This is a genomic window from Enterococcus sp. GC34, assembly GCF_040886645.1.
In the GTDB taxonomy this organism is placed as follows: domain Bacteria; phylum Bacillota; class Bacilli; order Lactobacillales; family Enterococcaceae; genus Enterococcus; species Enterococcus faecalis.
This window is the reverse complement of the sequence record NZ_JBFOEF010000010.1, coordinates 57,672-111,139: the sequence shown is the minus strand read 5'-3', so window position 1 is coordinate 111,139 and position 53,468 is coordinate 57,672. Positions and strand designations below refer to the sequence as shown.

Annotated in this window: 47 protein-coding genes (1 of these 47 only partly in view); 7 read left to right on the top strand and 40 right to left on the bottom strand. The window is 36.5% G+C overall.

All coding sequences use genetic code 11. From position 1 onward, the window contains the following. Positions 1 to 670 precede the first annotated feature (670 nt). On the bottom strand, positions 671 to 1,330 hold the full coding sequence (locus AB3I72_RS11200; protein WP_002386659.1) for a hypothetical protein: 660 nt from the start codon (positions 1,328 to 1,330) through the stop codon (positions 671 to 673). Between the two features lie 219 nt (positions 1,331 to 1,549). On the opposite strand from AB3I72_RS11200, the gene efbA reads away from it, so the two are divergent. From efbA to AB3I72_RS11185, 3 genes are all read left to right on the top strand, one after another. Next, a complete protein-coding gene (gene efbA / locus AB3I72_RS11195) occupies positions 1,550 to 3,262 on the top strand; it encodes a fibronectin-binding protein EfbA (RefSeq protein WP_368023927.1) in 1,713 nt (570 codons plus the stop codon). A gap of 155 nt (positions 3,263 to 3,417) precedes the next feature. Continuing rightward, on the top strand, positions 3,418 to 3,681 hold the full coding sequence (locus tag AB3I72_RS11190) for a hypothetical protein (protein ID WP_002381957.1): 264 nt from the start codon (positions 3,418 to 3,420) through the stop codon (positions 3,679 to 3,681). Positions 3,682 to 3,754: 73 nt separating this feature from the next. Then, complete coding sequence (locus AB3I72_RS11185) at positions 3,755 to 4,096, top strand: iron-sulfur cluster biosynthesis family protein (RefSeq protein ID WP_002391631.1); 342 nt, start codon at positions 3,755 to 3,757, stop codon at positions 4,094 to 4,096. A 38-nt stretch (positions 4,097 to 4,134) separates the two neighbouring features. Here the strand turns inward: AB3I72_RS11185 and AB3I72_RS11180 are convergent, their stop codons facing one another. The 3 genes from AB3I72_RS11180 to AB3I72_RS11170 all read right to left on the bottom strand — a co-directional run bounded on the left by AB3I72_RS11180 (position 4,135) and on the right by AB3I72_RS11170 (position 7,574). Beyond that, complete coding sequence (locus tag AB3I72_RS11180; RefSeq protein WP_002357887.1) at positions 4,135 to 4,593, bottom strand: DUF441 domain-containing protein; 459 nt, start codon at positions 4,591 to 4,593, stop codon at positions 4,135 to 4,137. A gap of 473 nt (positions 4,594 to 5,066) precedes the next feature. After that, the gene (locus AB3I72_RS11175; RefSeq protein ID WP_002419153.1) at positions 5,067 to 6,116 is read right to left on the bottom strand and encodes an oxidoreductase; all 1,050 of its coding nucleotides are present in this window, start codon (positions 6,114 to 6,116) and stop codon (positions 5,067 to 5,069) included. A gap of 24 nt (positions 6,117 to 6,140) precedes the next feature. Next, a complete protein-coding gene (locus AB3I72_RS11170; protein ID WP_368023926.1) occupies positions 6,141 to 7,574 on the bottom strand; it encodes a glycoside hydrolase family 1 protein in 1,434 nt (477 codons plus the stop codon). A 242-nt stretch (positions 7,575 to 7,816) separates the two neighbouring features. On the opposite strand from AB3I72_RS11170, the gene AB3I72_RS11165 reads away from it, so the two are divergent. Beyond that, positions 7,817 to 8,530, top strand: a complete 714-nt coding sequence (locus AB3I72_RS11165) for a GntR family transcriptional regulator (protein WP_002366529.1) — start codon at positions 7,817 to 7,819, stop codon at positions 8,528 to 8,530. A 270-nt stretch (positions 8,531 to 8,800) separates the two neighbouring features. Then, positions 8,801 to 9,331 (top strand): DUF5067 domain-containing protein, encoded by a 531-nt coding sequence (locus AB3I72_RS11160; protein WP_025191723.1) that lies wholly within the window; start codon positions 8,801 to 8,803, stop codon positions 9,329 to 9,331. A 32-nt stretch (positions 9,332 to 9,363) separates the two neighbouring features. Here AB3I72_RS11160 and AB3I72_RS11155 read toward each other — a convergent pair whose 3' ends face one another. The 23 genes from AB3I72_RS11155 to AB3I72_RS11045 all read right to left on the bottom strand — a co-directional run bounded on the left by AB3I72_RS11155 (position 9,364) and on the right by AB3I72_RS11045 (position 37,090). Further along, on the bottom strand, positions 9,364 to 10,329 hold the full coding sequence (locus AB3I72_RS11155; RefSeq protein WP_002382203.1) for a LacI family DNA-binding transcriptional regulator: 966 nt from the start codon (positions 10,327 to 10,329) through the stop codon (positions 9,364 to 9,366). A gap of 15 nt (positions 10,330 to 10,344) precedes the next feature. Next, positions 10,345 to 13,620: a cellobiose phosphorylase gene (locus tag AB3I72_RS11150; protein ID WP_368023925.1), complete on the bottom strand. Its 3,276-nt coding sequence runs from the start codon at positions 13,618 to 13,620 to the stop codon at positions 10,345 to 10,347. Positions 13,621 to 13,637: 17 nt separating this feature from the next. Then, positions 13,638 to 15,788 carry a glycoside hydrolase family 3 N-terminal domain-containing protein gene (locus tag AB3I72_RS11145; protein WP_061100990.1) on the bottom strand — a complete coding sequence of 717 codons (2,151 nt, stop codon included), beginning with the start codon at positions 15,786 to 15,788 and terminating at the stop codon, positions 13,638 to 13,640. Between the two features lie 4 nt (positions 15,789 to 15,792). Continuing rightward, on the bottom strand, positions 15,793 to 16,557 hold the full coding sequence (locus tag AB3I72_RS11140; RefSeq protein ID WP_002365532.1) for an endonuclease/exonuclease/phosphatase family protein: 765 nt from the start codon (positions 16,555 to 16,557) through the stop codon (positions 15,793 to 15,795). After that, on the bottom strand, positions 16,538 to 17,455 hold the full coding sequence (locus tag AB3I72_RS11135) for an acetylxylan esterase (protein ID WP_061100991.1): 918 nt from the start codon (positions 17,453 to 17,455) through the stop codon (positions 16,538 to 16,540). The genes AB3I72_RS11140 and AB3I72_RS11135 overlap by 20 nt, the downstream gene beginning before the upstream one ends. Then, on the bottom strand, positions 17,448 to 18,041 hold the full coding sequence (locus AB3I72_RS11130; RefSeq protein ID WP_002371283.1) for a DUF624 domain-containing protein: 594 nt from the start codon (positions 18,039 to 18,041) through the stop codon (positions 17,448 to 17,450). Before AB3I72_RS11130 ends, AB3I72_RS11135 begins: the two co-directional genes overlap by 8 nt. A gap of 56 nt (positions 18,042 to 18,097) precedes the next feature. Then, positions 18,098 to 19,696 (bottom strand): ABC transporter substrate-binding protein, encoded by a 1,599-nt coding sequence (locus tag AB3I72_RS11125; RefSeq protein WP_002357899.1) that lies wholly within the window; start codon positions 19,694 to 19,696, stop codon positions 18,098 to 18,100. Positions 19,697 to 19,713: 17 nt separating this feature from the next. Next, positions 19,714 to 20,595 (bottom strand): carbohydrate ABC transporter permease, encoded by an 882-nt coding sequence (locus AB3I72_RS11120; RefSeq protein ID WP_002357901.1) that lies wholly within the window; start codon positions 20,593 to 20,595, stop codon positions 19,714 to 19,716. 14 nt (positions 20,596 to 20,609) lie between these two features. Next, a complete protein-coding gene (locus tag AB3I72_RS11115; protein ID WP_010816455.1) occupies positions 20,610 to 21,521 on the bottom strand; it encodes a sugar ABC transporter permease in 912 nt (303 codons plus the stop codon). A gap of 291 nt (positions 21,522 to 21,812) precedes the next feature. After that, positions 21,813 to 22,703 (bottom strand): metallophosphoesterase, encoded by an 891-nt coding sequence (locus AB3I72_RS11110; RefSeq protein ID WP_002384670.1) that lies wholly within the window; start codon positions 22,701 to 22,703, stop codon positions 21,813 to 21,815. Positions 22,704 to 22,960: 257 nt separating this feature from the next. Next, positions 22,961 to 23,635 (bottom strand): AP2 domain-containing protein, encoded by a 675-nt coding sequence (locus AB3I72_RS11105; RefSeq protein WP_029659183.1) that lies wholly within the window; start codon positions 23,633 to 23,635, stop codon positions 22,961 to 22,963. Further along, positions 23,586 to 25,076: a helix-turn-helix domain-containing protein gene (locus AB3I72_RS11100; protein WP_010816452.1), complete on the bottom strand. Its 1,491-nt coding sequence runs from the start codon at positions 25,074 to 25,076 to the stop codon at positions 23,586 to 23,588. Before AB3I72_RS11100 ends, AB3I72_RS11105 begins: the two co-directional genes overlap by 50 nt. A gap of 411 nt (positions 25,077 to 25,487) precedes the next feature. Further along, complete coding sequence (locus tag AB3I72_RS11095) at positions 25,488 to 26,744, bottom strand: NADPH-dependent oxidoreductase (protein ID WP_061100993.1); 1,257 nt, start codon at positions 26,742 to 26,744, stop codon at positions 25,488 to 25,490. Between the two features lie 18 nt (positions 26,745 to 26,762). Further along, positions 26,763 to 27,371: an NADPH-dependent FMN reductase gene (locus tag AB3I72_RS11090; protein WP_002357907.1), complete on the bottom strand. Its 609-nt coding sequence runs from the start codon at positions 27,369 to 27,371 to the stop codon at positions 26,763 to 26,765. A 26-nt stretch (positions 27,372 to 27,397) separates the two neighbouring features. Further along, a complete protein-coding gene (locus AB3I72_RS11085) occupies positions 27,398 to 28,333 on the bottom strand; it encodes an FAD:protein FMN transferase (protein WP_368023924.1) in 936 nt (311 codons plus the stop codon). A 219-nt stretch (positions 28,334 to 28,552) separates the two neighbouring features. Continuing rightward, positions 28,553 to 29,443, bottom strand: a complete 891-nt coding sequence (locus AB3I72_RS11080; RefSeq protein ID WP_368023923.1) for a helix-turn-helix domain-containing protein — start codon at positions 29,441 to 29,443, stop codon at positions 28,553 to 28,555. 184 nt (positions 29,444 to 29,627) lie between these two features. Beyond that, complete coding sequence (locus AB3I72_RS11075; protein WP_368023922.1) at positions 29,628 to 30,956, bottom strand: amidohydrolase; 1,329 nt, start codon at positions 30,954 to 30,956, stop codon at positions 29,628 to 29,630. Further along, positions 30,940 to 32,724: an adenine deaminase gene (locus AB3I72_RS11070; protein ID WP_368023921.1), complete on the bottom strand. Its 1,785-nt coding sequence runs from the start codon at positions 32,722 to 32,724 to the stop codon at positions 30,940 to 30,942. Before AB3I72_RS11070 ends, AB3I72_RS11075 begins: the two co-directional genes overlap by 17 nt. Next, positions 32,700 to 33,764: an ABC transporter substrate-binding protein gene (locus AB3I72_RS11065; RefSeq protein ID WP_002357914.1), complete on the bottom strand. Its 1,065-nt coding sequence runs from the start codon at positions 33,762 to 33,764 to the stop codon at positions 32,700 to 32,702. The genes AB3I72_RS11070 and AB3I72_RS11065 overlap by 25 nt, the downstream gene beginning before the upstream one ends. A 26-nt stretch (positions 33,765 to 33,790) precedes the next feature. After that, on the bottom strand, positions 33,791 to 34,831 hold the full coding sequence (locus AB3I72_RS11060) for an ABC transporter ATP-binding protein (protein WP_061100998.1): 1,041 nt from the start codon (positions 34,829 to 34,831) through the stop codon (positions 33,791 to 33,793). Between the two features lie 38 nt (positions 34,832 to 34,869). After that, entirely contained in the window at positions 34,870 to 35,649 is a 780-nt protein-coding gene (locus AB3I72_RS11055; RefSeq protein WP_002357916.1) for an ABC transporter permease, read from the bottom strand. After that, a complete protein-coding gene (locus AB3I72_RS11050; protein ID WP_002382189.1) occupies positions 35,642 to 36,478 on the bottom strand; it encodes an ABC transporter permease in 837 nt (278 codons plus the stop codon). The genes AB3I72_RS11055 and AB3I72_RS11050 overlap by 8 nt, the downstream gene beginning before the upstream one ends. Positions 36,479 to 36,685: 207 nt before the next feature. After that, complete coding sequence (locus AB3I72_RS11045) at positions 36,686 to 37,090, bottom strand: hypothetical protein (protein WP_368023920.1); 405 nt, start codon at positions 37,088 to 37,090, stop codon at positions 36,686 to 36,688. Between the two features lie 206 nt (positions 37,091 to 37,296). Here AB3I72_RS11045 and AB3I72_RS11040 point away from each other — a divergent pair, with 206 nt between their 5' ends. Then, the gene (locus AB3I72_RS11040) at positions 37,297 to 38,058 is read left to right on the top strand and encodes a WxL domain-containing protein (RefSeq protein WP_368023919.1); all 762 of its coding nucleotides are present in this window, start codon (positions 37,297 to 37,299) and stop codon (positions 38,056 to 38,058) included. A 113-nt stretch (positions 38,059 to 38,171) separates the two neighbouring features. Here the strand turns inward: AB3I72_RS11040 and AB3I72_RS11035 are convergent, their stop codons facing one another. The 3 genes from AB3I72_RS11035 to alsS form a co-directional block, all read right to left on the bottom strand. Further along, entirely contained in the window at positions 38,172 to 39,254 is a 1,083-nt protein-coding gene (locus AB3I72_RS11035) for a PA2928 family protein (protein WP_002357921.1), read from the bottom strand. Positions 39,255 to 39,411: 157 nt separating this feature from the next. Next, positions 39,412 to 40,116 carry an acetolactate decarboxylase gene (budA, locus tag AB3I72_RS11030; protein ID WP_002366507.1) on the bottom strand — a complete coding sequence of 235 codons (705 nt, stop codon included), beginning with the start codon at positions 40,114 to 40,116 and terminating at the stop codon, positions 39,412 to 39,414. An 11-nt stretch (positions 40,117 to 40,127) separates the two neighbouring features. After that, entirely contained in the window at positions 40,128 to 41,780 is a 1,653-nt protein-coding gene (gene alsS / locus AB3I72_RS11025; protein ID WP_002357923.1) for an acetolactate synthase AlsS, read from the bottom strand. Between the two features lie 277 nt (positions 41,781 to 42,057). Here alsS and AB3I72_RS11020 point away from each other — a divergent pair, with 277 nt between their 5' ends. Continuing rightward, complete coding sequence (locus tag AB3I72_RS11020) at positions 42,058 to 42,966, top strand: LCP family protein (RefSeq protein ID WP_002390119.1); 909 nt, start codon at positions 42,058 to 42,060, stop codon at positions 42,964 to 42,966. Positions 42,967 to 43,038: 72 nt separating this feature from the next. Here AB3I72_RS11020 and AB3I72_RS11015 read toward each other — a convergent pair whose 3' ends face one another. The 10 genes from AB3I72_RS11015 to AB3I72_RS10970 form a co-directional block, all read right to left on the bottom strand. Further along, positions 43,039 to 43,740, bottom strand: coding sequence for a hypothetical protein (locus AB3I72_RS11015; protein WP_368023918.1), 702 nt, complete (start codon positions 43,738 to 43,740; stop codon positions 43,039 to 43,041). A gap of 3 nt (positions 43,741 to 43,743) precedes the next feature. After that, positions 43,744 to 44,577, bottom strand: coding sequence for an ABC transporter ATP-binding protein (locus tag AB3I72_RS11010; protein WP_002382183.1), 834 nt, complete (start codon positions 44,575 to 44,577; stop codon positions 43,744 to 43,746). A gap of 351 nt (positions 44,578 to 44,928) precedes the next feature. Beyond that, a complete protein-coding gene (locus tag AB3I72_RS11005) occupies positions 44,929 to 46,392 on the bottom strand; it encodes a helix-turn-helix domain-containing protein (protein ID WP_002369577.1) in 1,464 nt (487 codons plus the stop codon). 187 nt (positions 46,393 to 46,579) lie between these two features. Then, the gene (locus AB3I72_RS11000) at positions 46,580 to 48,691 is read right to left on the bottom strand and encodes a MucBP domain-containing protein (RefSeq protein WP_061101003.1); all 2,112 of its coding nucleotides are present in this window, start codon (positions 48,689 to 48,691) and stop codon (positions 46,580 to 46,582) included. Then, entirely contained in the window at positions 48,684 to 49,028 is a 345-nt protein-coding gene (locus AB3I72_RS10995; protein ID WP_002366500.1) for an LPXTG cell wall anchor domain-containing protein, read from the bottom strand. The genes AB3I72_RS11000 and AB3I72_RS10995 overlap by 8 nt, the downstream gene beginning before the upstream one ends. Positions 49,029 to 49,044: 16 nt before the next feature. Continuing rightward, positions 49,045 to 50,073: a DUF916 and DUF3324 domain-containing protein gene (locus AB3I72_RS10990; protein ID WP_368023917.1), complete on the bottom strand. Its 1,029-nt coding sequence runs from the start codon at positions 50,071 to 50,073 to the stop codon at positions 49,045 to 49,047. Further along, positions 50,060 to 50,725, bottom strand: coding sequence for a WxL domain-containing protein (locus AB3I72_RS10985; RefSeq protein ID WP_002366498.1), 666 nt, complete (start codon positions 50,723 to 50,725; stop codon positions 50,060 to 50,062). The genes AB3I72_RS10990 and AB3I72_RS10985 overlap by 14 nt, the downstream gene beginning before the upstream one ends. A 185-nt stretch (positions 50,726 to 50,910) precedes the next feature. Continuing rightward, positions 50,911 to 52,254: an NADH peroxidase gene (locus AB3I72_RS10980; RefSeq protein ID WP_010712320.1), complete on the bottom strand. Its 1,344-nt coding sequence runs from the start codon at positions 52,252 to 52,254 to the stop codon at positions 50,911 to 50,913. Positions 52,255 to 52,438: 184 nt separating this feature from the next. Next, positions 52,439 to 53,131 (bottom strand): response regulator, encoded by a 693-nt coding sequence (locus AB3I72_RS10975; protein ID WP_002419173.1) that lies wholly within the window; start codon positions 53,129 to 53,131, stop codon positions 52,439 to 52,441. Continuing rightward, positions 53,112 to 53,468 carry the 3' end of a sensor histidine kinase gene (locus AB3I72_RS10970; protein ID WP_061101006.1) on the bottom strand. 1,194 nt of this gene lie beyond the right edge of the window, so the window shows 357 of its 1,551 coding nt (coding positions 1,195-1,551); the start codon falls outside the window, past its right edge; the stop codon is at positions 53,112 to 53,114. The genes AB3I72_RS10975 and AB3I72_RS10970 overlap by 20 nt, the downstream gene beginning before the upstream one ends.

The window sequence follows — 53,468 nt, the reverse complement described above, 5'->3', positions numbered from 1 at the left end:
GTGCCAATCGTAGTGCTTGTACGAATGGGACAACGTTCTCTTCGTTCACCTTGTGCTACTCATCATCTACTCTGTCACTTCGTGCCAATCGTAGTGATTCGTAGCAAAAAAACAACGACTTATCCTAAGTGTTTAGGAGTGGTCGTTGTTTTTATGCAAAACAAAAACCACATAGATGGGTCCTCTATGTGGTCGTTTTTTCTTCTTGAATATAACCAGCATAGATACACTTTTTAGAATAAGTCTTCTAAAGTTGTATCTATGAAAGAATCATACATACAACTATCTACGCCAGTTTTGCCATGATTGGTGCATTTCTTTTACGTTAGATAATTGTGTCATGTATTTTCCCTCCTAGTTATGTTGTTAAAGGTAGTCTACACTATATTGATTTTGTTCGTCAAGAAAAAGTTTTTATTTTCTTGCATTTCTTTTACTTCTAAAAAACGAGCCACTCTTATGAGAGGCTCGTTTTTCTTTATTTCAGCATATTTACCACTTAATTGTTTCGGTTTCTTTCAATTTTCACGGGAACTTTAACTGCTTGTTTTTGCGATTGAATCAGCCATAAACTTACTAAAATCGTCATTGAAATTACTAATGCCATCGAAAATCCCCTCTTTCTAATTCCTTAAAACTTTCTACAATCTAAGTTTAACATAGCTAGCTATTATTCACCAGTTTCTGGTACTGTATCAGTGCTTTCTGTCGTCGTTTCAGTAGATTGAGCAACGCCAGTCGTGCTGGTCGTCGTCTGTGTTTCAGCGGTCTTTGCTGCTTCTTTTTCAGCTTCTTGGGCCGCCTTTTGTTGGTCTTTCAAAACGCCAGCCATTGGTAATCGATTTAATTCTGGTATTAATTGTGTTTTTAAATCCATAGATTTTTCGACAACCGTCCGTGTCTTTTCTTTGCCGTTTTCAAAGAAAACAAGCGTAATCTCATCGCCGCTAACATTGTATTGCTCTTGTGCTTTGCCAGCATTATAAATTAACGGATAGATATACAGCGAACGATGAAATTCATTCATTTTATCTGAATTAAACAGCTTCACCATTTGATCGTATTGCTTGCCAGATGGTTTAGCAAACATGACTGACATGGCTCCTGTTTCTTGGATTTTCTTGTCTGCTGTTTTGTAATCTAAGACACTGACTTTCTCTGATTTGATGGGTCCTGCGACTAACGATTCAACTTGAGCAGCTCGAATATTTTTTTGCATCGTTGGAATAAAAATGATTGAGCCAATTATTAATACTAATGCTACAATAGCGGTAATCATTAACAGTTTTCTTTGTCTTAATTCATAAAGTGCCTCTTTTAGTTCTTCCATAAAATTATTCAACTTCTAATCGCTCCTCGCTTTTAGTTCTTATCTATTATACTAATCATTTTCTTTCTTGCCTACCCTTGCGCTTTAATTACTAAAAAAACCAGCAAACTTCCCCAGCTTTCTAAGGAAAACCCAACTCCTTTTTAACAAGCTTCTTTCTTAAATTCAAAAACTCCGCTATAATAAAGCTATTAGTCGGAAAGAAACGAGGGATTTATTATGTCATTTGATGGCGTATTTACTCATAGCATGGTTCATGAGTTGACAGAAACACTCGTAAGTGGCCGGATTTCAAAAATCCATCAGCCTTATGAAAACGAAGTCGTTTTAGTCATTCGTGCGAAAGGTAAAAACCATAAATTATTATTATCAGCACATCCTAGTTATGCGCGCATACAACTATCTACAATTACCTATAGCAATCCGGAAACACCTCCTAATTTTGTGATGATGTTACGAAAATTTCTGGACGGTGCCATTTTAGAAACGATTCAACAAATAGAAAATGATCGCGTGATTCACTTCACCTTTTCAAAAAGAGATGAACTAGGTGACTTACAAAATATTGTTTTGATTGTTGAATTAATGGGACGTCACAGTACAATCGTTTTAGTTAACCAATCTTCTGGAAAAATCTTAGATGCGATAAAACACATTGGAATGAGCCAAAATAGTTATCGTTCGTTGCTTCCTGGAGCAACTTATATTGAACCGCCAAAACCAATGGGACTTAATCCGCTCACGGCCGCAAAAGAAGAAGTCTTTGCGCTTCTTTCTACAGCTCCTGAATTAAACGGACGCTATTTACAACAACATTTCCAAGGTCTAGGCAAAGATACAGCAGACGAATTAAGTGCCCGTTTACTTGCACAACCAAATGAAAAAATGGCCATCTGGACGGAATTTTGGTCCTCAGTCACTGAAGCTGTTGTACCGACATTAACAGTCACTGAAAAAAAAGAATATTTTACGCCCATTCCTTATCAATCATTAGTTGGTGAACAAACAACGTATGCGACACTCAGTGAATTACTAGATGCCTTTTATTCTGGTAAAGCAGAGAAAGACCGTGTCAAACAACAAGGCGGCGAACTAATTCGCAAAATTGAAAATGAACTAAAAAGAAATCAAAAGAAACTTAAAAAATTACAGCAAACCTTAGCCGATACAGAAAACGCTGAAAATTACCGTCGCGACGGAGAACTATTAACAACCTTCATGGCACAAGTCCCAAAAGGAGCCACCGAGGTGGAATTACCAAATTATTATGAAGAAAATACACCGTTGCGTATCTCGCTAAATCCTGCACTTTCACCTAATCAAAATGCACAAAAATATTTTCAAAAATATCAAAAATTGAAAAATGCTGTCCGAGTTGTTAAGACACAAATTCAGCAAACGCAACAAGAAATTTCTTATTTAGAGTCAGTTGTGGCACAACTTGAAATTGCGACACCAATGGACATTGAAGTGATTCGTGAAGAACTGATTGAGCAAGGCTATTTAAAACGTAAAAAAAATAAAAAACAAAAACAGCCGAAAAAAAGCCAACCCGATCTTTTTTATGCCACAGATGGCACACCTATTCTCGTTGGAAAAAACAATTTGCAAAATGATCAATTAACTTTACGAACCGCTAAAAAAACTGATTATTGGCTCCATGCCAAAGATATTCCTGGATCTCATGTAATTATTCGTGACGCACATCCTAGCGAAGAAACCCTTACTGAAGCCGCACTTCTAGCAGCTTATTTTTCAAAATATCGACTTTCTTCACAAGTGCCTGTTGACTATGTCCAAGTAAAACATGTGCATAAACCCAATGGAGCAAAACCAGGTTATGTGATTTATGAAAACCAACGAACGTTATATGTGACGCCAACAGAAGAATCGATCAAAAAAATCCAGCAAAATAAGGATTCTACTTCCTAATTATATTAAACTAAAAAACAACGTACTGCCGATTGATCGTACGTTGTTTTTTTGCATTGGCAAAAACATTTATCAAGTGATAAATAACACAAGTAAGCTCAATTAGTTTACAAACTAGCTATTTCTCTCTATACTGACTGTTGGAGGTGAAATTCATGGTCTTTTTACACATTATTTTTGGGATGTTTGCCTTTATTGGCGCTTTAGGTTTAGGTGTCGCCTTCCGCGATAGCTTTACAGAACTTTCAACACCAAAGAAAGCAGCGATTATTTTATCTTACGTAGGTGCGATTGGTTCAACAGTCCTAGGGTTCACATCAGCAACAAAAAATCCATTTGTTTTAGCTGCAACAGTTGTCTTAGTTGTCGCCTTTTCTATTGCTCTTTTCAAAAAAAGCAGTAAAGAAACAAGCAAATAATAAAACCTTTGAAGAGCGGCATAGCGACAAGCTACCCTCTTCCTTTTACATACTATTTAAAGGAGTGAGGCAAATGTCTCTGACTATTTCTGAAGAAGTAAAACAACGTTTAGCCCCTTTCTTAACTGAAACGAACACCTTCTTGTTGGTAGCAAATGACGGCTCTAATCCTTATTCTTCCGCAGAAGGTTGTTGTATGATTGGCGATCGTTTCATTATCGTTCCTGTTGATCAAGCGGAAGCGCCTTATACCGAAACAATTGCTAATGATTCTTTTCACGTCTATACTTCGACGTATGACCAAATGTTTTTAACAGGGCATTTACAGCTAGTGATTCATCCGAATGCGGGAACCATTACTTTAAAAAATGAAAGTGGCATATTAGATAGTAATGTGGACATTTATCAACACTAAAAAAGCAAACAAAACGTTTACGCGTTTTGTTTGCTTTTTTAGTGTTGAAAGGCTTGAAAGGTAGTAATGATTACGTACATCATCCCCGATGCAATAATTGGACCAGCTGCAATTCCTTTTAAAAAAACGACGCCAAGAATCGTTCCAAAAACTAAGGCCACCGTAATCTCAGGCGATTGATTAATTAAACCTACTCCTTTTGAGGATAAAACAGCCACCAGAATTCCACAAAGTATCCCCAGCCATCCCATCGGTGTTTTGAATGATTGGATTAAATCCTTTAAGCCAATTTGTCCTGTAGCAATCGGGACTAAAATGGTAATTGAAATAATTGTGACGCCTAAATTAATGCCTTTATCTGACAACCACGACATGATTTTCGCACTATTTGGTAAAGCTTTTAAAGCAAGCACAACAACTGACGCAATTAATAAACTTTGATTTTTTGCAACAAACGCAATCAAGGCAATCAGTAGTAAAAAAAGCCAACTTTCCACTGGTTGTCCTCCTTTCTGATTTGGTTCTTTCGTTAACCAAACTTTCTTGTCTTTCCTATTTTAGCAAAGAACCTCTTTAATTACCATTCAGCTTCAGTAATTATTGTCTTTTTCATCCGAATCTTGCTTAGAAAAAACGAGTTAAAAATTAATTTTTTCTCATAACAAGCCTTTTTCTCTTTGAAAAATTATTTTATGAAGTATACTAATATTAACTATAAAGTAGTTTACTTGCATTTATACTGGATATTCGATATCCTATTTAAGGCTCTTCAATTGAGCGAGCATCACAAAAGACATTTTAGTAGCAATTCTTGGGGAAGTAGTGCTACTAAGATGTCTTTCCTTTTTTTATTTTTACTAACAATATACGTTTCTTATATTAAAATTCACAACTCTTTATAAATAAAAGCGCCTGCCCTACAGTTGTCTGGACTGTAGGGCAGGCGCTTTTCAAGTCATTTAAACACGCTTTAGTTTTCTTTCAAACGATAAACACTTGGACTTGGGTTAAGAAAACCTGCTTCTAAAATTTCGATGTTAGTTAATGCTTGCTCTTCAGTTACTAGTTGCGGTGCACCATTTTTCAACGTTTCATAGACGGCATCATAATAACGACCGTAATCACCTACAGGCGTTTTAATTTGTTTTTTAATCCAGTCGCCATTGCCATTACGGTAGGTCACTTCTCCATAATACATTGGTGAATCTTCTCCAAAGCCTGGTGCATCCGGCATGATTCCGGCTTTTAAATCATTTTCTTGTTGATCTTCGCCATATTTGATGAACGAGCCATTGCTACCATGAACAATAAAACGTGGATACGGACTAGCGACAGAATGATTCGTTTTAACTTTTACTTTTAATTTTGAACCATAATGTAAATCAACGTCAAAATAATTATCGACTGCCTCACTCACTTCATTATTACGAATATCATAAGTGACTTGATCTGGACGCCCGAAAAGAGCAATCATGCGATCCATTAAATGAATGCCTAGTCCGTAAAACGAACCATTTTCTTTAGGTCCTTGTTCCGTGATACTTCCTGGTCGATAATAATCAATATGTGTTTCCACTTCATTGATTTCTCCTAAAAAGCCTTGCTCTACTACTTGCTTCATCGCTAGGTAATCGCCGTCGAAACGTCGATTTTGATAAGGCATCACTACTACCCCTTTTTCTTGCCCTAAAGCAAATAATTCCTCTGCGTGTTCTAACGTATCACAAAATGGTTTTTCCACAATCACTGATTTACCAGCTAAAATGGCTTGTTTGGCTAAATCATAATGTGTATGCGCAGGCGTACAGATTGTGATCAATTCAATTTCTGGATCCGTCAATAATTCATTAAGGTCAGTGGTAAAATTTACCCCTTTTTCTTTAAAGGGCGCTGCTGCTTTTTCATTAACATGTAAATCGAAAATCGTTTTCACTTCTAGTGTTTCTCGAATCATTACGTAAGGTAAATGGTAGCGGTTGGCACTTTTACCAAATCCAATAAACCCCATTTTTACTGTCATATTTTCCACACTCTTTTCTTATAATTAGATAAGTCCATTTGTTTCAATGACTTTTTGATACCAATAATAACTGTCTTTCGGGATTCTTTCTAAGGAACCTTTTTGTGTTTCATCTTGATCCACATAGACAAAACCATAACGCTTTTGATAGCCGTTGAGCCACGACAGTAAATCGGTGTAACTCCATGTACAATAACCAATAACTGAAACGCCATCCGTAATCGCCTCTTGAATCGCTTGGATATGGCTTCGCAAATAATCAATGCGATACGTATCATGAATTTGTTTATCTTCTGTTAAGGTATCATATTCGCCTAACCCATTTTCAGTAATTAAAATAGGCACTTGATAGCGACTAGCTAATCGTCGTAAGGCAATTCTCAAACCTTGCGGGTCAATGGCCCAATCCCAGTTCGTTCGTTCAACATATGGATTATTTACTTTTTTAAATAAACCCGGTACCCCAGATTCCGTTTCAGAACCCTTTTCACCCGTTGTATTCATCTTCCCTATTCCAACGCCATCTAATGGATTAGCAGCAACCGTATCCGTCCGATAATAATTAATACCTAGAAAATCAGGTTTGGCTGAACGTAGTAACGCTAAATCGCCCTCTTTTATCGTTGGGGCCACACCTTGCTCCTGTAAGTAATTTAATGCGGCAACTGGGTATTCTCCCCAAAGATAGACATCTAACCAAAAATGCGACAGCAAATCTTCTGCATTTTCAGCCGCTAAAACATTGGCAGGATGCGCATCAACGGCATAAACAGGCGTATAAGCAAAGCTAGGGCCAATTTTGCCAGGCATTTCTAATTCATGAAACGCATTAATCACTGCTGCATTGGCTAAATTAGCAATATGATTGGCCTCATACATCCGTTTATTGTCTGTTACGCCGGGAGGATGCACGGCTAATTGATAACCTAACGAAGTAAACACATTTTGTTCGTTTAAACTAATCCAATAGCGAACTTTGCCACGGAAAGCGTCAAATAAAATTTTCGCATAGGCCACAAAATCAGCAATAATTTTTCTTGATTCCCAGCCACCATATTCTTTTTGCAAAACAGCTGGCAAATCCCAATGATATAAAGTTACCATTGGTTCAATTCCTGCCGCTAATAACTCATCAATTAAATCTGAATAAAATTTCAGTCCCGCTTGATTTACTTGACCACGCCCTTCAGGTAAAATTCGTGTCCATGCAATCGAGAAACGATATGCTTTTAAACCTTGTTGTTTCATTAAAGCCACATCTTCTTTGAAACGATGATAATGATCGACGGCTAAATCGCCAGTTGTCTCTTTGAACGTTTTTCCTGGTAGCCGAACAAATTCATCCCAAACAGATGCGCCTTTGCCGTCTTCATTCCAAGCACCTTCTACTTGATAAGCTGCCGAAGCAGAGCCCCATAAAAAATCTTGCGGAAATACTTTTAGTTGGTGATGTTCCATTGTCATACCTCCCTCTTTTCTGTGCTACCCTTTTATTGTAAAAGGTTTTCACAAAAAGTACCAATCAGATCAATAAGTTCTTCTGTTTACTTTTAAAACTATATAGTTTTAAAAAGAATAAGTCAACTACTTTTATTTAAGTACTTGATTATTAAGTGGTTACGTTAAAAATAAATATATAGTTTTAACATGTTAAATTCATGGTATAATGAGAGAAATACTGGTGATAAAGGAGGACTCTGATGCGGACAAATACACGTTATAAAGAAATTTATGCAGCTATAAAACAGGATATTGAAGCAGGTGTTTATCCAATTAATCAAAAGTTACCCCAAGGTCGTCTTCTTGCAGAAAAATATCAGGTCAGCGAACTAACCATTACAAAAGCCTTACATTTGCTTGTGCAAGAAGGTTATGTTGTCAGACGACGTGGCTCGGGCAGCTTTGTTCAAGACTTTCAAAATCGAACCATTACTAAATTTTCTCCGTTAACCGGCACTTACTCAACCTACGATGGAAAAGTTGAATCCGTGGTTTTAGGCTTTGCAACAGAAGTACCTGAGCCTTGGGTGACTGAAAAATTAAGTATTACAGAAGAAGAGTTAGTCTACAAAATTATTCGTTTACGGATTATCGAAGATGTGCCCTCAATTATTGAATACACTTGGATGCCCGTTGCTTTAATTCCGAACTTGACAATGAAAGAATTGAAAGTCTCCATTTATCAATATATTTCGGAACAATTGCATCAAAAAATTCAAAGTGCGCGGGTCAGCATTTCTGGGATCCGTCCTTCTGCGTTGGAAAAAAAATATTTAAACTTAACCGATAATGATTTCCTGATGCGTGCAGAACAAATTGCTTACCTAGGCAATGGGCATATTTTTGAATACTCAATTGCGAATCATATTCCTAGTGAATTCACTTTTGAAACTGTCTTAATTGCAGAAAAATAGGAAACTTTTATGTTGCCATTTCTCATTTCTAACAAAACGATCTCTTTACTTTGAGCCAATACTTTTTGTTAGAAATGTTTTTCTGCTAGTTAAAAATATTTTTCAAATTATATTTCCAAACATGAATTTTGATAAAAGTATTGCTATTTACTAGAACTACGATTAAAATATTGCTTGTAGCACTCTTTTTAATATAGATACAAGCAATTTATTTTTTACATAGTCAATCAACCAAAGCGAGGACTTTATATGAGGAAACCCTACATTTTAATGAGCTTACTCGTTCTAAGTACCTTATTAAGTGCTTGTTCAACTGTAAGTGGCAGCCCAGCAAGTCAAAGTGCGCCCGCATCTGATGAAGTGTTGGCGACAAGTATTGGGACGTATGAAAATCGAACATTGTTGGTTCCAGATGGGCGTTTAGCCTTAACTGCCTTGCATAAAGGAAAAGATTATCAAGGCAAACCAATGTTTTATGTCCTGTTTGAATTAACCAATACAACCGAAAAAACACAAAATATTCAGCTAATGATTCAAAGTTTTATGGAAGTTAGTCAAACTGTCCACGGAAAAGCCCAAAATTTACAATATGCAGTCTTAACAGATTCACCTTTCCAAGACAAATTAGATCGTTTAGCAGATGAAATCAATCCTGGTGAAACAATCCAAGGCGCTTACCCGTATGAATTTATTAATGAGAACAAGCCGGTCCATTTTAAATTTAGAGATCGCCTTCTCAGTCTGGATGAACCCATCGCATCAGAAGAAATTACCATTACAGAAAAAAGTTTGGTCCGCTAGCTTAGCTAGCATTGGACCAAACTTTTTATTTATTATTCAGACGGAAAAGATTCTCCTTCTATAAAACGTGTGTAAATGTGTTCGCTCTCAGCAGCTTCTCCCCGCATTAAATGAATAATTTTCTCTGCAGCCACCATGCCCCATCGATGTTTAGAATAGGCAATTGTTGCTAATCGCGGTTGCACAAACGCACCTAGTTCAGAATTATCAAAACCAATCATCCGAATATCTTTCCCCATTTGGTAATTTGTTTCTGCAACATATTTATAGACACCGATCGCCATTTCATCATTAAAAGCAAAAACATCGACTGGTTCTGTCTGTGGTTGACTCAAAATTTTTTTAGCAGCCGCATAGCCAGAAGGTTCGGTAAAATCGCCTTGGATAATTTCATAAGGTATCCCAAAACGAGTTAATTCTCGTGTACTAACAGCCAATCTTTCTTGGCTATCATAACCTTTTTCTGGTCCAGAAAGCAGAAGAACCTTTTTTGAACCCACATTGACAAATTGCTCAATTGCCTGCGTGGCACCGCCACGATTATCCAAGAGAACTTGCCGAATATTCCTATGCTCAGTGGTTCGATCAAGGACAACGATCGAATGGCCACGTTCAGCAAACTTTTCAATTTCTTTTGTTGGAAATGTCCAATCTAAAATAATTGCCCCATCCACCATTTTTTCAGGAATGAAAAGATGTGACTTTTTACCGCTGCAGACAATCATCTCATAATCAAACAGTGCTAAGCCTTTCTTAATTCCCTCCAACAATTCACCATAAAAACTACCGCCATAATCGGCCAAATAGACACCAATAATATTAGTCTGACGACGTTTTAATGTGCGAGCGGCCATGTTAGGAACATAGTTTAGCTCTTCAGCAATTGCTTGGATGCGCGTTCGTGTTTCTTCAGTTACCTTTGAACTACCATTCAATGCGTAAGAAACGGTCGAGATTGATACGCCTGCTTTTTTTGCAATATCTTTAATTCCTACCATGGACTACTCTCCTTTCTAATGGTAAATTTCAATAACACTTGCTTCATTTAATAATGAAAGCACCTCGTCTTTTTGAACTTCCATTCCCCCTTCTCGATAAGGGTTTTCTTCAAACTTAAACGGAACTTCTTGACCATCGATAACTATTTTCGCTGACTGATTTGGATAAAATTTATATGTGACAGGTTTATCAAACAATTGGTAAGTTAGTGTTAAACCAGACAATTTTTCTGGTAACATGGGATCAAAAACCACGCTTTGTGCCTTTTGCCGAATCCCTAAAACAGCTGTAATTAATTGATTTAAATAAATTCCCGGCCCGCTTGAATAAATTCGCCAGCCACCTTTTACCCCAATACTTCCATCTTTTAGTTTACCAAAATTTTCTTGTGATTCATACCTTGTTTTAAAATCGCCATCGGAACTACTAAAATAGGCATTGGCTTGACGTAACTCTGCATTGTGAACCACTTCTTTTAATTGAACTGGATTGATTTGCATTAATGCTTGCCAGGTTTTGTCTCGCTGACCAATTTTCGCCATCGCTTCTGTATAGCGAATGTGCGCATGAACATACTGTAAGCCAATTTCGCGACCAAAATTAGCCGCCTGTTCTGCTCGTTTAAAATTAGTGCTCACACCGCCTCGATAGTTCGCTGGTTTGTTCATTAAGCGCACGCCATCAGGAAACGTTAATTCTTTTTCAATAATTTCTAAATGATGACTTACTTGTTCCGGTGTTAATAATTCAGCTAACATACTACGAGTCATTGGCAATAATCGATATTGAATCCCTGTTTTTTGGTCATTTGGGTGAATCATTTGTTCAAAAGTTTCTGGCGTTTCCATATAAATAAACCCTGGAATCGTTTCATCCGCCAACATATATTTTTGAAAATCGTTCTTTATTCCTGCGACTAAAATTGCTAAGTGCTGACTATAAGTAGCATCGATTTCCGTAATTAAAGCCGCAAATTTTTTCAACACTTGATACGTTAAGGCAACGGTCCAACTACTAGCCATTTGCTCTTTAAGACGATTATCGTAAGGTTGTAACGTGTCATCCCAATCGCCGTCACCATAACAGGATAGAAAAGTTTCTGGTAAAAAATGTTGTTCAATATAATTTATTTCTTTTTTCAAATGTTCAAATAAAGATGCTGTTTCTTTTGTTTTGTGATTATCTTTGCGACTTGTATAAGGGATTTCCGTAGCTAAGATTGAATAATCTGCGGTTTGTTCCAAATAATCAGTCACTACTTTCAATGGCCAGACGATAATATCGCCATGGCTTTCACTGGCTTTTTGTTCTTCGTATCGGTCAAACATAAACCATTGCGGCCAGTTGCCGTCGTCCTCAAATTGATTTTCAAATAGATGCTGAATAATGGAGGCCACGATCTTAGGCTGTTGCGTCGCAAAGAAAAATTCTGTCGGTCCTTGCGACACATCTCGTGTGCCCCAAGCTGCTCCACCATATTGTTCTAAGCCATGTGGCGACAAATAATGAACGAGCATATTATGAGTATACCAACGAGTTAATTGATTCATTTGCTGCACACTTGAGTCTGTGTGTGTTAACTCAAAATGATGTAACAAGCCATTAATGAATGCCAAATATTGACTTTCTGCTTTTTCAAAATCTAATGGTGTATTGACTAATGCTTGGTCCTCTATACTGCCCGTAATAAGTAGTGAAAATTTTTGGGTCTTTTCGATTGCCAAGACTAATAAGTCTGCTTCAGCTCCACCAAATAATGTGCTATCGGTTACTTGAAATGATTTATCAACTGTCAATGCATAGGTTAGTTCTGGGTAATAATTTTCTGTAGCAGAATGATTTCCCGTCACTCGAAGTGTTTTGTCAGTTTGTTCTAATTGATAGGTTGGGACTTCTTCAGGTCCTAATAACAAATGGTTAGAAACAGCCCACATATATGCATCCTTTTGACTGGTCACTTCCAATTGAATCACTCTTGAATCAGGCGAAGTGAAAGTACGTACACAAATTGTATCCTTTGGCAACTTATAATACCAAGTAGCAGAGTTCAACCCCATTTCAAAAGCAGAAGGCATTGTTAGTAAGCGCCATAAGCCATTCTCTAAAATGTAGATTCGTTGACCAGAGCGTTTCATAACGTTTAAAGCGTTTCGGCTATTACTCATTAATTTGTTCATGGTCGTATTTCCTAAAACTACTTGTGAATTGAAAATGCCATACATATACACTGTCGTACTGAGCAAAGGTTCGTCAACCGTTAAGCCTTTACCACTTAATAAAATGTGGCCATGTGCTCTTTCCATGGCAATTTCTTTTTCTTGAAGAACAACGTGATGGTAATTTTCCGTGAAAAAGGAATACGTCTGACCTGCTACTTTTTCAATTTGTGTCTGAATGGGATAAAGTGCGGCCAACTCTTCTTCTGTTAATGGATTTCCTGTGATAGGTTCTCCTAAAAGTTTCGGAGGAAAGTCCTGTGTTTCTTCTAATGAATCGAATGTCACAGTTTCATAAATAGCTTGTAAGTCTTCTTTCGATAAAAAAGGTTCAGCTAATGCTTGCGGATGTGTTTCTGTTACCGCACCATAAAAAACAAATTCCTTACTTTCATTCGTTAATTGGACGGCTTCCGTTTGTAAAGCGGTGTAAGCAAATTCATATTGATAGACTTCATTTGCTAAATACCTTTTCCCCAATGCTTCTGGTGTGTTCGTTTGTTTAAATGAACGTCCAAAAAATTGATAGCCGTCCGTTGAGTAGCCTGCTAATTTTTGAAAACTCCCTTGAATAAGAGCTGGAAACTTCTCATTTTGCGGTTGATTTTGTCTTGATAAAACAACAAGCTCTTCGCCCTCTTGCCAAATGTGATGATCAAGATACTGCGACACATACGCTTCATTTGACTGAACGGCTCCTTTTGTCGCTAAGCCAATATCTTGACCATAAACAATATCTACTAAGCCAGTTCCAGTGACATTAACCCGCCAGAACCATTGATTGCTTGGCCCCAAACGAAAGTCAACTTGGTAACGAACCGCTTCAAATTCACCCCGCCATGTCAATTGGTTATCTGAAAGATAAAAATCACTTTGACTGTTGGAGCCAATCATTGGTCGATAATTAATTGTGTTCCCTGTAATTATCCGCAAATAGAGTTGATTCATACTGCCGTCTAAAGGATTGCCTTCTAATTGATTAATCATCATGCCACAGCTATTCAATTCTTTTAAATCACCTGTCTCTAGAAATGTAGCGACTGTGTCTGCTTGCTTAAGCTTCTTTATCTGCATAACTTATCCTTCCCATCTTATTCATTTAACGTGACTGTTGCGGTTTGTACATCGCGACTATTTCCACCAATCATTACGATAAATTCACCTGCATCACTGGTTACCTGATTATCTGAATGAACATAGCGCACCATATCCTCTGAAAGAAGAAACTGAACTTCTTTTTCTTCCTTTGGTTCCAGCCAAACTTTTTGGAAATCTTTTAACTCTTTAATTGGGCGAACCACTTGTCCCACCAAATCACGTACATAAAATTGCACGGTTTCCTCTCCAGCGATTGGACTGTCATTTCTTACTAAAACAGAGACCGTGATTGGTTGTTCTTTGGTAAATGTTAATGCACTTAGTTGAATTGGTTGATAAGAGAAATGACTATAACTTAAGCCAAATCCAAAGGGATATTTAGCGTAATTAGAGACATCTAAATATTTAGAAACATATTTTTCTTCTGGTGCTGACTCATAAGGACGCCCAGTATTGTCGACATTGTAAAAAATTGGCACTTGACCAACCGTTTCTGGAAACGACATACTTAAACGACCACTTGGATTGTACTCTCCCCACAAAATTTCTGCTAGCGCATTGCCCCCTTCTGTTCCAGGTTGCCAAGCTTGCACAATTCCTTTTGCAACATCTATCCCTTGTAAATCTAAGGACCGGCCACTGTAGACCGTGACAACAACATTGGGATTTTTCTCAATAATTTGTGCCACTACTGCTAATTGTTTTTCGGGTAGACGAATATCACTGCGACTGGCAGCTTCCCCACTCATCCAATCTGTTTCGCCTAGTGCCACTACTACTTTATCTGCTTGACTAGCTAACGTTAAAGCCTCTTCAATGGCCGCCGCGGTCGGTTCAAAGTAATCAAAGGGTTCTTGGGCAACTAGAAGATTTGTGGTTAACTTTTTGGCTCCAGCCACGAGGGAAATGGCTTCTTCTTTCTTTCCTTGCCATGACCAAGCCCCTAAAATATCTTGTGATTGGGCCCCTGGGCCGACAAGCGCGATTTTTTCTTGCGGTGTAAAAGGCAAAATATTTTCATTTTTTAAAAGAACCATTGATTTTTGAGCAATCTTTTTAGCTATTTCTCGATGTTCTTTGCTTAAAATCACTTCTGCTTCCGCTTGTTCATCCGCACCACGATAGGGATTTTCAAATAAGCCTAGCTCATTTTTTAGTTTTAAAATTCGCATAACTGCTTCATCAATAAGTGTTTCAGCAATCCGGCCTTCTTCAAGTAATTCTTTTAAATAATCTGGATAACACGTGGTCATCATTTCAATATCTACACCAGCTTTGATAGCCAATTCTGCTGCCTGTTTTTCATCTTTGGCAACGCCATGAGGAATTAATTCTTTAATCGCCCCCCAATCTGAAATCACAACCCCTTCAAAGCCAAATTCATTTCGTAATACGTCTCTAAACAGCCATTGGTTGCCTGTAGCAGGAATCCCATCCACTGTATTGAAGGACGTCATGACAAGTTTTGCACCCGCATCTAATCCAGCTTTATAGCCAGGTAAATACATTTCTCTTAGCTGCCGTTCAGACATATCTACCGTATTATAATCCCGACCAGCTAAGGCACCACCATATGCCGCAAAGTGCTTCACGCACGCGGCTACTCGCCAATTGTCCTCTTTTAAATTTTCTCCTTGGTAACCTCTAACCATTGCAGCAGCTAAGCGACTGTTGAGTAATGGATCTTCACCTGTTGACTCCATGACACGTCCCCAACGTGGATCGCGCACTAAATCAACCATTGGCGAAAAGGTTACATGTAATCCTGAAACAGCAGCTTCTTTTGCTGAAATCTCCGCCATTTTTTCAACCGCTGCTTCATCCCAAGTGCTTCCTAAAGCCAAAGGAATCGGAAAGATGGTTCTGAAACCATGAATAATATCCGCCATTAAAAGTGTTGGAATATTTAATCGATGATTTTGCATATATTCTTTTTGAACACGTTTTGCTTCATTTGCACCAGAAACACCCAATGTTGTCCCCGCCGTATCAATCGTTTCTTGACTTAGTCCTAGCTCTGACATAGGGCCGGTCTTTTCTTCTGCTTTATCTGAATAAAACGCTGCTGCTAATTGTAATAATTGATTAATTTTCTCATCAATTGTCATTTCTTCGACTAATTGAATCAGTTGATTTTCTTTCATACTCTCACCTTTCTTCAATACATACTTCTGCTTCTAAAGGAAAATGGTCGGAGGGAAAACGTCCATCGATACTATCTGTTAAACTTGCGGTTTGCTGTACTTGCCAACCTTTTACATAAATATAATCAATTTCTTCTAATTCCGCCCAAGGTTTTGTATAAGTAAAATTTTGAAATGTTCCTCTTGGTCCATAATGAGTAGCTAAATTTTTGCTATCTTGAAATTTTTTTTGAACAAGTTGATGAACCTCTTCCCCCGACTCTGCATTAAAATCGCCCATTAATAAAGTTGGATACTGTGCAATTTTGTCATGTAACTCCTCTAAGATAACGGTCATTCCTGCTAAACGAGCATGAGCTGAAATATGATCCAAATGAACATTGATGACTAAAAAAGGCGTATTTTGAGTCGTTTCCTTAAATAGTCCCCACAAAGCAATTCTTGGACAGCCAGCTTCAGGATGGATACTTGGCTGCTGAGGTGTTTCAGATAACCAAAAATACCCTGTATCAATAGCCTGAACTTTTTGTTCGTTATAGAGAATCGCTAGTCCTTCTCCTTGACCATCCCCTTCTCTTTCCGCAGAAAGACAGGTGAATGTTGTATACGCCTTTAAATCCCTGACTTGATTCGGTCGTACTTCTTGAATACAACAAAGGCTCCAATCATGAAAATTGATTAACTGACAAACAGCCTCTTTACGAAAAGACCATTGCCAATCTTGGTCATACTCTGTATCTACCCGGACATTATACGTAGCTATTTTCATTTTTAACCTCCTGCAATAGTTGTTGAATTTGACGCATCTCACGACGGATCTGGGTTGTTTCACCGCCACCATGGCCTTTTTTCCAATACACTCTGACTGCTTTTCTTGCCTTTATCTGATGATAAGAAGGGAAAAAATCTTTCATTGGACATATCGGATCGTGACTCCCAACAGAAGCAAAGACTGGATTTTTAATTTGCGAAACAAAGTGACGACTATCAAAATAAGGAAGAACCGCGGCAATTTTTTCATGCGCTTGAGGATGCTCTTGTAAGTACTGATGAATAATTTGATACGACCCCGTTCCTTCTGCTACTCGATTTTCTAAACAAGAATGACTTGGAACATCTGCAAAAGTAGCTAAAATCGGGAAGTCGACTAAACTGTTCACCATTAACACTACGCCACCCCCTTGGGAACCACCACGAAGAATGATTTGGTCCTGATTAATTTCAGTAAAGGTCCGCACCACTTCTACGCTACGTAAATGGTCGGCAAACAAGCGGCGTTGGTACCAATCTTCTTTGTCTAGAAATCCTCGTCCCATTGGTGCTTCATGCCAAATTGTTTGATATGGCACACGATCTTTGGTTAATCCCCCTTGACCTCGATTATCAACGACAAAACAAGCACAACCAATTTGTGTCCAATGAGCAAATTGCCAAGGTTCTTGAATATGATTCATATAGCCTAAACAGTCAATCACTATTGGCTGTTTCCCCGCCGTTTTAGGAAGTAACAAATAGCCAAAGATGCGCTCACCTAGGAAACTTAAAAAGTCGACCTGTTCCACTTGAACATTTTCCAATGGATAGTCAATGACCCGCCGATGGATATCTAGCGGTATTTTTTGAAGTTCTTCCTTGGTCTTTTGCCAAAACTCAAAATACTCATTCATGTTCCACACCTAACACTTTCTGAAAAAACGCAACTTGAAGAAAAGCCGTTGTCCCGAATCCTAACGCAATATATAAAAACAAATTAAGCTTATAGAAAAAAACAAACGTTAAAAGAGGTAAAATAAACAAAATAATCGCATTGGCACTATTACTTAAGACCACATAAACCGTCTCACCTAGTGTCTTTTTAACGGACCAATTAAAAACGGAAAAGAGAAAAAGAAAACTCGTCAAAAATAATGCAACAAAACTTAATAGAAAAATAGCTAAGAAACCTAAACTGGTGGCTATTTTAAATAAACTTGTTACGGCAATACCGCCTAGTAAAAAAGCAACGAACAAGACACCTGTTAAAATAAAACCTCGCATGATATTATTTTTTAACGCTGTCCAAAACGTTCGTAAAACAGGAATATCTTTTTCACGATACAAACGATAAATCGTTCGATACAACGCAATTAAGCCGACACCGCTAAAGATGCCTGTTATACAGGTAATTAAAAAGAGAAAATTAATAATGATCAAGTTGGCAATAAAAGAAAAAATCCGATAATACCAACCTTCATATGCAAATAGCTTATTCATATTAAAAGAGAAAAGCGGATTTCTCGTTGCTTTATCCGCTTTTCTCTCCTCCTCTCTTACTTAAGTTTGTCTCTGTTTTCTGCCATTTTCTCAGATTTTATTTTTTCAATTGCATCCCATTTATTTGATTTTAAGAATGCTTTGTAGTCTTCTAAAGATTTGTCAAAGGCTTTATCATCTTTCGCACGAATCATTGAAATAACGGTTGTATTTAGTTTGGTTTCAATCGCTTCATTCGCCCGAGCTTCCGGCGTTCCTGCATCTGGATTAATATTTTCAATTACGAAATGTGGGACTAATTTTCCTTTGCCCCATTCTTGCATTTGCGTTAAAGCACTTTCCATTGGCACTTTTAGTTTATTAACACGGTCGTTGTTAAAGTATAGGAAACGACTAATGCCATATTTTTTGTTATAGGCATCATTGTCTGTTTGTTCTAATTTTTTCACTTCTGGTAAATAATCAATTTTCCCTTGATCATTGTACGCATAAGTAACTCCTTCAACGCCATATTTTGTTAAAATTTGTCCTGGTTCATCAATTAAATATGTGAATAGTTGAGTGACTTTCGCTGGATCTTTCGCATCTTTCGTAATGTAATTACTTAACCAACCTGAAATGCCGGTTTGATTTAATGTTGGTTTTCGGCCAGAAGTGCTACTTGGTCCATCAATGGCTATATAACGTGTGCCAGATTTTTTCATAAATTCTGTAAAGTTCCCACCTTGACCACTGGTTCCAGCAACGAGCATGGTTGCATAATTTCCTTGTTTCACTTTTTCATCAAACGTCGCTCCATCATCTGTGAAGCTATCATCACTAATATTGCCTGCTCGGTAAACATCATTAAATGTTTTTAACCATTCTAAGTATTCTTTATCTAAATTTCGATCATAGTATTTCCCATTTTTATCCTCTAAAGGAACACCTAAGAAGTCTTGTAATTTGTCTAAAAATGGTCCTGCACCATCGCCCACTGTGGTGAAGCCCATTGGGGTCATCTCAGGATATTTTTCTTTAATCTGTTGCATGACTTTTTCAAAATTTTCTGGTGTTGAAACGTCTGGCTTGCCTAATGCATTATAGACATCTTCACGAATAACAAAATTATCATTTACTGGGATATTTCCACTTTCATAATCCGCTTTTGTATTAGAGTAATTAGGGTAACCATATGTTTTTCCATCCTCTAAGGCATACCATTTAAACGTATCTTGGTTAACAACTTTCATTAAATAGGGGTCATATTTTTTAGCTAAATCGTTTAAAGAATAGGCCCAAGAATCTGCTTTCAATGCTGCTTGTCCAGTTTTTTCAGTTAATGTCACGATATCAGGCATATCTCCACTTGAAATCATGGCATTTAATTTTGAATCATCGCCGGAAATAAATTCAATATCCACATTTAAATCTTTTTTAATCTGCGCAGTGGTCACATCTTTTCCAAAAGGCAATGCCGTCCAATCTGAGTTAATATACCATTTAATCTTGGTCGGTTCTTTCTTCTTATCTAACTTCCAAGCAGGCGTCTTTTCATCTAATTCATACCGATCCTTAATTGAGACATCTGAGCTAGCTTTCTTTTCCCCACCGCTACATGCCGCTAAACTAACGACCGCCGTTGCCACCAATAAACCGCCTAAAACTTTTTTCATATTGTTCCCTACTTTCTTTATTCTTTTACTGCACCGGCCATCATACCGCCGATAAAGTGTTTTTGTAGTAATGGATAAATGATTAAAATTGGTATCGTTGTAATGACAATTGTTGCCAGCTGAACACCACGTGTCGTTGCCTGCACCACCATATCTGTACTGCCGCTCTCTGTCATGGTACTCAAGTTTGATTGAACAATAATTTCATAAATTTTCATCTGCAATGGATACAGATATTCTTTGGTAATATATAATTTCGTGGTCATAAAGTCATTCCATTGACCAACCCCATTAAATAAAATGATGGTGGCTAATGCCGGTTTTGTTAAAGGTAAAAAGATTTTATAAAAAATTTGAAACTCACTGGCGCCGTCTATTTTGGCGGATTCTTCTAAAGATGGTGGAATTTCTCGGAAAAAGTTCATTAAGATAACTACATCATAATAGCTAAATAAAGCTGGAATGATATATACCCAGAAGGTATCTAAGAGTCCTAATGACTTAATCAAAAGATACGTGGGAATCATGCCCCCACCAAAGTACATTGTAATAACACCCATCGTTGTATAAATGTTACGCCCGACTAGTCTAGATTTACTAAGTCCATAGGCAACAATCGCACAGAACAGTGTATGCGTCGACGCACCGATGACTGTTTTTAAAACAGAAATCAAAAACGCTCGCGGAATGCTACTATCCGAAAAAACTTTCCGATAATTTTCTAGCGTAAATCCTTTCGGCCATAAAACCAAGCCTTTACCAGCTAAACCCGAACTTGACGAAACTGAGGAAACTAAAATATTCCAAATTGGTACGATAATTAATAAAGAAAACAACACAAGAATTAACGTATTGAAAAAGTAAAACCATTTGTTTTCTTTTGATTTTCTTTTAATCACAGCTGTTGCCTCCTTTATAAAATAACCGACCGACCATTGTTCATTTTTCTAGTAATGCGATCTGTAATGACTAATAAAACAATTGAAATAACGGAAATCCCTAAACCAACTGCCGTCGCATAAGAAAAGTCCCCTTGCGTTAGCCCCATACGATAAACAAATGAATTGATTACTTCTGATTTGTTTTGGTTTTGAGCATTCATTAAAACCAACGTTTGATCTAAGTTCGATCCCAATAAACCGCTAACATTTAGAATTAAGTTCAACGAAATAATCGGCGCTAATAAGGGCAAAGTAATCGTTCGGATTTGTGTTAATTTTGAAGCACCATCAATTCTCGCCGCTTCATAAAACGTTGGATCAATACGAGACATGCCAGCAAGATAGAGAATCGTGCCCCAACCTACTTCTTTCCACAAATCAGAAAGAACAGCAATCCACCAATACTTATCAGGATCTAACAAATGATTGACGCCCTGATTCATTAAGCCAAATGACATCATGACTTGGTTGATAAACCCATTTGTTGAAAGCCACGAAATCAACATCCCGCCTAAAACGATCCAAGAAAAAAAGTGCGGAATATAAGAAATCGTCTGAATCACTTTTTTTAAATGTCCATCTCTCATTTCAAAAATCATTACCGCTAAGATAATCGGAATAGCGAATCCTAAAAAAAGTTTCATTAAACTAATCGCTAAGGTATTACGAACTGCTTCCCAAAAAAAACTATCTTCCATAATGATTCGAAAATTTTCAAGTCCAACCCATGGTGCAGAAGAAACCGTATCAACAATCGTATAATTTTTAAAAGCAATGATAATTCCATAAATTGGAATGTAGTTAAAGACAATCATGAATGCTACACCCGGAAGTACCATCCAATGCAATTGCCGCTGATCATAAAACTTTTTTAGTTTTTTCATAAGCAGGGTTCCTTTCTTTTTAGTGAAACGTTTCTACAAACAGATTATACATTCACTCCAAACAGTTGTAAACCCTTACATTATGGTTTTATTTAAAAATAACAGCATTAAAAAGCGCTATAGACCATTTATAAAGAAATTATTTCCCCTGCTTCTTTTTCCATAAAAATACTCTTTTCTAGTTATTTTAAAGCATTTTATAGAAACGTTTCACCAAAATATGAACATCTTTTTCTTAAAAATAATTCTGTTAAATAACAGAAAAAAGTCTGGCCGGATTGACCAGACTTTTTAAATATAGATAGTAAAATGTGTAATTTCAGGGATCACCCCAAAACGAGCATGAATGGCGGTCGTTCCTAAGCCTGTATTAACATATAGTTGCGTTTCTTGGTCCAACTGATACAATCCTCTGGTATACTTTTCTGCTAAAACATTTGTGATTGGATAAAAAGGAATCCAAATTTGTCCGCCATGGCTATGTCCTGCTAAAACTAACTGTGTACCCGTGCCAACAAATGCATCCGCGACATCTGGTTCATGGGTCATTAATAACGCATAGTCATACGTTTCTCGATAGGATAATGTTTCTGAAACGGAAGGATTTCCTAATAACGAGTCATCTAAACCACCAATAAAAAGACGGCGTCCATCTGCTAGGGTTACTGTTTCTCCTTGGTTTTTCATAACGGTAAAGCCACTGGCCTCCATGACTTCATCATACACCGCAGAAGCACCGCCACCATAATCATGATTTCCCCAAACTGCATATTTTCCAATTGTCGCTTGCAACTGTTTTAATTTTTCAATCATCGGTTCCTTTTGTTGCGGATTTTTGGCATAATTGTCAAATAAATCACCTGTAAAAACGATAATATCTGGTTTTTCACGATTGACTTTTTTTATGACTTTATCTAACCGCTTCGTCTCATAAAATTCTGAAACTTGTATATCCGAAAGTTGCACAACATTCAATGGTTCTCGTTGATTTTTCTTTCCCAAAGTCACCTGATTAACGTGAACTAAATTCGGCTCAATCTTCCACGCATAGATTGGGAGTGCGATAATTAAGAAAAAAAATAAGAGCATTATACTTAAACCAATTTTTTTAACCACATCACTCGCTCCTTTCTTTTCTTTGATTTCCGAAGACTTAGTATAGAGAAAAATCTTCTTAACCACAATCTAAAACAAAGGAAATTAAGGCTTTGTTAAACAACCTAAAGAATTTCCACAATCTCTTATCCTTTTCTTAGCTTTTTTATAAAAAAAGCTAGATAATTTCATCTGTCGATGAAATTATCTAGCTAGAACATTCTTCTCTTAATGATGATGTTTTCGAAACGTTTGATAACCAATTAAGCAAAATAAAATCCCCAATAAAATCATTCCAGTTACTGAAAATAAGCCTGCTAACATCTTTCGCATCCTCTCTGTTGCTAAACTTCCTTATTTGTAGTCACTATTTCTTGTTGTAAAATTGGTTGAAATAGACGACGTTCTGCTAATTTTCTTGCTAAAATTGCTTCACTTTTTTTCGTAAAGATACCTAAGTTATGGCGCTTGCCTTTCAAAGAGATATAAGCCAGCCATTTCCCAGAAGCGGTCTGGCTCACTCCTTTGTGTCCGCTGCTATTATTTTTGGGGCGTTTACTTTGCAACTTCCCTGGAATTACACCAGCAACTCTTTGTCGGTAATCCTTCTTTTTACGATGACCGCAGCTTTTGGTATGGCCATTCAACAAATTTTCACAGCGAACCCAGCAAGATTGTCCGCACGAACACAGACAATATGCTTTCATTGTCTGTTGAATACTTTCAATCCGTACCACGACTAATTCATGATAGTTTTTTTTCAACATTGTTTGATAGCGATGGTGCGCACATTTGGTTCGATACCCACGAATTAGTTGTCTTCTTGAAGCTTCTGCATAGCTCCCACAAGAACAGCGACAGGCCCAAACAATCAGCCCTTCTTTTCTTTTTGCCGTTGGTGCTACTACTGTCAACTCACCAAACTTTTGGCCAGTTAAATCTTTATAGTTACCTACTTGTCTCAATTGACTATCCTTCGTATTCTTGTTCTCGCCACATCTCGATTGGGTCTCTCCCATAGTGCTCATTTTTCTGAGTCTCTCCCTTTCTTAGTTCTCTGACTACCTCAGCAAATACTTGCCAATCTTTTGTTTCCGGCAAATGACGCCATGTCAATTGACGACACCGTACTTTCGAACTATAAAAATCGGACAAATACAAATCGGTTTCTAAGGTTAATTTGTGATCAATCATGACATCCATATGATTGAAAGAAGCAATAATTTTTTCAATAAAGCGGTTATAATCCTCCCCACCAGAAAAATCAACAAATACATGAATCGTTTTTTCAATTGCGCAAAAAGACCGATCATTTAGCAAACAAAACATAAAATCATAGTATAGATGCACGCGTTCATACATTAAAAATCGTTTTTGATGCAGCGACTCTGTCTTTTGTATAAAACCATCTAAGGCGCGATGAATTTGAGGAAACCGCTCTTCAAAGAAACTGCTCTGCTTGGCGGGAATAAATGCAGCCACTGAAAAATATAGGCGGTCCCAGCGATAACAAATCAACTTTAATTTTTCTTTTGTTTCCACCGTAATTCGCTTTTCAAAGAAAGGAATAACACTATTCATATGATCAATAAATTCGTCTAACATGGTTAACTTATCTGGAAAAACAATCGGACTATCAATGTATTCATTTAAACTTAAAAAAAGAAAAATATATGAAGTCTCTTTGCCAAAATCCTCTTTAAAAAGAGGTGTTTCACTTGTATAAATTTTTTCAAACGCATGCTGTAAACAGCTAGGCACATGAACTTCCGTAAAAGAGTCCACTACATGATCAGAAAACACACGAAAACGTTGGATCGTTAAAAGAATAAATAGTTGTGCGCTTTGATTAAGACTAAACGTTCTTTGATACATCAGTTGTAAATCGTTTATAAATCGTTTAATGCCAGGACTATTTTCCAGCAAAATGTTAGGCAGCCTTTCTTGATTACTTCCATAAAAATAATACAAGCATTGAAAACAAAAACTTCGGATATTTTTCTCTTCTCCAACCAAGCCTGTTGACTTTAATTTAATATGCCAATTAGCTAAAATCAGATTTAGTTTATACGAGAAGGCATAAATTTTGCTTTTGCTCATAAAATGAATTTGAGAAAATTCTTGAATCGTATGCTTTTGATAGAGGCCCACATCAAGAAGCAACTTGGCCATTAGTGATTGATCAAAATAATATTTTCTTAAGGCTTGATAATCAATTTGCGATAATTTTTGCGCACTAATCAGTCCTTTAGCTGGAAAAAGAATTTGACTCCTTGAAGAAATCTGTGTACATTCATAATTTATTTGACGGCACAACGATTCTAACTTTTGAGTGGATAAATCAAAATATCCATAAAATTCTTCTTTTAATAATGGACCTTCACTATTCATAAAAGTTTGATAAATAAGTAATTTATCTCGGAATTCTTGGTCTAATAATTCATCTAACAAAGTAGTCACATTTTCAACTCCAAACTATCACGCCTTAAGTATCTATTTTTTTAACAAGACGTGAGTGTCAATCTTGCTTATTTTTTCCACAAATTTAAAAATGATTCTTTCGATATTTAGGAATCTTCATAGAAAAGTATTATTTTAACCAAAAAAAGCCCCCTTGCGTCACCAAGGAGGCTTTTTTTGTTATTTTTTTACTTTAAATTTAAAGAAAAGCTGATTTGTTTGACTAATTTTCTGTTTCTTTTCTAGCCTATTCGTCAAAAATGATTGAAACTTTTGGTTTGTCTTCTATACTATCTTCCTATAAAGTTCTTACTCTTTTAAGTATCAGCTTCTGTCAATAAAAGTCCTCATTTGGCATTGCTAATCTGAATACAGTATAACTACTTGTTGCCGCTATTTTTTGCTGTTATTTTACTCTTTAATCGAAGCGCTGGAAACGCTGTCAACTGCTGGCTTTTCGGTCGCTGACTCTTCTTCATGGACTGATGCACTTGAGACACTATCTGCCGTTTCTGGCGCTTCTTTTTTGGAGGCACCACTGACTGCATCGACGTTTTTTCCACCGACTAATTCTTGCCCAGTTTGTTTTAAATACCAATCAACAATTGGTTTAAAGTCTAAAATATACTCATTAATTCCCGCGTAATTTCCATTATCATCATACATCGCTTGATAGTTATGCACTACATAGGTATCTGGTCCGTGCATTGGAACATGAACGCGAATAGCATCTGTTTTTCCTGACCGTAATTGTTGAATCACCCATTCTACATTTTTCAATGCTTTTGGCGGATGGCAATTCGCTAATGGATTACCAACTTGTCCTGGTTGCCGTTTAGCAAACATTTCTTCAGCAGCCATTTTTTTATTGTAATATAAAAATTGATTGTTACTGTCTGCGTAAGTCAATTCCATTGGCATTGATTTTAAGAAATAATTTAGCTGATCAACGGTTAAAATGCCTCGATCTAATTTTACGTATCTGTCGCCTTCCACAGCCTGAACCGCTTCTGCTGCTTGTTCTACCCAATCATCTGCTGCCATATCAACCCCTTCGATCGTTGTTTCAATGGTTCCTTTTGCATGTAAATCTTCAGGTAAGTCTTTTGGCTTAGCCCCTTCTAATTTTGAAATCACATCAATGAATTCCACGAATTTTTGTAATGTGCTTTCTAAAAATTGACGTGTTCCCTCCGCAATTAAGTTGCCGTTTTCATCAAATGCCTCTTTAGCTTTCCCTAATAAAAACTCGTTTCCAGGCATCACGATCGCATTGACACCAGGTGCATCAAGAATTTGACGGAGATGTAATTGCGCACGTGAGGTTCCTTGATCATAATAAGAGCAACCAACAATCATTACTGGTTTATTTTCCAGCGGATGAATTTTGAAAGATAACCATTCTAATACACTTTTCAAACCGGCAGGAATGGTATGGTTATGTTCGGGCGTCGCAATAATTACGCCGTCTGCTTGTAAAATTTTGCGATTCATATTCTGAATCAAGACACTGTTCGTTTGATCCTTACTTTGATTAAACATTGGAATATCTTTAATTTCTAAAATTTCCAAGTCGAACATTTTATAAAACTCTTTGCCAATATATTGCAGTAGTAACCGATTATAAGAAGAATCAGCATTTGATCCGACGATCCCAATTAATTTCATTTTATTCACTCCATTTCGTTAAATCGTTTCCCATGAGAAATTTTCTGCTTCTTTTTTGTTTTGCGCATGCGCATGTTTCAGCTGTTCTGTAATTTCAATAAATACACAAAAATCTGCAAACAAACCAGCTAGTTTATCTATTTGTTCTGAATCTTTTAACGCATTGTTTTCATCAAAAGCTTGTAAGGAATGCGCTAATAGAAATTCAGAGCTTGGCATAATTCGTGCTTTCAATTCAGGAGCATCTAAAATTTGACGCAGATGCGCTTGTGCTCTAGAGGAACCTAACGTGCCATAGGATGCACCAGTAATCATAACTGGTTTATCAACAAACGGAAAAATCCCGTAAGATAACCAACTTAGGGCATTCATCAAAGAAGCCGGCACCGCATGGTCATATTCAGGCGTACTGATAATGACGCCATCTGCTGCTTCAATTTTTTCAGCAACCGTTTTAACTATTTCTGGTAAAACTTTGTCTTCTGGCTTGTTAAACATAGGAAAGTCAACAATTTCAACTAGTTCAATGTCAGCCTCCTGCGCAAAATAGTGTTGCATAAATTGCAAAAGTTGACGATTGGTTGATTGCTCTGAATTCGTTCCTACTAAGCCGATAATTTTTTTCATAATGAGCTGTCCTTTCTTTTTCGGTTCTATGAATGGATAATGTGAAGAGTATCTGCTAACCCACTGCTATATAAAATTTGCTGGTCTTGTGTAATGATGACTCCTTCAATCCCATCTAGTTGATTGAGGATTTCAAGCGCTTCTGGAATTGGATAACCAAATAAACGCGTTGTCCAAATCTCACCATCCACTGAAGCATCCGAGATAATTGTGATGCTGGCCATTTCAGTTTCCAATGGGTAACCGGTTGTCGGATCCAACAGATGGTGATAGACTCGCCCAGCTTCGGTTAAACTTCTTTCATAAATGCCCGACGTCACAACCGATTGATTAGCCACTTCGACAAGTAAGCTGATTGTTTCTCTGGATTCTTGCGGATTGCGAATACCAATTCGCCATTTTTTGTTTTGATGCGTAGAGGGCCCCAACGTCACAATATTGCCGCCCAGATTAATCAAAGCAGACGTCACATGGACTTCTTTCAAATAGGCAATTAGTAAATCAGCGATATAGCCTTTTGCTAAAGCCCCCAGATCTAATTTCATTCCTTCTTCTTCCAAAAAAACCATTTGTTTTAATGGATTTAAGTGAATCTTTTCTGGATTAATTTTTTTCAAACAGGCTTTAATTTCCTCTTCTGACGGGACACGGGCATCTTTAAAACCGATTCGCCACGTTTGAACTAACGGGCCAATGGTAATATTCAAATGACTAGCTGGATCACAACTATGTTTTTTCCCTAATGCAATTAATTGATACAACTCTGGATGAACGCTGACTGGTTTTTGCCCAGCTTGTTGATTGACAGCCATCAGTTCCGAAGTTGAATCATTTGCACTAAAACGTTGTTCATAAGTGATCAATCGTTGATGCACTTCTTCTAGAATTTTTTCAGGTTCTTCATGGTCTACAAATACATCTATTACTGTGCCCATCAAATAAATAGTTTGACTTTGTTGCACCTCAAGACTTCCTCTCCACGAAAGATTGTGTTTTATTTCACATTTATTCACAAATGAATCATACGACTTTATTTGATGCCAGTCAAGTCGTTTATATATTTTTTTATATAAAATAACGACCTTAAAATTTTCATTTAAGGTCGTAACGCGTCTTGAACTCTTTTAAAAAACGCTTTTTTTATTATATTTTGAAAATAAATATATAATTTTCTATATAAACTAATTATTCTTAGATAAAATTGTTTCTTTCAATGTTTGAATTGCTTCCAACAAGATGCGATTTTTATTGATTTTTGCATACGCGCGGGCATCTTGTAGTAGTTCTAAAATTTGCTCTTGCGGCTTTTCTTCAGCTAAGGCATTTTTCGCAAGCTGGAAAGCTGCTCTTGCCAAGTAATACGTGACGTGATTATCAGAACAGATGGAAATCGCATACTCTAACAAAGCATCACTTGTTTCTAAATCGCTTTTTTCTGCATAAAAAACACCACAGTGAAAGACAACATTTAATACTCGCCAAGTATCTTCCATTGATTGAATAGTATAAAGATAAATTTCCTTGAAGACCTTATTGAAATAAAATTCTGCTTTCTCAATTTCGCCTTCTTTGGCATAGGCCATGCCAATTCCAGTAAAAGCTAACAAACGGTAAATATCGCTCGTGTATTTTTGCTCTTCAAACAGAAGTTTTTCAAAGGTAAATAAGCAATCCATCAACGAAGCATTTTGAAAAATCATGACAAAGCCTTGTAAATAATAATATTCTAATAACAGTTGGGAATCTTTGATTTCATCAAAAGGAATATTTTTTAAAATTGTTTGCAATTGGTCATGTTCGCTAGTAATCAAGAAGAATTCTGCTTCTTCCATTTTTTCAAGAATTTCAGGTTGTTTAATCCCTACGCGCGGGAAGAGCTCTCCCAAAGGTAGCTCTAAACGATTACATAGTTGGATCAATATTTTTAAAGTTGGGACTTGACCATTCTTTTCAAAGCGACTAACCGTAACTTGCGTACAAATCCCTTTAGCCAATTCACTTTGCGACAAACCACGTGCTTTGCGTTTTTCTATAAACCGTTGTATATTCATTGCTTTTCCTCTCATTCTCATCTTCTCAAACTTACTATAATACAACTTACCTTAAAAATATATATAGAAAAAGAAAAATGTTTATAACAAAAAAGAACACAGACAACTCTTTCATTAAAAGTTTGTCTGCGCTCTATTAGAACCTAAATCACTAAACGTCAATCCAGCATTATTTAATCAATCCGATACGTCATACTTGCTTTGTTTAGAGAGCAGCTCTTTTTTTAGCTTCTTTCACAAATGTATTCATGGCCTGATATAATTTTTCCTTGATTTCTTTGAGATTAGCTTGTTGTAATTCTTTATTGGCAACTAACTGTTGACCGTTCACCCAAACAGCTTCAACATTGCTAGCATTTGCTGAATAAACCAACGCTGAATAGGCATCAAAAATCGGAAACATATTAACTGATTGCGTTTCAATTAATGCTATATCCGCTTTTTTGCCCACTTCCAATGAGCCGACTTGCTCCGCCAAGCCTAACGTTTTAGCGCCCCCCATCGTTGCCAGATAAACAATTTCTTTCGCAGGAAACAAGGAGCGATCTTGGTGTGCTGTCTTATGAAAATTCGCAACCATGCGCATTTGGGTGAATAAATCTAATGTATTCCCACTACTAGGTCCATCCGTGCCTAAACCGACAATAATCCCTTGATCAAGCATTTGCTTAATCGGCGCTACGCCTTTGGCTGATTTAGTATTCGCACCGATACAATGAGCGACACGCGCTTTTCCATTAGTAGCAGCTAAACTCGCAAGATCTTCATCGGTTGCCAAAATACAATGCGCTAAAATAAACGGCTCACTCAAATAACCCAGTTCTTCTAAAAAAGCAATTGGTGTTTTTTGATAGTTTTTTTCAAACTCAGCCATTTCATAAGTCATTTCAGCAACGTGCATGGTCACAGGAACTTGGTATCGCCGACTAAGTTCAATAATTTTTGCTAACACTTCTGGTGAGTTGGTATTCGGTGCATGTGGCGCAAGTATAGGCGTAATCAACGGATGGCCTTGCCACTTGCGAATAAAGGTTTCCGCGTAAAAAAGACCGCCTGAAGGTTCCGGACTATCACAAGTGGGCATATCAATAATCGTCTCTCCTAGCAAAGCACGAACACTCATTTTTTCACAACTTTTAGCAATTTCATCTTCAAAATAATACATATCACAAAAGCTCGTAATACCACTCAGTAACATTTCAGCAATTGCATAATCACTACTGCATCCTACTAATTCTTTTGTCATGAATTGTTCTAATGGAAAAAGAAAACGCCGGAGTCGATCTGGCACATCGTCTCCTAACGAACGAAACGGAATCATGCCTACATGGGTATGGGTGTTAATCATCCCAGGCATTAAAATTCCATTTTGACCATCGATTACTTGATTTGCAGCAATTTGCTTTTCATCAAGTGTGGTCATTGGTGCTAATGCAACAATTGTGTCTTCTTCAATCACTAAATAGCCGGCTTTGATTTCTGAAAATTGCTCATCCATTGTTAGTATATGCACATTTTTAATGAGTGTTTTCATGCAAAAGAACTCCATCCTCTGGAAAAACTAATGGATAGAAACGTTGTGACTTCGTATCCATCATCCCAAAATCTGTCACTTTAATGGCTGGCGAGACAGGCAATGATAGTGTAGAAAAGGACATGATTTCATTCATATTTTGATAACCTAACGCTTGCATAGCTTGTCGGACTTTTTGTAAAGAAGCGCCTAATTGTTCAATCGGTGCTTGCGATAAAATCCCACCAATTGGTAAAGGACAAGTTGCCATCACTTGCTGATCCGAAGCAACCAAATAGCCGCCTTGCATCGCTAATAATTCATTCTGCGCTAATAAAATATCCTCAATCGTATTACCCATCACCATTAAATTATGATGATCATGGGCCCAGGTTGTCGCAATGGCTCCTTTCTCGGAAAGGGGTTGATCCATTAAAGAAAAAGAAATATTGCCATTTTTTCCGTAACGTTCCATCACAATTAATAAGGCACAGTTGGCTTTTTGCCATTGTAACAACCCATTTTCAACAGGAATTTCTTTTGTAATTCGCTCTGTAAATGTACCAATTTCTTGTTTTTGAATCACATTACAACGAACTGTTTCTTTTGTTGTAGCCACCTTTAAAAGTAAATCTTCTTCTGTTAACTTTTTACATTGGATGGTTTGTTGGTACGCGGCTGGAAACTCTTCGATTTTTTCTGGATAATTAAAGGGCTCGCCTTTTTCAAAAACGACCTTTCCAGATTTATAAACCGTATTAATATCAAAACTTTCTAAGTCATTTAATAACAAAAAGTCAGCTTTTTTACCAGGTGCAATTTCGCCACGATCATGGAGACCCATTCGTTTGGCCGGCGTATAAGTTGCCATATAAATGGCTTTTTCGATAGGCAATCCTGCATGAACGGCTTTTTTGACATTTTCATTTAGATGACCTTTTAGCAAATCATCAGCCATCACGTCATCCGTGATAATACTTGCATAATTGTAGAAGTCATTGTCTACTATCACCTGAATGTTTTCAGGAGTGATTGATTTATTTTGAAATTGAATAAAGACGCCCGCTTCAATTTTTTCTTTTAACGTTTTAGGAAATTGATGGGTATGATCTGAAGTGATACCACTATATAGAAAATCTGCTAACTCTTGATCTTCGATTTTAGGACAGTGGCCTTCTAAAGGCATGGTTGGTCGTTGTTTTTGGCACAAATCGATAATTTGACGAATTAAAGAATCTGGCTCATAGGAAATCCCTTTAAAATTCATGGCTTCCCCTAAACAAATCACTTTTGGTTCTTTGAGTAATTCTGCTACTTCTGCTAAGCCGATAATCCCACCAGTTGTTTCTAATTCGGGAGTGGTCGAAGGAACCGAGGAAGGAATTGCGTGAAAGATATCTAGTTCTGTTTCAGCGGCCATAAAAGCTTTTAACCCTTCTAAGCCAAATACGTTAGCCATTTCATGGGCATCGGCAATCACCGTTGTCACACCGTAACGCACTACTGCTTTGGAAAAAATAGTAGGTGTCGTCATGGAACTTTCAATATGCATGTGTGCATCAATTAAGCCGGGAATCATCCATTGATTCTCGGCATTAATTGTTTTTTTGGGCTGCAAATTGACGTTCTCTTCTTCATAAATGTAATAAAATTTATCATTTTTAATCGCAACATTTCGTTGAACGAATGTTTGAGTGACTGTTTGATACAGCCACACATTTTTTAGTAGTACATCGACGTTCATTTTGCCCCTCTTTTCTAAAACTATTGATTCATCGTCCGGTTCCATTGATCAATCCAATCCGCTAGTTGACTATTAATAAAATTAAAATCGACTGTTTTGGCACGTTCGGCAATGGCACCATATGTTTTATTTTTCGCTTCTTTTTCGCTTAGCGTTACTTGTTGATTTGTAGGTCCTTCATTTAATGAAATCGCTTTGGCCTTTTGTGATTCTTCACTAATCCGTGCATTAACAAATTTAAAGGCGGTTTCTTTGTTTTGTGCTTTTTTAGGAATATTGACTGTATTATAGTTGGCATACGTGCCGCTTTCTGGAACGACATACGTCACGTTTTCTGCTGCGCCTTGAATAATATCAACCGCAAAATCAGCAACCACAGCTGCTTCAATTTCACCAGATTGGAACATATTAGCTAAGTCTGACGATTTTGAATACGTTTTAACAACGTTTGGTTTTAATTCTTTCATCGCTTCAAAAGCGGCCTTCCCGTTATCTTTTGTAATATCTTGACCAGCATGTTCACTAGCAACGTATAACATTAAAGGACCTGCCGTCGTGGCAACGTCTGGAACAGAAATTTTACCTTTCAAATCAGCTGACCATAAGTCATCCCAGTTCTTAATTTCTTTGCCTAATTTTTCTTTGTTGTAAACAATCCCGATACTGTTTACAGCAATTGGTACGCCAGCACCACTTTCAAAAACCTCTTTTGCTCCCGGCGTTAACTGACTTAAATTAGGTACTTCTTTTTCTGTAATTTTTTCAAATAACCCTTCTTTTCCACCTTGTGCTGCATTTGCTTGTGCTAATTCAATAACATCAATTCCCGCATTGGGATTATTTTTTAATTTCGTAAAGCGGTCTGCGCTATTGCCTACTTCTAAGGTAACTTTCGCTTCATTCTCTTTTTCAAACGGAGCGATGATGTCTTTTTTGACAATATCTTCACTTAATCCGAAAGTTGAAACGACTAAAGCATTACTTCCACCTTTGCTCTCGCTTTTCGTAGTTGCTTCGCTGTTTCCACAAGCAGTCATTAATAACGTTGCAGCGACTAATGTTCCTAAAATTACGCGTTTTTTCATTTTTAAATCTTCCTCCAAAATGGTTTTTATTTTTCTAAAATAACTAATTTCTCAGCTGGAAAAGCCAAGTGAATGGTTTCGTTTGTTTCATATAACTGTTCACTTGTTCCATTAACCAGCAATGTACCTAACGCTGTTTCCACTTCATATTGATAGCTTTTCCCTAAAAATGTTCGGACAGCGACAGTACCTGCGACAGTATTAGTAGCAGCTTCTGAAACAATCTCGATGTCCTCTGGACGAATCGTTGCCACTGTCGTTGTAACATTTGGTTCAGGATTAGTCGTTTTCACTATTTGATCTGTTTGTGTCCGATAATGACCATCTTCCATTTTTTCAACAGAGAAAAAGTTTTCAAAACCGATAAATTCTGCAACAAACTTAGTACGAGGCAAACGATAAATCGTTTCTGGTGAATCATATTGTTCAATCACGCCATTATTCATAATGGCCACTTTATCTGAAATAGAAAAGCACTCTTCTTGGTCATGTGTGACAAAAACTGTCGTAATGCCTAATTGTTGTTGAATCCGTTTGATTTCAATCCGCATTGCCACTCGTAATTTTGCATCTAAATTACTCAACGGTTCATCTAGTAGTAATAGTTTAGGTTCGATAATCAGAGCACGTGCTAGCGCAACCCGCTGTCTTTGACCACCAGATAATTGTTTTGGATAACGGTCTCCCAAGCTTTCTAAACCACATACTTTTAGCATTTCCGCGACTTTTTGGTCCATGGTTTGTTTGCTTTCTTTGCGTAATTTCAACCCAAAAGCCACATTTTCTGCAATCGTTAAATGGGGAAATAACGCATAGCTTTGAAAAACCATCCCGAAGTTTCTTTTATGGACAGGAACCTTTGTTAGTTCTTCTTGGTCAACGAAAAACTGTCCGTCGTTTGGCTTAATTAATCCAGCAATCACTCTTAGCGTAGTCGTTTTACCACAACCACTCGGTCCTAATAAAGAAACTAACTCTCCTTTTTCCATTGAAATATTTAAATCTTTTAAAATATCTTGTTTTCCGTCATAGCTGACGCGAATATCTTTTAAATCTACAAAAGTCAAAATTTTCTCCTCTTTCTATCTCGTGCTTCTTCCATGTTTTAGGCAATGGAAGCTAGTCCCAACGTTTTTTCAATTAAAAACATTAAGCCCATTGTTAGTAGCATCAACAATACAGAAATTGCTGAAACAGTTGGATCATAATTGTATTCCATATAACTTAATAAAGAAGTAGGCAGCATCGTCACACCGGGACCTGATAAAAACATCGATACAGGAACATTGTTAAACGAATTGACAAATGCTAACATAAAGGCTGCAAAAATTCCCGAAGACACATTGGGTAAAACAATTTGAATGAAAGCTCGCAATCTTGTACAACCTAATGTCCAAGCTACTTCTTCCATTGAATAATCTAGTTGTTCCATACTTGACCCAACCACTCGAATAATATAAGGCAAACTAATTAAAAAATGCCCCATTAATAATCCTTGAAAGACAGGCAAACCTAATTTAATAACAATATATTGAAATAACGTATACCCGACCACAATTCCTGGAATCACAGTTGGGGATAAGAAAAAGCTTTTAATAAAGTTGCGCCCGCGAACGGAATAACGTGCCAGCGCATAGGAAGCCGGAATCCCTACTATTAATGCTAAAACAGTCGCTAATACCCCAATCAACAAGCTTAACTTAAAACTGTCCATAAACGTTTCCGATTGTAATGCTTTGGCGTACCAATCTAAAGTAAATCCTTTAATCGGAAATTGAATCGCTGCGGCTGTTCCAAAAGAAGTCACCACAATCAAACATAATGGTAAAAATAAAAACAGAAAAACTAGAATTGCAATAACAGATAGTCCTTTTTGCTTACGCATGATTTGCTTCTCTCCGATCTACTTTCTTAGCGACCATGTCTAGGCCTTTCATCACAATTAATGTTGTTAAAATCATAATAAATGCAAGAACACTCGCCGATTGCCAATCACCTAAAGTATTAGCCTTTTGATATAAGAAGGTCGACATCATCATTTTTTGGTTACCACCTAACAGCTGTGGCGTCGTATAAGCCGTTAAAGTTCCTGTAAACACTAATATACTTCCTACGATGGTGCCTGGAATTGATAAAGGTAAAACAATTTTCCGAAAAGCCGTCATTGGATTGGCGCCTAGCGTCTCAGCCGCTTCTAGCATTTCTCCTTCAATGTTTTCCATAACCCCAACTAAGGTCATAATCATTGTCGGTAAAAATAAATACACTGAACCGATAATAATTGCAAATTCTGTATACAATAAATTCAGCGGTTGCTCAATTAAGCCTGTTTTTAATAACAACGTATTCACTACACCGTTTTTTCCTAAAATGTTAATCCAAGCAAAACTTCGAATAACTGAGTTGGTTAATAGTGGAAACAAGGTCATAGCCATTAAAAAGCCACGCCATTTTTTGGAAACTCCAGCAATAAAGTATGCCGTTGGAATGCCCAACACGATTGAAATCCCCGTCACAATTAACGAAACTCTTATCGTTCGCCAGAAAATTGAAACATTATAGTCATCTTTAAAAAAAGTAACATACTGATTTAGTGTCAAGCCATGATCAGTAAAAATGGTTGGTAAAATGCTAGTAATTAATGGAATCATTAAGAAAAATAATAATAGTACTAGCCCCGGTGCCACAATTAAATAAGGAACTTTCTTGTTCATTCGTACACTCCTCGTTCGTTTTTTCACTTCATCAGTATACGCAAGGAAAACGTATATTTCAACACATTTCCATCTTTTTGTTCGTTTTTAAACCCGAACGTTCGTATATTTTTCCTAAAAAGGTTATTAAAAAATAAAACACGAACATTAAACAAAAAAACACAAACAAGACCGTTTGTGTTTTTTGTCAACTTTTTTATTTATCACTTAATTTTCTTGGAACGTTTGATCCTTTTCCATCATTTTCACTATAATACCATCTTGATACACCTGATAATATCCGAACAATTCATTCTCTTTCGAGACACTATTCTTTTCAGATCTAATTTGAACAACATAACTTCCTTTATTTGACTGCTTAAACGTATAATGAAACGCCGAGTCATTAGTTGGTATCCCTAAACCATTTTGTAAAAATTCAATCGCTTCCTGTTTAGTATAAGATTCTGCTTCTAATTGCGTTCCTAAATGCGGATTTTTTTGATCGACAAATTGTCTTACTTTGTCATTATTAGCAGACTTTTCTGTAACGACTTCCTGTTGTGAATCCCTACTTCCTGAACAGCCAGATAATACAAATAAAATCACCAACAACCCCAAACACTTACTCAAAGTTTTCTCCTCCTCTCCCTTTTTATTAGTGATACCTGATGATTTCTTTTATATTTTAGCATGCTTGATATAACGAATGGTGCTCAAAAAAGACAGAATCAACAAGTAAAAATTGTCGACTCACCTTTCTCAACTAATATTAAAAACTATTTGTCTCAATATTTTCGAATTCCCTGTAAATTACTGATAAATAAAAACAGCTCTTTTTGCGTATACTTATATTATCAGCCCCTAAAGGAGGAACTTTCTTGAATAAAAAAAATCTACTCACTTATCAATCAATGGCAGCCTTGTTTCTAATATTCAGTCTCTTTACTTTTGACCCATCGGTTTCTTTTGCCACTCGTTCTGGAAAAACGCCTGTTTCAGTTGAGCTAGAACTTGGAGAGCTGCCTGGCGACGAATCGGTTGACGATGCCATTGATCCTGATTTAGAAAATCCTAACACTAGTTTTGACTTGCTCTTCATTCCGAAAGAATTTACTTTTGAAACCCAAGCGATTTCTGGTGATTTAACAGCAGTTCCTATACGACCTTCTGAAGGTAATACTCATACAATGAGACACTTCGGGATGGGGGATGTTCGCGGAGCCTTAACTGGTTGGCATGTCACTGCTGAAATCCCACACATGCGAAACGAAGCTCATTCTTTACTAGGCATCATTACGTTTCAATTAACAGGCGGCTATGCCCGCTACGACAAAACGTTAAGGCGTTTCTTTATGACAAATACAATGTATGGACTGGATTTTTCAGAAGATCCTGCTGCACCCGACTTCCCGACCAACCCAATTATTATCGGTAACGGTGCGATTTTAATGAGTAACGCTGGTGATAGAAAAGGACAAGGCATGTGGAGTGGCCGCATGACCGATATTTCTCTTGCAATTCAAACCCCTGTTTCACAATTATTTCCTGGCGCATATACAGGTTCGATTATCTGGAATTTAATCTCTGGACCTGCATAAAATAAAGAAACGCTTAGAAAACTAGCGAAATCACTACTCTTCTAAGCGTTTCTTTATATCATAAGGACTATTTGCTCCTTCTATTCGTCTAAACATACTTTACCGCTTTTCGTTTAACGAATCACTTGGCCCCAGCGGTAATCAAACTGATACTCTTGGTTGCCATTATTCAAATTAATTTTGTATAAATAACGCGGGACTTTAATGAACAACGCATCCTCTACTTGAAAAGCTTCAATAGGTACATTTTCTTTAGTTAAAAGCAACGGTGTTTGCCACTCGTATGTTTTTTTCTGCCAATTGTACAAGCCAACTATCGCTTGATTACTTTGTCTTTTCTTGTATGACAGAACATAATAATTTGCTTCATCTTTCTTGCCTAGTAAAACTGGTGCTATTAGTTGCTCTTCTAGTTTTCCTTGCACTGTTGTACGCTCTTCCGATGACAGCTCTTGACCAATTTGACTCTCATTTGAATCTACCGTCCATTTAGGCGCTTCTTGTGTTTGAAAGACTTCTTTGAAAGTTGGGTCTTGTTTTAACTGCCAATTTTTCAAATCTAATTGATAATATCGATTGTTTAATCCATAAATATAGAGATAGCGATTATCCATAAAACGATAATCAACGAAATCAGAGCTTAAATAGTCTTTTAATTCAGGGAATTTCTTCACTAAATCCGCTTCGGAAAACTGTTTTTTCCCTGTTTTTGTATCGAGTAAGTAAATGGCCTCGTTATCAGCATTATTCAAAACCACATATTGATCCGTTTGACCAATTAAATAATCACGCCAGCCTAAACGTTTACTCCACATTCGTTCGCCCGTCTGACTATTAACAGAAATCACTTGGAACAATGAGTTACTAGTGCTAATGCCATTCGTTCGTCCATTTGGGATAATCATTCGCTCAATTGAAGTTAAGCCTTTCGTTTTTTCAGAATAAAACGTCGCACTTTTCTCTTCAATCGTTACTGAACGAAACATTCCGAAAAAGATTAAACCAGCAAAATGTACCACTGCAAGATAAACCAACAAAATTAACGCATAGGGAACCAGTCTCCTTGTACTCCGCCTTCTTATTAAGGAAATAACCAAAATACCACTAATTACTATAAAAATAATTGCTACAATGATGACAAAAATATCATGATAGAGCCAACCAGATAATTGCCAACTTCTATAAAGTGTGTCCATTACGCCATCCTTTCCAATTGTTATTTGCTTATTATAAAAAGGATACTATTTTTTTTTGAAAAATAACAACAAAAAGCGACGAACAGCAATAAGCCCATTCAAGTTGACTAACTAGGTCAACTTGAATGGGCGTGGAGAAATGTGCCTTGTTATTCAGTTATTCCGCTTCTTCAATTGCAGACAAAGCTTTTGCAATATCAATTTCTTTATTCCGATAATCAGCATCATGAACTGGAAAATGCTGCCGCAATTCTGCTGCTTCCATCCACGAAACAGTCCCTTGTTTAATGCCAAAATCAAGAATGTGCCCACCAAATTGGTGATCCTCACTGATAAAGTGCAAATGAAATCCTGCAGCAGAAGCACCATGAAATAATTTAGGTGTAAAGAACCCTACAACTGTTCCCTGAATATTCTCCGCTGTAAATTCAGGTTGATTGCGTGCTGCTTCTACAAATGGTGGATATGGTTTTTCTTGTTTAGGTGCCACACGGACATGCATCTTCGCAAAAAGACCGCTAATTTTAATTGCCGCAAAAAAATTAGGACTAATTTTTTCTAAAATTTGTGCTTTAATATTTTCATCGGTTTCCGTTGATACAGGGAATGCGCCATCTTCTTGAAAACGAGTAACTGCGGCATATGGCGTTAATTCTTCGCCTTCTAAAATAGTAATTTCGCCAGTTTGATTCGCATGATACAATATACCGTCCAATAAAATAATTTCGCCATTTGAGCCTTCTAATGTCCCAATTCCAAAATCACCTTGCGTGAGTAACGTACCAATTTCTGCCGTTCCTGCCATCAAACTTTCCATTAAACCGCCTAGCGTACCATGTTGATAAACATATTGTTCGCTCATTTTTCCATCTCCTAATAAAGTTGATCTGGTAACAATGTTTTACCTAATTCTTGATTATCTGAATAATCCACAGGAACATCAATAATCACTGGGCCTTCTGTTTGCATTCCTTCTTCTAAAGCTGCGGCAAATTCTGCTTGTGAATGAACTCGAACCCCTTTGGCTCCAAAAGCTTCAGCATACTTCACAAAATCAACTGGACCAAAATCTACGCCAGAGGATCGATTATATTTCATTTCTTCTTGGAATTTAACCATATCATAACTACCATCATTCCAAATAATATGCACGATATTTTGCTTTAAACGAACCGCTGTTTCTAATTCTTGCGCCGAAAATAGGAAACCGCCGTCCCCAGAAACAGAGATAATTTGTGTATTCGGACGAACCAGCGCAGCCGAGATTGCCCAAGGCAAAGCGACACCTAATGTTTGCATACCGTTACTAAATAATAAATGACGCGGTTCATAACTTCTAAAGTGGCGAGCCATCCAAATGTAGTGACTCCCTACGTCAACAGTAACTGTCATTTCATTCGTGGTTTTTTCTTGAAGCGTTTGAACAATTTCTAATGGATGTAATCGATTTTCAATTGTACTTGTTTTTACTTCTTTAATCGTTAATTTTTCTTGAAGCGTTTCTAAATAATCTTGAGCATCTTCTGTTAATATTGGTTCACTAAATGCTTCTGATAATTTCAAAATATTTTTAGACATATCACCAATTAGCTCTTCTTCCGGTTGCATATATTGATCAATTTCCATTTGAACTTCATCAATAACAATAACGCGCGCATCTTTTTCTGCGTTCCAATTACGTGCTTCATATTCAATGGGGTCATAACCAATCGCAATCACTAAATCACTTCTTTTTAACAAACGGTCCCCAGGTTGGTTTCGAAATAAACCAACACGCCCAAAGAAATGTTCTTCTAATTCTTTTGAAATAATTCCTGCTCCTTGGAACGTTTCCACTACTGGCAAACCAGTTATAGCAACCAATTCACGAATGGCTGCGGTAACTTTTCGTGCAGAGGCCCGCATTCCTAAAAGTAAAACAGGTAATTTCGCTTGCTTGATTCGTTCAGCTAAAGCTGCGATTGTTTCTGCTGATGCATGGCCCAGTTTCGGAGCCGACAAAGGCTTAATTGCTTCGCCTGTCACCGGACTATCTGTGACATCTTGTGGGATCGATAAGAATGTTGCGCCTTTTTTCGCTGTTTTGGCGATACGGTAAGCATTGGCAATATTTTCAGATAATGTTTCTGGATCTTGAATTTCTGTACTGAATTTTGTTATTGGACTAAATAATGCAGCATTATTCATGCTTTGGTGAGTTAATTTTGACAAATCGGACCGTTTCACCTGTCCAGCCAATGCTAAAACAGGGTCCCCTTCTGCAGTCGCAGTTACTAACCCAGTTGCTAAATTGCTGGCACCAGGTCCACTAGTTGCAATAACTAAGCCAGGCTCTCCCGTCAAACGACCAATCCCTTGTGCCATAAAGGCAGCGTTTTGTTCATGTCGAGCTAAAATTAATTCTGGGCCTTTGTCAACTAATGCATCAAAAACCCCATCAATTTTTGCACCGGGAATCCCAAAAATATAGGGCACTTCGTGATTGATTAAACTTTCTACTATGATATCTGATCCTTTTTTACTCACTGTTATACCTCCAATTAAAATCTGTACTAATTACAAATACAAAAATACCACTAAAATTCTAATTAATCAACAATGAAACACCTTAAAAACGTGTAATATACTAATTCGCATATTTTAATAGAATTGAGATATTTCAAAAGATTAAGCAAAAATAATGCAAAATACCTTAAAGTTTTATAGTCTTTTAACAATTATTATATACTTCTTCACTAAAAATTAGTAAGATTAACCTATAAGAAAAAAATCACAACCTGTGATAAATTATTGGAGGAAAAATATGTCAAAAGGGAAGAAAATTTTTGCCATTATCTTTGGAATTATCTTGGTTCTATTTCTTGCAGTTGTTGGAATGGGAGCAAAACTTTATTGGGATGTTTCTAAATCAATGGATAAAACCTATGAAACAGTAGAACGATCTAAAAAAAGTCAGGTCAATTTAAACAATAAGGAACCTTTTTCTGTTTTATTATTAGGGATTGATACAGGCGATGATGGGCGTGTCGAGCAAGGTCGTTCGGATACAACAATTGTTGCAACAGTTAATCCTCGTGACAAGCAAACAACCTTAGTCAGTCTTGCTCGCGATACCTATGTTGATATTCCAGGTCAAGGAAAACAAGATAAATTGAATCACGCCTATGCTTTTGGTGGGGCATCTTTAGCAATGGACACAGTTGAAAACTATTTAAACATACCTATTAATCATTATGTTTCAATTAATATGGCTGGTTTAAAAGAATTAGTCAACGCGGTTGGTGGAATCGAAGTGAACAATAATCTGACTTTTTCTCAAGACGGATATGATTTTACGATTGGTAAAATTTCATTGGATGGTGAACAAGCACTCTCCTATTCAAGAATGCGTTACGAAGACCCTAATGGTGACTACGGCCGCCAAGAACGTCAAAGAAAAGTGATTGAAGGCATCGTCCAAAAAGTCTTAAGTCTTAATAGCGTGAGCAACTATCAAGAAATTTTAACAGCTGTTTCTGATAATATGAAGACAGATTTAAGTTTTGATGACATGAAAAAAATTGCCTTAGACTATCGCAGTGCCTTTGGTAAAGTGAAACAAGACCAACTTCAAGGTACTGGTTTTATGCAAGATGGTGTTTCCTACCAACGTGTGGATGAACAAGAATTAAATCGTGTCCAACAAGAGTTGAAAAATCAATTGAATAACTAAGTAAAAGCATGTATCAGACAATAAAATACGTCTGATACATGCTTTTAAAATCTTAAATCGAACTATCCTTACTCAAAAATCAATTCGTTGTATTTTCCAATGATTTATTCCGTATAACACTAGTATGCTTACTAAACAATAAAATAATTCATTCATCGTTCCTGAACCCATTCCTAAAAATGTTAAGATGTAAAAAGGGGACTGCAAAAGAATGCCCAATCCGATGGTTGATGCTCCAATATTTATTAATATAGGAACAACCATCATCAAAACTAAATTAAAGATCGTTAAAGTCACTCCCTGTATATGAAAGAATAAATACATTGTTATACCTAAAACTAAGTAGAATAACGGCAACAATATATAAGAAGCTAATAGGACAGTCAACACTTTCCATGAAACAGCTACTGAAAGAACCATGCTTAAAAGAGCACAAACACCGATTAATAAAAATCCTGCTAACAAGCCCAAACATAGTCCACAAATCAACAGCGAGAACAAATAAAGATGGCGACCTTGCCTCGTTTTAAAATAATAATCACTAATTCGTGAGCCTTGATCGTCAACAACAAAGGACACTACTAAAATCGGTGATAGCAAGCTGTTAATAAAATTCATCGCACTGATATAATCATTTACATCAAACATATCGCCAAAAAAATAATTTAAAAATGGTGGAACTAACCCTAAAATGGCAAACATAATGAGATAGCTTCCAGAAAACCAAAAAATTCTGCGCTGAATATCTTGTTTTAACACAGCTTTTACTTTCATCTCTTACTCCCCTTCTACTAATGAAAAATAAACATCTTCTAAATTTAGTGCATGTTTTTTCATTTCTAATGGAATGATGTCGTTTAAAACCAACTCTTTCAAGAACAACGGATAATCTGCTTCCGAAATTAACCAAAGAGGATGTCTTTGTTCTACGCCATCAAAAAGAGCACTAATTTCACTCACTTTGTCTTCGTTTTCTTCATCAAAGGTAAATTGATAGACTGATACTTCTTTTCCTAAAGTGACTGTTTGAATAATTGCTCCATTTTTAATAAAATACGCTCGATCGCACAACTTATCTAGATCCCCTAAAATATGACTGGAAATGACAATCCCTATATGTAACTCTTTTGCTAAGTGCTTTAGTGTCTGAATGGTCGCTTGTACGCCATCTGGATCTAAACCGTTCATTGGTTCATCTAAAATAAGCAGCTCATTTTTGTTAATTAAAGCTAACGCCATTCCTAAGCGCTGCTTCATACCTAAAGAAAAATCTTTGACTTTCTTTTTCCCGTAATTTTTCATATCAAATAGTGATTCTACGTAATCAACTGAATAACTCTCTTTTGAAAGAGCACGAAAATAATTAAGATTTTCTCTTGCTGTTCTATTTGGAAAATATTTAGGTCCATCAATTAAAACACCAATCCGTTCTTGTCCAACGACTTTACCTTGAAAATTAACAATTAATCCACTCATGATTTTCATTGTAGTCGTTTTACCTGCACCATTTGGACCAATTAAACCTACAATTTCACCTGGTTCTACAGTAATTGAAATATTTGTTAGAATTTCTTTTTTATCAATGGTTTTTGAAATATTTTCTAATTGCATTAGCAACACTCCTTAACTACAATTTTTTTCAGCCTTTAGTTCGTAATAGCAAAACAAGCCAATCCCTATTAATTTAACACTAATTACTACCATACCAAATGCAACCATTACTACCCGCTCCTTTCTATACTTTCAATTACTAGCATAGCAAGAAAAATAATCATTTTTTAGTGTAAAAAAATCCGCTATTTGGAAAAAAAATAAAAGAAACAGCGCCGGCAATTATCCTTCAGCGCTGTTCCTAAACTGACTAAAATTGTCTGTTAGCCAATGTTGCTTTTGTAAGTAAACAAAATTAATAGTAGTCGATATGTTATTAATTTAAAATGTAAAGCTCGCAAAAAAGTAGCTTTATTTATCATTGCAATGGGTTATTTTATAAAGAATTTTCTCTAAATTCCGCCAGTTGCGTTCTGTTGGTATATTTTTCATCAGTAGTAAAGTCGTTCCTTTTGTATCAAAATAATAGTTAGAAATCACTAAATCGACTTCAGATGCATCTACTTCATAATCATAAAAAGCCAAGGGATAAGCTTTACCAAAATAATTTTTTATTTTATTCATCAACCATAATCGATGAGTATGATGTAAATCGTCTGCAATTAAAATCTTAATGGGCGTCAATTTCTTTAACAACAAATCATAATAATCTAAAACATAGTAATAGTTTAAGAAAAGTTGTTCCCAATTTTTTAAAATTTCTTTGACCTCTTTTGTTGCCTGCTCTTGCAAATCTCGATGAAAGTTCTCCATCAGTTGGGCTATTTCCGTATTTTGTCTTTTAATTTCATTAATATAAGACTGATTGAAAAATAAATCAGTATTACCGAAAAAGAATTGACTTCGCTCGTGGAATGCCACAAAGTTAAAAATTAATTCAGAATCTGACAAATCCAATTGAAATTGATAGTCTTTTTGCGTGAGGTTATTTAATAGCAATACAGCTTGGTAAGACGTAGTATGATGCAATTTATGTGCTAATGCATGACTAACTTCATAGCGAGGATTACCATCAATCACTCCAAACGAGTAGATAATTCGATATATAAAATAGATCTCTTCTTCAGGCAGCGATAAGTTACACTTCTTCAGCCACATTTTTACTAAAGGAAAAGCTTTATCAGAATCAGCTACCTGTTTAATTTCATCTAAAAGTTCCACTCTTTTTTGTGGTGCACGTTCTAATACAATTGCTAGCCAATAAGAAAAAATTCGTTTCGGCAAACGTAACAATTCAATATCGTATACCTCTTCAAATTGTTCAATATATTGTTCAATCAACTTTTCAGAAATCGTAAATGGCCAGTCACCTGTACGTGAAGATTGCCAATAAAAATAATAATAAAAAGAACGACTCATGCTTTCTTGATTCTCTAGTTCTAAAGAGAACGTATGAAAGGTCATTTGATATCTTTTAAAATATTTTACTAATAATTTGGCATACCGAAAAACAGTCGAAACACTTGTAAATTGCGCATCTGCATAGTCTTCTAAATTTCTGTCTGGGTATTTGTACATATAATCAATCAAATTGAAATTATAAGATTGACGATAGTAATGCAAGTAAACATTATAGATAGGAAAATTAGCATCTTTATACATATAAAATCGTTGATTATTTTCATTTTTCAGTACAATTTTCCCATTAAATTGTTTAAAAATGTCTGATAATTCTTCTACATACAATAGAATAGATTTTGAAGAAACATTCAGTAAGTCTTTTAAATCTGCAATGGTTCGCCACTTGTTTTTTTCTAAGAGATAGTTAAATAGACGAATTTTCTTTTGAGAAGATTTCGTTAAAAATGTATGCACTTTATCAACCTCCTGTATTTCTAAATTTTTATAAATAACTTAGTCATATTAATTATACGACTTTCTTTTTGCAAGAGGTAAATTTTTGCCCCCAAAAAAACAGGTGCTAAAGAAGTTCCTTAGCACCTGTGCTTGATTTCAATTGATTCAATTATTAAGTCATGTTTAATGGAAATTTTATCTAGGTTTAAATAGGGGCATCTTCTAAGTTCCAAACTAATTGACCTTGATAGCTACCCGCGACATCGCTTGGAACTAAAGTTAATTCAAGTGTATTTGCTAAATTCAACATTTGACTTCCACTGCCACTAGCAATAGTTTGTTCGACGTCATTAATCGGTGTCCGTTTGCCCTCTTTAATAAAGCTTAAACCTTTTGACAATGTTTGATTATTTTGATTTTTCATCATTTGTTGCATTTTAACTTTGACTTTCCATTGACTTTTATCTAACTGGCTTTCATCAGTGATAGCCAGTTCTGCTTCTTGTGGCAACTTGACATAGCTATCTTTTACAGGGATTTCTTGTTGTCCAAAAGAAAGAACGTCAGGTAATTTTAATTGCGGCCCCTTTTCCAGACTGACTATCTTTTTTTCATTATTTGAAACTTGTCCAGTTTCATTCATTGCGTAAAATTCAACTTCTTGGTCAAGCCAATTATCTGGTATCTTCATTTTCACTTGATCGTCAACAGTCTCTGGTGCTGTTGGATACTCTTTTACTAATTGTTCCTCTCCACCGAAACGTGCCATTACGCGAATCGTTTTTCCTGCTTCGTGTTTTAAAGAATACGCCACCTCAGCTTCTTTAGTAAAGCGAGAAACCGGTATTGCCTCTCCTGAATTTTTCAATTGAAATTCCAAATTTTTACGATACCGATGAACGATTGTTTGTTCTTCTTGTTTAAACGTTCCTTGATCTTGTTCCACTGGATTTTTAACTGGATAATATCCAGGGATTTCAGGATACTCAGATGATACATCAAATGCTTGTGTTAAAATACCTGGCTGACTCATTGGCTCTTTCAATGGTTGATTATTTTCGTCGACAAAAAGAAGATTCACTTTGCTGTTATAATTCACTTTCAACATGCCTTCGGTCGCTTGATTAAACACTTTATCTCTATTGGTGGCCTTTGTTTGGATTGTATAAGGTAATGTCAGATTTCCTTCTGTATCAATGAAACGATTATCTACTGCTGGGGCATCTTCACGCCATTTCACGGCGACTGTATAAAGTAAAGTCGTGGCAGTTAACCGGCTATCTTGTGGTTGTAAGGCAGTTAATACTAATTCTTCGCCCTGCATCTCTTGTGAGAACAAAGCCGTTACATCTTCACCATTAAAGTTTTGAATGTTGATATTACCTGGCTCGTATTGCTGTGATTGCAAGAGATTTGTTAAGTTAAAACGTACTTCTAAATTACTTAATTTACGATCCTCTGCAACATTCGGCATGATTTGTTGGGCCTTTAATTCACTAACAGGTTGCGGCTTCTCTAACGTTAAAGAATTTGCTAAGGCCCCGCCAAACTCAGGTTTTGCCACAAAGTCTGTACGATAAGGAATTTCTAATGGCTGATTGTTATTCCAATTTCGATAAATAAAGGTTAATTTTTCTTTTGGTCGAGTTAAAATTTGTAGCTGTTGCTTTTGACTATTGATGGCATCGGTTTCCGTTTCGTTATGATAAGTTACCCAATAACCACCACTTTCATCATTCCATGTTCTAGAAAAGTTATTCGTCGGTTTGCTCGCATATAGTAATTCCAAAGGGAAATATATACCAAAATAGTATTTTTTACTTAAATCATACGTATTAAAAGAGGTTTTTAATTGTATTGGTTGGTTTTCTTCGTCAAAAAATTCATACGTCACTTTTACATCTCCAAGGAGAGATAGTGTTAAGAAACGCTCTTTTTCAAAAAAGATTGTTCCCCCCGCACGACTTGGTAAATTTTTCAATATTGAAACTTTAACGCTGACTTTTTTGCCTTGATACCACCCCACATTACGAATCATGGCACTACCTACAGGAGAATTTTCATCAACTGTCAATTGACTACTGTTCGCATTGCCTTCAAGTGGAATAACTTCTGTTTCTGCCCCTGATTGCATAACAAAAGTATGGGAAGTCGGTGTATAGACACCTGGCAAGGCCTTAAAGTAACCATAATCAGACAATTTTGTGTTATTTGAAATTTTCTTGACTAACTCAGTTGCTTCACCAATTTGCGGTCCTAAAGCAAACCCAATCAACGTGATTATAAAAACGAATGAGGTTTTAGCAATCTTATTCATCTGCTTTCCATCCTTTCTTTCGTCTTCGAGCCACTACAAACAGGATGATGCTTATAAGAAGTAAACCGATAGTTAGTAATTCCAATTGCTGTTTTTCTCCCGTATTGGGTAAAAGTTGATTGATTAATCCTTTATCAGAGTTAATCGTTTCTCGATTGGGTTGTTTGGCTTCATTAACTGGGGTTATTTTTTCAAAAGGCACTACCTGATCCTTATAATTTTTCTGATAAAATGTTATGCCTACTTCTGAATCTACTTGCTGCGCATGTACACTATTAGCACTTGCTAAAAAAAAGAGTGCTAGCATGAACACAAGATACCCACTTCTTTTTTTCATTTTAAAGCCTCCCTATTTATGATTTATTTTGGCGTAGTTTTAAAATATAAATAAATAACGCCAAAATAATTAAGATACAGCTTCCTATCACAAGATACAGAAGAATATTCGAAGCAGGTCGGGTGACTTTGACTGCCTCCTCATTCAATTTTTCATCTTCACCTTTAATTTCAAACGCTTTTTTCAATGTCCACTTTTTACTGTTTTGATCTTCCAACTGAATCGTCAACTCATATAAACCTTTTTTTAAGGCTTCATCATTCCAACTAATTGGAAGTTCAAATTGACTACGTGGTGCCACAGAAATTTGTTTTGATAACTCACGAATTTTCTCACTTTTTCCTTTTTTAGTAACAAAGGCGTTCATTTTCAATTGGCTCATTAAAACTGGTTCTGAATTTTCAATTGTCGCGAACAGTGTTAAATAACCATTTTCTAAACCTGGTTTCACCTTTGTTAACTGAAATGCTGGTTCCATTTTTTTATTTTCAACAACAAGTTTTGCTCCGATTGTGTAAGCAAATTTATTCGTTAAACTAAATCCTTTTATTTCCTTCTCTTTTCCATCTGTTAATTCATAACAATAAAATCCACCTAAAATCGTTCCTTCAAAACCATTTTTAGGGACATTTAATTGAAATGAAACTTCTTTTGTTTCTTTTCCTTGTAATTCGACTGTTTGTGACGGCGAAATCAATTCTTCAAATGTAGGACTACCTAATAATTTTTTTCCATGTTGCGAATAGTCTAAAGCGCCATTTTTATTGGTCAGCCCATTATTTGCATCGACACGCACTTTAATCGGTTGATCACTTACATTTTTCAAGCGTAATTTAAACTCTTGTGTGCTTCCAGGGGAGACTTTCAAATCGTAATAACTGACGGAAGATTGCTGGTTTTCTGGTAAAATAGCTTCTGCTTCAAAATTAATCTGATTTTCCTCAGCAGAAGCCGGTGCAGACCACAGAACCAACCAGCTAACTAAACTAAGAAAAAAGATGGGAATAAAAGTTCCCCATCTTTTTAAAGTCTTACGCTGGCGCATCAGATAAACCCCATGTAATCGTTGCTGTGTAGGCTTGTGCTTCAACACCTGCACGTGGTACAAAAAGTTTTACATTTTCATTTTTACCTTTTTCCCCTTGGAATAAGGCAGCCCAGGCGCCTGCACCTTTGCCTTTTTCAGCTGACATTACTGGTTGTAGTGAATCATTTAGTGTTAAACTATTTGATGCAATTGTTGGTGCTTCTGATTGGTTACTTTCTGTAGTTACTTGACCATTTGCCAAGGTTAATTGTGCACCTTTTAAGACGTTTTGATTTGTTACACCTTTAAATTCTGATATGGATGCGGATAGTGCCCAGCCTTCTGCACCTCCACGAGTATCATTAACTTGAACAAATGGTTTTTCATTTTGTGCAAAGTAAGTGGCATCCCCTTGTTGGATTTCTTGTTCACCAAAGCTAATACTTGAAGCGTACGGGATTGATAACGCGCCTTCTGCGCCCGTAGCTGGATCTTCATCTGTATCGCCTGTTGGATCAACGACAGGTTTGACATCTTTCCCAGAACCTGCTTTTAAAGTTACATCAGCTTGCGTGTCTTGTAAGTTTGCTTCATTTGCATAAACTGCTTGTCCTGCAATACTTAATGTTAATGCACTTAATGCAACACTTGCTAAAATTTGTTTTTTCATTCTAAAATTCCTCCTAAAATTTCTTGGTCACTTGCGACCTGCTTTTATTTTTACATCATTTTGAAATTTTAGTAAGAGTAAAAAAATTCTTTGTTTTAGAAAAAAAGTAAAAGTGCGTTGTTATTTTTTTGAAAATATACAAAAAGAACGATACTATTTTTCAGCATCGTTCTTGTCTTGTTTTATTAACGTTCTTGTTTCACCGCTTCTAAAGCCGCTGTATTAATAATATTCCAAGGTTTGTCAAACGCTGGTTGGAAGAAGAAATCCGCATAGGCTAAGTCTTCAATCGTCATTTTGGCTTGAATCGCTAATGAAATAGCATTAATGTTTGCAGTTAAATCTGCTTTTGACATTAATTGAGCGCCTAAAATTTGTGTTGTTTCAGGATCATACACTAATTTAAACCAAGCTTTTTGTTTGTCTGGATTAAAGTCCATCAAGTAGTCTTCTACTACTGTCACCGCTTTTGTTTCTTTTCCTAATTTTTGAGCCATGACTTCGTTAATCCCTGTTGAAGCAAATTTATAATCAAAGACGGCCAAGCCAGAAGATCCTTGAACACCAGGGAAAGGTTTAACTGGTTCCTCTAGGTTTTTCACAGCAAAGCGACCTTGTTTACGAGCATTCGTTGCTAAGGCAATATTTACTTCTGTGCCTGCAGGATTGTATTTAATTAACGTAGCATCCCCTACTGCAAATACATCTGGCTCACTTGTCCGCATGTATTCATCCGTCTTGATCAGGCCATTCGGATGTAATTCCAAGGTACCTTTTAACCAAGCAGTGTTTGGACGGACACCAACCGCTACAACGACCAAATCAGCATCGTACGCATTTTTATCTGTAACGACTTTTTGCACACGACCGTCGCCTTCATAACGTTCAACTGTTTCACCAGTTGCAATGGTAATGTTATTGGCTTCCATTTCTTCTGTTAAAACATCTGTAAATTCTTTATCTAGATATACCCCTAATGGACGATCTAAAATGTCAATAACAGTAACCTTTTTACCGGCTTTTGCAAATGCTTCGGCAGCTTCAATCCCAATATAACCACTACCAATCACAACCACATTATTGACTTCTGGATCTACTGTTTTTTGTTTTAATTTAATGGCCCATTGACGACCACGCATCAAGTAAATATTATCCAAATCTTTACCTGGAATATCTAATTCAAATGGGACAGCTCCGGGACTGATGATTAATTTATCATAATTTTCAACACGTTCTTCACCTGACACTAAATCTTTCACTGTCACTTGATGTTCTTTTGGTTGAATCGCTGTAATTTCAGTATTAGAAAAGACATTCACACCACGACTCTCCATTTTTTCGCCAGTCATATAGCGAACAGAATTAACATCTTTCACTTTTCCTTCTAGGTACAACTGCATGCCACAAGACAAGAATGAGATAAAATCACCTTTCTCATACCATTGAATTTCTGCATCAGGATGAAGATTTAGTAATTCCTCTACCGCTTCATAACCTCCATGTGATGATCCTAAAACAATAACTTTCATCGCTCGTTCCTCCCATATAATATTATTTCTTACATAATAAAGAATATCATATATTCTCAAAAAATAACAAATAATATCCTCTTTTCCATTCTCAATTGAGTTCTTTAAATGAGAATAAAAAGGAGTATCCGCTGTATTCCGCCTCTTTTCAATTACTTTTTTATTTACTAAAAAATAAAAAATACTAAATTCTCCGATACGATTGATAGGGACGCCCCACTTTTAAATAGCTATTTTTACTTTCTAAAAGGTTATTTTTTTCTAGAAACAACACATATTTGCGAACAGAAACATGTGAAAGCTGACTCGCTTCCGATAATTCTTGAATCGTAAAATAGTCGGTAAATTCGTCTATTTTTTTTAACAATAGTTGTAATGTTGCTTGTGTTAGTCCTTTTTCTAAGGACAGGTTTTGAAGATCTTGTTCATTTTTACGTGCGTTTGTCTGTGAAGAATGAAACAATTGGTCCACTTTTGTTTGCGAAAGCTCCTCCGTTTCCAGCGTGAATTGAGCAGCTTTTTTCTGATAGTTTTCGATACTTTGTTGAAATCGTTCAAAAGAGAAGGGTTTAACTAAATAGTCTAAAACGCCTAAATGTAAGCTTCGTTTAACATTTTCCAACTCGTTGGCAGCCGTAATCAGGATAACTTCTGTGTCAATTTTTTCATCTCTAATTGTTGCCAGATAGGTCAAGCCATTGCCATCTTTTAAATGAACATCTAATAAAACAAGTGCTGGTTGTTTTTCTTTCGTTAGTTGTAGACCTTCAGCAATTGTTGCAACCGTAAAAATAGTCGGTTGGTGAATTAATTTTTCAAGATATTTTTGATGTATATATGCAACCATAGGATCGTCTTCAATAATCAATAGGTTCATTTTCCTCTGCTCCTTCGTAATGAACATTTATGCGAATGACAAGCCAATTGTTTTGTTGGTTTTCCCAAGTCAATGTCGCTTCCGCATTCTCTAATAATCTTGCCAAATAAGAAGTGAAAAACTCTTGTTCAAAGCGTTCCAGTTGTTCTTTTGGATAAGCAAACGAATAAATCGTCGTCAAACTTCCTAGCTGATAATCAATGGTTTCAATGATCTCTTCTGGTAACGTTTGCTCCATCAGGAAACGATGAATATAACGGTAGATAGCAATCAAATTTTGCGTATCTTCATCTCGTTTATTTGGTGGAATTTCTGGATAAATTTCAATAGCTAATTG

Bases quoted from the DNA above. Each gene is read 5' to 3' on its own strand.
- AB3I72_RS11200 (WP_002386659.1), bottom strand. From the start codon at position 1,330: ATGGAAGAACTAAAAGAGGCACTTTATGAATTAAGACAAAGAAAACTG.
- efbA (WP_368023927.1), top strand. From the start codon at position 1,550: ATGTCATTTGATGGCGTATTTACTCATAGCATGGTTCATGAGTTGACA.
- AB3I72_RS11190 (WP_002381957.1), top strand. From the start codon at position 3,418: ATGGTCTTTTTACACATTATTTTTGGGATGTTTGCCTTTATTGGCGCT.
- AB3I72_RS11185 (WP_002391631.1), top strand. From the start codon at position 3,755: ATGTCTCTGACTATTTCTGAAGAAGTAAAACAACGTTTAGCCCCTTTC.
- AB3I72_RS11175 (WP_002419153.1), bottom strand. From the start codon at position 6,116: ATGACAGTAAAAATGGGGTTTATTGGATTTGGTAAAAGTGCCAACCGC.
- AB3I72_RS11170 (WP_368023926.1), bottom strand. From the start codon at position 7,574: ATGGAACATCACCAACTAAAAGTATTTCCGCAAGATTTTTTATGGGGC.
- AB3I72_RS11165 (WP_002366529.1), top strand. From the start codon at position 7,817: ATGCGGACAAATACACGTTATAAAGAAATTTATGCAGCTATAAAACAG.
- AB3I72_RS11160 (WP_025191723.1), top strand. From the start codon at position 8,801: ATGAGCTTACTCGTTCTAAGTACCTTATTAAGTGCTTGTTCAACTGTA.
- AB3I72_RS11155 (WP_002382203.1), bottom strand. From the start codon at position 10,329: ATGGTAGGAATTAAAGATATTGCAAAAAAAGCAGGCGTATCAATCTCG.
- AB3I72_RS11150 (WP_368023925.1), bottom strand. From the start codon at position 13,620: ATGCAGATAAAGAAGCTTAAGCAAGCAGACACAGTCGCTACATTTCTA.
- AB3I72_RS11145 (WP_061100990.1), bottom strand. From the start codon at position 15,788: ATGAAAGAAAATCAACTGATTCAATTAGTCGAAGAAATGACAATTGAT.
- AB3I72_RS11140 (WP_002365532.1), bottom strand. From the start codon at position 16,557: ATGAAAATAGCTACGTATAATGTCCGGGTAGATACAGAGTATGACCAA.
- AB3I72_RS11135 (WP_061100991.1), bottom strand. From the start codon at position 17,455: ATGAATGAGTATTTTGAGTTTTGGCAAAAGACCAAGGAAGAACTTCAA.
- AB3I72_RS11130 (WP_002371283.1), bottom strand. From the start codon at position 18,041: ATGAATAAGCTATTTGCATATGAAGGTTGGTATTATCGGATTTTTTCT.
- AB3I72_RS11125 (WP_002357899.1), bottom strand. From the start codon at position 19,696: ATGAAAAAAGTTTTAGGCGGTTTATTGGTGGCAACGGCGGTCGTTAGT.
- AB3I72_RS11115 (WP_010816455.1), bottom strand. From the start codon at position 21,521: ATGAAAAAACTAAAAAAGTTTTATGATCAGCGGCAATTGCATTGGATG.
- AB3I72_RS11105 (WP_029659183.1), bottom strand. From the start codon at position 23,635: ATGGGAGAGACCCAATCGAGATGTGGCGAGAACAAGAATACGAAGGAT.
- AB3I72_RS11095 (WP_061100993.1), bottom strand. From the start codon at position 26,744: ATGAAATTAATTGGGATCGTCGGATCAAATGCTGATTCTTCTTATAAT.
- AB3I72_RS11090 (WP_002357907.1), bottom strand. From the start codon at position 27,371: ATGAAAAAAATTATCGGCTTAGTAGGAACGAATTCAGAGCAATCAACC.
- AB3I72_RS11080 (WP_368023923.1), bottom strand. From the start codon at position 29,443: ATGAGAATGAGAGGAAAAGCAATGAATATACAACGGTTTATAGAAAAA.
- AB3I72_RS11075 (WP_368023922.1), bottom strand. From the start codon at position 30,956: ATGAAAACACTCATTAAAAATGTGCATATACTAACAATGGATGAGCAA.
- AB3I72_RS11070 (WP_368023921.1), bottom strand. From the start codon at position 32,724: ATGGAACCGGACGATGAATCAATAGTTTTAGAAAAGAGGGGCAAAATG.
- AB3I72_RS11065 (WP_002357914.1), bottom strand. From the start codon at position 33,764: ATGAAAAAACGCGTAATTTTAGGAACATTAGTCGCTGCAACGTTATTA.
- AB3I72_RS11055 (WP_002357916.1), bottom strand. From the start codon at position 35,649: ATGCGTAAGCAAAAAGGACTATCTGTTATTGCAATTCTAGTTTTTCTG.
- AB3I72_RS11050 (WP_002382189.1), bottom strand. From the start codon at position 36,478: ATGAACAAGAAAGTTCCTTATTTAATTGTGGCACCGGGGCTAGTACTA.
- AB3I72_RS11035 (WP_002357921.1), bottom strand. From the start codon at position 39,254: ATGGACACACTTTATAGAAGTTGGCAATTATCTGGTTGGCTCTATCAT.
- budA (WP_002366507.1), bottom strand. From the start codon at position 40,116: ATGAGCGAACAATATGTTTATCAACATGGTACGCTAGGCGGTTTAATG.
- AB3I72_RS11020 (WP_002390119.1), top strand. From the start codon at position 42,058: ATGTCAAAAGGGAAGAAAATTTTTGCCATTATCTTTGGAATTATCTTG.
- AB3I72_RS11015 (WP_368023918.1), bottom strand. From the start codon at position 43,740: ATGAAAGTAAAAGCTGTGTTAAAACAAGATATTCAGCGCAGAATTTTT.
- AB3I72_RS11010 (WP_002382183.1), bottom strand. From the start codon at position 44,577: ATGCAATTAGAAAATATTTCAAAAACCATTGATAAAAAAGAAATTCTA.
- AB3I72_RS11000 (WP_061101003.1), bottom strand. From the start codon at position 48,691: ATGAATAAGATTGCTAAAACCTCATTCGTTTTTATAATCACGTTGATT.
- AB3I72_RS10995 (WP_002366500.1), bottom strand. From the start codon at position 49,028: ATGAAAAAAAGAAGTGGGTATCTTGTGTTCATGCTAGCACTCTTTTTT.
- AB3I72_RS10990 (WP_368023917.1), bottom strand. From the start codon at position 50,073: ATGCGCCAGCGTAAGACTTTAAAAAGATGGGGAACTTTTATTCCCATC.
- AB3I72_RS10985 (WP_002366498.1), bottom strand. From the start codon at position 50,725: ATGAAAAAACAAATTTTAGCAAGTGTTGCATTAAGTGCATTAACATTA.
- AB3I72_RS10980 (WP_010712320.1), bottom strand. From the start codon at position 52,254: ATGAAAGTTATTGTTTTAGGATCATCACATGGAGGTTATGAAGCGGTA.
- AB3I72_RS10975 (WP_002419173.1), bottom strand. From the start codon at position 53,131: ATGAACCTATTGATTATTGAAGACGATCCTATGGTTGCATATATACAT.